Origin of the sequence: Streptomyces sp. P9(2023) (assembly GCF_032436795.1) — a bacterium.
Taxonomy (GTDB): Bacteria; Actinomycetota; Actinomycetes; order Streptomycetales; family Streptomycetaceae; genus Streptomyces.
Genome location: NZ_JAUPWM010000006.1, coordinates 230,687 through 286,585 on the forward strand (window position 1 = coordinate 230,687; position 55,899 = coordinate 286,585).

At 72.5% G+C, this 55,899-nt stretch carries 53 protein-coding genes and 3 pseudogenes (2 of these 56 only partly in view); 18 read left to right on the top strand and 38 right to left on the bottom strand.

Translation table 11 applies throughout. The features are described from left to right. The 3 genes from Q5762_RS11930 to Q5762_RS11940 form a co-directional block, all read right to left on the bottom strand. Positions 1–289: the start of an acyltransferase gene (locus tag Q5762_RS11930; RefSeq protein ID WP_315891990.1), read on the bottom strand. 887 nt of this gene lie to the left of the window's left edge; 289 of the gene's 1,176 nt are visible here — the first part of the coding sequence; the start codon lies at positions 287–289; its stop codon lies beyond the left edge, outside the window. After that, the gene (locus Q5762_RS11935) at positions 282–1,235 is read right to left on the bottom strand and encodes an alpha/beta hydrolase (RefSeq protein ID WP_315891991.1); all 954 of its coding nucleotides are present in this window, start codon (positions 1,233–1,235) and stop codon (positions 282–284) included. Before Q5762_RS11935 ends, Q5762_RS11930 begins: the two co-directional genes overlap by 8 nt. 159 nt (positions 1,236–1,394) lie before the next feature. Beyond that, positions 1,395–2,636, bottom strand: a complete 1,242-nt coding sequence (locus tag Q5762_RS11940) for an MFS transporter (protein ID WP_315891992.1) — start codon at positions 2,634–2,636, stop codon at positions 1,395–1,397. 65 nt (positions 2,637–2,701) lie between these two features. Between Q5762_RS11940 and Q5762_RS11945 the strand changes: the two genes are divergently transcribed. Then, the gene (locus Q5762_RS11945; protein ID WP_315891993.1) at positions 2,702–3,088 is read left to right on the top strand and encodes a MerR family transcriptional regulator; all 387 of its coding nucleotides are present in this window, start codon (positions 2,702–2,704) and stop codon (positions 3,086–3,088) included. A gap of 22 nt (positions 3,089–3,110) precedes the next feature. Here Q5762_RS11945 and Q5762_RS11950 read toward each other — a convergent pair whose 3' ends face one another. The 5 genes from Q5762_RS11950 to Q5762_RS11970 all read right to left on the bottom strand — a co-directional run bounded on the left by Q5762_RS11950 (position 3,111) and on the right by Q5762_RS11970 (position 8,897). Next, a complete protein-coding gene (locus Q5762_RS11950; RefSeq protein WP_315891994.1) occupies positions 3,111–4,406 on the bottom strand; it encodes a YncE family protein in 1,296 nt (431 codons plus the stop codon). Positions 4,407–4,520: 114 nt separating this feature from the next. After that, positions 4,521–5,327 (bottom strand): hypothetical protein, encoded by an 807-nt coding sequence (locus tag Q5762_RS11955; RefSeq protein ID WP_315891995.1) that lies wholly within the window; start codon positions 5,325–5,327, stop codon positions 4,521–4,523. Between the two features lie 106 nt (positions 5,328–5,433). Continuing rightward, positions 5,434–6,000 (bottom strand): dihydrofolate reductase family protein, encoded by a 567-nt coding sequence (locus Q5762_RS11960; protein WP_315891996.1) that lies wholly within the window; start codon positions 5,998–6,000, stop codon positions 5,434–5,436. A 44-nt stretch (positions 6,001–6,044) separates the two neighbouring features. Continuing rightward, positions 6,045–6,524, bottom strand: a complete 480-nt coding sequence (locus tag Q5762_RS11965; protein WP_315891997.1) for a 2Fe-2S iron-sulfur cluster-binding protein — start codon at positions 6,522–6,524, stop codon at positions 6,045–6,047. A gap of 15 nt (positions 6,525–6,539) precedes the next feature. Then, positions 6,540–8,897, bottom strand: a complete 2,358-nt coding sequence (locus Q5762_RS11970) for a molybdopterin cofactor-binding domain-containing protein (protein WP_315891998.1) — start codon at positions 8,895–8,897, stop codon at positions 6,540–6,542. A 244-nt stretch (positions 8,898–9,141) separates the two neighbouring features. On the opposite strand from Q5762_RS11970, the pseudogene Q5762_RS11975 reads away from it, so the two are divergent. Beyond that, positions 9,142–9,807, top strand: a pseudogene (locus tag Q5762_RS11975) (NADPH-dependent F420 reductase); the annotation flags it as partial. 32 nt (positions 9,808–9,839) lie between these two features. Then, positions 9,840–10,490 carry a class I SAM-dependent methyltransferase gene (locus Q5762_RS11980; RefSeq protein WP_315891999.1) on the top strand — a complete coding sequence of 217 codons (651 nt, stop codon included), beginning with the start codon at positions 9,840–9,842 and terminating at the stop codon, positions 10,488–10,490. 27 nt (positions 10,491–10,517) lie between these two features. On the opposite strand, the gene Q5762_RS11985 is transcribed toward Q5762_RS11980, so the two are convergent. After that, complete coding sequence (locus Q5762_RS11985) at positions 10,518–11,441, bottom strand: glutamate ABC transporter substrate-binding protein (RefSeq protein WP_315892000.1); 924 nt, start codon at positions 11,439–11,441, stop codon at positions 10,518–10,520. A 174-nt stretch (positions 11,442–11,615) separates the two neighbouring features. Further along, complete coding sequence (locus tag Q5762_RS11990) at positions 11,616–11,945, bottom strand: hypothetical protein (RefSeq protein WP_315892001.1); 330 nt, start codon at positions 11,943–11,945, stop codon at positions 11,616–11,618. Positions 11,946–12,122: 177 nt separating this feature from the next. Here Q5762_RS11990 and Q5762_RS11995 point away from each other — a divergent pair, with 177 nt between their 5' ends. After that, positions 12,123–12,563 carry an OsmC family protein gene (locus Q5762_RS11995; protein WP_315892002.1) on the top strand — a complete coding sequence of 147 codons (441 nt, stop codon included), beginning with the start codon at positions 12,123–12,125 and terminating at the stop codon, positions 12,561–12,563. Positions 12,564–12,650: 87 nt separating this feature from the next. Then, positions 12,651–13,223 carry a type 1 glutamine amidotransferase domain-containing protein gene (locus tag Q5762_RS12000; protein ID WP_315892003.1) on the top strand — a complete coding sequence of 191 codons (573 nt, stop codon included), beginning with the start codon at positions 12,651–12,653 and terminating at the stop codon, positions 13,221–13,223. Between the two features lie 46 nt (positions 13,224–13,269). On the opposite strand, the gene Q5762_RS12005 is transcribed toward Q5762_RS12000, so the two are convergent. Further along, the gene (locus Q5762_RS12005) at positions 13,270–14,709 is read right to left on the bottom strand and encodes a carboxylesterase family protein (protein WP_315892004.1); all 1,440 of its coding nucleotides are present in this window, start codon (positions 14,707–14,709) and stop codon (positions 13,270–13,272) included. Between the two features lie 173 nt (positions 14,710–14,882). Between Q5762_RS12005 and Q5762_RS12010 the strand changes: the two genes are divergently transcribed. After that, entirely contained in the window at positions 14,883–15,251 is a 369-nt protein-coding gene (locus tag Q5762_RS12010; protein ID WP_315892005.1) for a hypothetical protein, read from the top strand. 53 nt (positions 15,252–15,304) lie between these two features. On the opposite strand, the gene Q5762_RS12015 is transcribed toward Q5762_RS12010, so the two are convergent. From Q5762_RS12015 to Q5762_RS12025, 3 genes are all read right to left on the bottom strand, one after another. Then, positions 15,305–15,703, bottom strand: a complete 399-nt coding sequence (locus Q5762_RS12015) for a nuclear transport factor 2 family protein (RefSeq protein WP_315892072.1) — start codon at positions 15,701–15,703, stop codon at positions 15,305–15,307. A 41-nt stretch (positions 15,704–15,744) separates the two neighbouring features. Then, positions 15,745–16,275: a GNAT family N-acetyltransferase gene (locus Q5762_RS12020; RefSeq protein ID WP_315892006.1), complete on the bottom strand. Its 531-nt coding sequence runs from the start codon at positions 16,273–16,275 to the stop codon at positions 15,745–15,747. Between the two features lie 150 nt (positions 16,276–16,425). Beyond that, positions 16,426–16,797, bottom strand: a complete 372-nt coding sequence (locus Q5762_RS12025) for a cupin domain-containing protein (RefSeq protein WP_315892007.1) — start codon at positions 16,795–16,797, stop codon at positions 16,426–16,428. A 290-nt stretch (positions 16,798–17,087) separates the two neighbouring features. Here Q5762_RS12025 and Q5762_RS12030 point away from each other — a divergent pair, with 290 nt between their 5' ends. The 5 genes from Q5762_RS12030 to Q5762_RS12050 all read left to right on the top strand — a co-directional run bounded on the left by Q5762_RS12030 (position 17,088) and on the right by Q5762_RS12050 (position 20,878). Beyond that, positions 17,088–17,468 carry a VOC family protein gene (locus Q5762_RS12030; RefSeq protein ID WP_315892008.1) on the top strand — a complete coding sequence of 127 codons (381 nt, stop codon included), beginning with the start codon at positions 17,088–17,090 and terminating at the stop codon, positions 17,466–17,468. A 190-nt stretch (positions 17,469–17,658) separates the two neighbouring features. Further along, the gene (locus Q5762_RS12035) at positions 17,659–18,102 is read left to right on the top strand and encodes an SPW repeat protein (RefSeq protein ID WP_315892009.1); all 444 of its coding nucleotides are present in this window, start codon (positions 17,659–17,661) and stop codon (positions 18,100–18,102) included. A gap of 216 nt (positions 18,103–18,318) precedes the next feature. Next, positions 18,319–18,675, top strand: coding sequence for a DUF805 domain-containing protein (locus Q5762_RS12040; protein WP_315892010.1), 357 nt, complete (start codon positions 18,319–18,321; stop codon positions 18,673–18,675). A gap of 199 nt (positions 18,676–18,874) precedes the next feature. Beyond that, the gene (locus Q5762_RS12045; protein ID WP_315892011.1) at positions 18,875–20,167 is read left to right on the top strand and encodes a bifunctional GNAT family N-acetyltransferase/ATP-binding protein; all 1,293 of its coding nucleotides are present in this window, start codon (positions 18,875–18,877) and stop codon (positions 20,165–20,167) included. A 159-nt stretch (positions 20,168–20,326) separates the two neighbouring features. Next, complete coding sequence (locus tag Q5762_RS12050; protein ID WP_315892073.1) at positions 20,327–20,878, top strand: YdeI/OmpD-associated family protein; 552 nt, start codon at positions 20,327–20,329, stop codon at positions 20,876–20,878. Here the strand turns inward: Q5762_RS12050 and Q5762_RS12055 are convergent. Beyond that, positions 20,871–21,395, bottom strand: a complete 525-nt coding sequence (locus tag Q5762_RS12055; protein WP_315892012.1) for a GNAT family N-acetyltransferase — start codon at positions 21,393–21,395, stop codon at positions 20,871–20,873. The genes Q5762_RS12050 and Q5762_RS12055 overlap by 8 nt on opposite strands. A 116-nt stretch (positions 21,396–21,511) precedes the next feature. Between Q5762_RS12055 and Q5762_RS12060 the strand changes: the two genes are divergently transcribed. Then, positions 21,512–22,162, top strand: coding sequence for an NAD(P)-binding domain-containing protein (locus Q5762_RS12060; RefSeq protein ID WP_315892013.1), 651 nt, complete (start codon positions 21,512–21,514; stop codon positions 22,160–22,162). A gap of 12 nt (positions 22,163–22,174) precedes the next feature. Here Q5762_RS12060 and Q5762_RS12065 read toward each other — a convergent pair whose 3' ends face one another. Then, positions 22,175–23,332 carry a pentapeptide repeat-containing protein gene (locus Q5762_RS12065; RefSeq protein ID WP_315892014.1) on the bottom strand — a complete coding sequence of 386 codons (1,158 nt, stop codon included), beginning with the start codon at positions 23,330–23,332 and terminating at the stop codon, positions 22,175–22,177. Positions 23,333–23,568: 236 nt separating this feature from the next. Here Q5762_RS12065 and Q5762_RS12070 point away from each other — a divergent pair, with 236 nt between their 5' ends. Then, positions 23,569–25,038 (top strand): SpoIIE family protein phosphatase, encoded by a 1,470-nt coding sequence (locus tag Q5762_RS12070; RefSeq protein ID WP_315892015.1) that lies wholly within the window; start codon positions 23,569–23,571, stop codon positions 25,036–25,038. 126 nt (positions 25,039–25,164) lie between these two features. Here Q5762_RS12070 and Q5762_RS12075 read toward each other — a convergent pair whose 3' ends face one another. Continuing rightward, positions 25,165–26,658 carry a hypothetical protein gene (locus Q5762_RS12075; protein WP_315892016.1) on the bottom strand — a complete coding sequence of 498 codons (1,494 nt, stop codon included), beginning with the start codon at positions 26,656–26,658 and terminating at the stop codon, positions 25,165–25,167. Between the two features lie 232 nt (positions 26,659–26,890). Between Q5762_RS12075 and Q5762_RS12080 the strand changes: the two genes are divergently transcribed. From Q5762_RS12080 to Q5762_RS12090, 3 genes are all read left to right on the top strand, one after another. Then, entirely contained in the window at positions 26,891–28,015 is a 1,125-nt protein-coding gene (locus tag Q5762_RS12080; RefSeq protein ID WP_315892017.1) for an aminoglycoside phosphotransferase family protein, read from the top strand. 390 nt (positions 28,016–28,405) lie between these two features. Further along, on the top strand, positions 28,406–30,256 hold the full coding sequence (locus tag Q5762_RS12085) for a peptidoglycan recognition family protein (protein ID WP_315892018.1): 1,851 nt from the start codon (positions 28,406–28,408) through the stop codon (positions 30,254–30,256). 158 nt (positions 30,257–30,414) lie between these two features. After that, positions 30,415–32,604, top strand: a complete 2,190-nt coding sequence (locus Q5762_RS12090; protein WP_315892019.1) for a terpene synthase family protein — start codon at positions 30,415–30,417, stop codon at positions 32,602–32,604. A 21-nt stretch (positions 32,605–32,625) separates the two neighbouring features. Here Q5762_RS12090 and Q5762_RS12095 read toward each other — a convergent pair whose 3' ends face one another. From Q5762_RS12095 to Q5762_RS12135, 10 genes and pseudogenes are all read right to left on the bottom strand, one after another. Beyond that, positions 32,626–32,991 (bottom strand): RNA-binding S4 domain-containing protein, encoded by a 366-nt coding sequence (locus tag Q5762_RS12095; protein ID WP_315892020.1) that lies wholly within the window; start codon positions 32,989–32,991, stop codon positions 32,626–32,628. Positions 32,992–33,009: 18 nt separating this feature from the next. Next, positions 33,010–33,510 carry a hypothetical protein gene (locus Q5762_RS12100; protein ID WP_260230756.1) on the bottom strand — a complete coding sequence of 167 codons (501 nt, stop codon included), beginning with the start codon at positions 33,508–33,510 and terminating at the stop codon, positions 33,010–33,012. A gap of 126 nt (positions 33,511–33,636) precedes the next feature. After that, complete coding sequence (locus Q5762_RS12105) at positions 33,637–36,603, bottom strand: AAA family ATPase (RefSeq protein WP_315892021.1); 2,967 nt, start codon at positions 36,601–36,603, stop codon at positions 33,637–33,639. Between the two features lie 108 nt (positions 36,604–36,711). Then, positions 36,712–37,121: pseudogene (locus tag Q5762_RS12110) on the bottom strand (ACT domain-containing protein). 78 nt (positions 37,122–37,199) lie between these two features. Further along, positions 37,200–37,490, bottom strand: coding sequence for an alpha/beta hydrolase (locus Q5762_RS39960; RefSeq protein ID WP_399494970.1), 291 nt, complete (start codon positions 37,488–37,490; stop codon positions 37,200–37,202). 4 nt (positions 37,491–37,494) lie between these two features. After that, positions 37,495–37,737 (bottom strand): DUF397 domain-containing protein, encoded by a 243-nt coding sequence (locus Q5762_RS12115; protein WP_315892022.1) that lies wholly within the window; start codon positions 37,735–37,737, stop codon positions 37,495–37,497. A gap of 89 nt (positions 37,738–37,826) precedes the next feature. Beyond that, positions 37,827–39,008, bottom strand: coding sequence for a thiolase domain-containing protein (locus tag Q5762_RS12120; RefSeq protein ID WP_315892023.1), 1,182 nt, complete (start codon positions 39,006–39,008; stop codon positions 37,827–37,829). Then, on the bottom strand, positions 39,001–40,062 hold the full coding sequence (locus Q5762_RS12125) for a thiolase domain-containing protein (protein WP_315892024.1): 1,062 nt from the start codon (positions 40,060–40,062) through the stop codon (positions 39,001–39,003). The genes Q5762_RS12120 and Q5762_RS12125 overlap by 8 nt, the downstream gene beginning before the upstream one ends. Continuing rightward, entirely contained in the window at positions 40,059–41,018 is a 960-nt protein-coding gene (locus Q5762_RS12130; RefSeq protein WP_315892025.1) for an OB-fold domain-containing protein, read from the bottom strand. The genes Q5762_RS12125 and Q5762_RS12130 overlap by 4 nt, the downstream gene beginning before the upstream one ends. Positions 41,019–41,287: 269 nt before the next feature. Continuing rightward, positions 41,288–42,088 (bottom strand): crotonase/enoyl-CoA hydratase family protein, encoded by an 801-nt coding sequence (locus Q5762_RS12135; protein WP_315892026.1) that lies wholly within the window; start codon positions 42,086–42,088, stop codon positions 41,288–41,290. Positions 42,089–42,266: 178 nt separating this feature from the next. Here Q5762_RS12135 and Q5762_RS12140 point away from each other — a divergent pair, with 178 nt between their 5' ends. Further along, complete coding sequence (locus Q5762_RS12140; RefSeq protein WP_315892027.1) at positions 42,267–43,898, top strand: acyl-CoA synthetase; 1,632 nt, start codon at positions 42,267–42,269, stop codon at positions 43,896–43,898. A 55-nt stretch (positions 43,899–43,953) separates the two neighbouring features. Here Q5762_RS12140 and Q5762_RS12145 read toward each other — a convergent pair whose 3' ends face one another. Together Q5762_RS12145 and Q5762_RS12150 are read right to left on the bottom strand one after the other, a co-directional pair. Next, complete coding sequence (locus Q5762_RS12145) at positions 43,954–44,511, bottom strand: hypothetical protein (protein WP_315892028.1); 558 nt, start codon at positions 44,509–44,511, stop codon at positions 43,954–43,956. A 4-nt stretch (positions 44,512–44,515) separates the two neighbouring features. Beyond that, the gene (locus Q5762_RS12150; RefSeq protein WP_315892029.1) at positions 44,516–46,036 is read right to left on the bottom strand and encodes an alpha/beta fold hydrolase; all 1,521 of its coding nucleotides are present in this window, start codon (positions 46,034–46,036) and stop codon (positions 44,516–44,518) included. Positions 46,037–46,135: 99 nt separating this feature from the next. Here Q5762_RS12150 and Q5762_RS12155 point away from each other — a divergent pair, with 99 nt between their 5' ends. Then, the gene (locus Q5762_RS12155) at positions 46,136–46,942 is read left to right on the top strand and encodes a pentapeptide repeat-containing protein (protein WP_315892030.1); all 807 of its coding nucleotides are present in this window, start codon (positions 46,136–46,138) and stop codon (positions 46,940–46,942) included. Here Q5762_RS12155 and Q5762_RS12160 read toward each other — a convergent pair. From Q5762_RS12160 to Q5762_RS12200, 9 genes and pseudogenes are all read right to left on the bottom strand, one after another. Beyond that, the gene (locus Q5762_RS12160) at positions 46,851–48,107 is read right to left on the bottom strand and encodes a hypothetical protein (RefSeq protein WP_315892031.1); all 1,257 of its coding nucleotides are present in this window, start codon (positions 48,105–48,107) and stop codon (positions 46,851–46,853) included. The two genes, Q5762_RS12155 and Q5762_RS12160, sit on opposite strands and share 92 nt — an antisense overlap. A 481-nt stretch (positions 48,108–48,588) precedes the next feature. Next, a pseudogene (locus Q5762_RS12165) lies at positions 48,589–49,107 on the bottom strand (FAD-dependent monooxygenase); the annotation flags it as partial. A 90-nt stretch (positions 49,108–49,197) separates the two neighbouring features. After that, a complete protein-coding gene (locus tag Q5762_RS12170) occupies positions 49,198–49,977 on the bottom strand; it encodes a GNAT family N-acetyltransferase (RefSeq protein WP_315892032.1) in 780 nt (259 codons plus the stop codon). Positions 49,978–50,049: 72 nt separating this feature from the next. Beyond that, entirely contained in the window at positions 50,050–50,586 is a 537-nt protein-coding gene (locus tag Q5762_RS12175) for a cupin domain-containing protein (protein WP_315892033.1), read from the bottom strand. 16 nt (positions 50,587–50,602) lie between these two features. Further along, the gene (locus Q5762_RS12180) at positions 50,603–51,826 is read right to left on the bottom strand and encodes a cytochrome P450 (RefSeq protein WP_315892034.1); all 1,224 of its coding nucleotides are present in this window, start codon (positions 51,824–51,826) and stop codon (positions 50,603–50,605) included. Next, positions 51,823–53,016 (bottom strand): type III polyketide synthase, encoded by a 1,194-nt coding sequence (locus Q5762_RS12185; RefSeq protein ID WP_315892035.1) that lies wholly within the window; start codon positions 53,014–53,016, stop codon positions 51,823–51,825. Before Q5762_RS12185 ends, Q5762_RS12180 begins: the two co-directional genes overlap by 4 nt. Before the next feature lie 237 nt (positions 53,017–53,253). Then, on the bottom strand, positions 53,254–54,111 hold the full coding sequence (locus tag Q5762_RS12190; RefSeq protein WP_315892036.1) for a geranyl diphosphate 2-C-methyltransferase: 858 nt from the start codon (positions 54,109–54,111) through the stop codon (positions 53,254–53,256). Between the two features lie 80 nt (positions 54,112–54,191). Further along, the gene (locus Q5762_RS12195; RefSeq protein ID WP_315892037.1) at positions 54,192–55,373 is read right to left on the bottom strand and encodes a family 2 encapsulin nanocompartment cargo protein terpene cyclase; all 1,182 of its coding nucleotides are present in this window, start codon (positions 55,371–55,373) and stop codon (positions 54,192–54,194) included. A gap of 31 nt (positions 55,374–55,404) precedes the next feature. Further along, positions 55,405–55,899: the 3' end of a family 2B encapsulin nanocompartment shell protein gene (locus tag Q5762_RS12200; RefSeq protein ID WP_315892038.1), read on the bottom strand. It continues 933 nt past the right edge of the window; the window shows 495 of its 1,428 coding nt (coding positions 934–1,428); its start codon lies off the right edge, out of view; it ends in the stop codon at positions 55,405–55,407.

Consider the following 55,899-nt stretch of genomic DNA (forward strand, 5'->3'; position numbering starts at 1 on the left):
CGTGGCGGTCGCGGGCGGCGGCATGGCCCCGGGCGGCGACCAGCCCGCCGACCAGGAAGAAGACGGCGAGGGTCTGGAACAGCCAGGAGACGGGGGTGAATTCGGGCAGGTGGGTCAGGGGGCTGGCGCCGCGCACCGTGCCGCTGTCGGCTATCAGGGCGGTGACCAGCCAGTGGCCTAGGACGACGCCGAGGATGGCGAGCGCGCGCAGGGCGTCCAGGGCACGGTCCCGGCCCGGTGGCGTGAGGGCCTCGATACGGCGGCTGTACGCGCGGACGAGGTCACGCATCGGCCGGCTCCCGTCCCGCGACGATCCGGGCGAGGTTCGCCAGCGGTACGGAGCCGGGCACGAGGTAGTCGCTGTGCCCGCCGGGGCCGGCGTCGAAGACGCGGGCGCCGTACTCCGGGTCGACGGGGTCGGTGCCGAAGCCGAGTTCGCCGAAGGGCAGCGGGACCCGGAGGTGCGGCACGTGCGCGATCCAGTCGGAGCCGCCCCGGCCGGCCCAGACGGCGGCCCGGGTACGCAGGTCGGCGGCGCGGTCGGTGCCGGTGCCGGGGCTGCCGTAGAACACGAGCGCGTCGGCGGGGAGTCCGGGGGCGGCCTCGGCGCAGACGACGGAGCCGTAGGAGTGGCAGAGGAGGGTGAGCCGGGCGGCCGGCTTGACCGCCTTCAACTCCCGTACCAACTCTCGCAGTTCGGGGGCGGCCTCTTCGGCGCGACCCGGGGTGAGGGCGGCGGCGCTCGCGGTGGCGGGGGTGCGGTAGCCGAGCCAGGCGAGGACGGCGCTCCGTCCGCCCAGCTCGCGCTGGAGGGCGACGGCGCCGGCCCGGAAGCGTGCGCTGCCGAGCGCGGTGTCGGAGCCGGGGACGAGGACGGCTGTCCGGTCGGCGCGGGCGAGGTCGCCGACGACCTCCACACTGCGGCCGCCGTCGCGGCCGTCGAAGGAGAGGAGGTGGCGGTCCCGGCCCGCCATGGCCCGCAGGGCGGCGGCCCGCTTCCGGTCGCCGTAGTCGTCGGCGGTCCTGGCCGCGGCCAGGACCGCGTCGCGGTTGACGGCGTACCGGGCGTCCAGGGTGGTCGCCGTGGCCTGGGTGAGGGTGCCGAGCGCGGGTGGTGCGGGCGCCGGGACGGCGGCGGGGCGGGCGGCGCCCGCGGTCGGCACCGCCACCGAGGCGATGACGAGCGCGTTGAGCAGTGTGCGGCGCAGCCGGCGGCTGTGCGGGCGGGACGCCATGGCGTGTCCTTCCGTACCGGAGTGGTTCGTCGTTCCGGTGCCGAACGTATGGATCACGCGTTGTAGTCGGCGTCCCGCCAGGGGGGACAGTCGTTCTGTAGCTCCGAAGTATGACGGGTAGGGGTGGCGTCCTTCCGGGGCCGTCGCGACGCGCTGGCCTCACGCGTCGGTGCGGCCTCGGCGGGCGGGGAATCCGTGGGTGCGGGCGGCCGTGACGACGGCCAGGGCGAGGATCAGGAGCGCGAGCGCGCTCCAGGGCAGGGCTTCCGCGCCGAGCCGGCCGAGCAGGAGCCCGCCGACGATGCCGCCGCCCGCCATGGCCGCGTTCCAGAGGCTGACGAGCATGGTCTGCGCGGTGTCGGCGGCTTCGCCGCCCGCGTCGCCGACGGCCGTCTGCAGCAGGGTCGGCGCGCCGCCCCAGCCGAGCCCCCACAGGATCGCGGCGGCGTAGACGAGGGCGGCGCTGTCCGCCGGGACGGCGAGCACGCCGGTGGCGACGGCGAACAGGGCGGGGCCCGCGAGGGTCAGGATCCGCACGCCGCGGTCGATGCGCAGGCCGGTGAACCAGATGCTCAGCAGCGAGGCCACGCCGAAGACGAGGAGGACCGTGCCGGTGGAGCCGCCCATGCCCAGGTGGTCGAGGAAGGCGGCGACGTAGGTGTAGAGGACGGTGTGGGCGAGGACGAGGACTAGGGTGACGAGAAGGACCGGGGCGACGCCCGGCATGGCGAGGGTCCGCCGGATCGGTGCCCGGCCGCCCCGGGGCTGCCCGGGGAAGTCGGGGACGGCGAGGGCGATCCAGCCGATCAGGACGGCGGCGAGCGCGGTCATGAGGAGGAACGTCGACTGCCAGCCGAGGGCCGCGCCGAGGAAGGCGCCGGCGGGCACGCCGAGGGAGAGCGCGACCGGGATGCCGGTCATGACGACGGCGATCGCCCTGCCCTGGAGGTGGACGGCCACCATCCGCCGGGCGTAGCCGGCGAGCAGCGCCCAGGCGAGACCGGCGGCGACGCCGGCGACGAACCGGGCGGCCATGGTGAGGGGGTAGTGGGTGGAGAGGGCGGTGACCGTGTTGGCGACGGCGAAGCCGGCGACCGCCGTGAGCAGCAGTCGCTTGCGGCGCCAGCCGGCGGTGGCGGCGGTCAGCGGAATGGCGGTGAGCGCGGTGCCGATCGCGTAGATGGTGACGGACTGGCCCATGGCGGGTTCGCCGACACCGAGATCGGCGCTCATCGCGGGGAGGACGCCGGCGGGCAGGGTCTCGGTGAGGCTGGTGACGAAGACGGCGGTGGCCAGGGCGAGGAGCGCGGGCCAGGGCAGCCGGCCGGAGGGGATCCGGGCGGCCGGCAGCCGGACTTCGCGGACGGGCGAACCGGCCTTCTGTGCGGTGTGGTTGCTCATGCCACGTATGCTGAAACCTTCACATTGATGTGAAGGTCAAAGCGACAGGCTGTGAGGTGGACCACATGCGCATCGGGGAGCTGGCGGACCGCACCGACACCCCGCGCAGGATGCTGCGCTACTACGAGGAGCAGGGGCTCATCGTCGCCGATCGCACGCCGAACGGCTACCGCGCCTACGACGAGTCGAACGTGGACCGCGTCCTGCAGATCCGCGGCCTTCTCGACGCGGGGCTGCCGACGCGGCTCATCAAGCAGATCCTGCCGTGCCTCGACAAGCCCCGCGTCATCCACTTCCCGGACGCCACACCGGAGATGCTCGCCACGCTGGAGGACGAGCGGAACCGGATGACCGAACGCATCCGGTGCCTGACCCGCAACCGGGACGCGATGGACGAGTATCTCGGTGCCGTACGGGAGAAGTTGGCGACCGGCTCCACCGCCGGGGGCTGAGGCGCCCCGGCCGCGGCGAGGTTCAGCCGGCCGCCGGGCCGGTCCAGCCGACCGGGATACGGGCCAGCCGGACGCGCTGCGGGTGGTCGCCGACCGAGACCGAGGCGACGGCGCGACCGGTGGCGAAGTCGATCGCGGTCACCTTGTCCGAGCCGCTCTCGGAGATGACGCAGGAGCGTCCGTCGCCGCTGACGGTGGCCCAGTACGGCTTGTCGGCCGTGACCAGCGGGCCCTCCCGCAGGCTCGTGCGGTCCACGACGGTGGCGTAGTCGTCCATCGTGGCGGCGACGCAGAGCTTGGAGCCGTCGGGGCTCATCGACATGCCGTGGTGGCGCGAGTCGTTGACCCAGGTGGTGCGGTCCGGGTCGGTCGCCGGGTTCTCCGGGAGCGTCTTCAGCCGGGTGATGCGGTCGGTGGCGACGTCGTACTCGAGGAATCCGTTGAAGAACGAGACCTGGAAGTAGAGCGTGGACTCGTCCGGGGTGAAGGCGACGGGCCGGACGGCGTCGGAGAGGTCCTTACGGCCGAAGGCGTCGAGCCGGGCCCGCATGTCGATGACCCGGACCTGCTCGAAGGTACGGGCGTCGACGACGGTGATCTTGCGGTCGCCCTTGGTCCAGTCCCAGCCCGGTCCGTCGAGCGCCGTGGTGACCTCGCCGATGGCCATGTTCCAGAGGTACCGGCCGTCGGCGGTGAAGACGTTCTCGTGGGGCTTGTCGCCGGTGGTGAAGGAGCCGACCTCCTTGCCCGTGGTGATGTCGAGGACGTGCACCCGGTTGGAGGTGGAGGCCGAGACGGCGACGCGGGTGCCGTCGGGTGAGACGGCCATGTGGTCGGAGCGGAAACCGGACACGGGGAAACGCCAGTTGATCCCGCCGGATTTGAGGTCGATCGAGACGACGTCGGCGAAGCTGGGCCGGGAGACCACCATCGCCGAGCCGTCCGGCGTGGCGTACATGTCGTCGACGAACTGGTCGTGGCCCTCGCCCGGGCCCTGCCGGATGCCGAGGAAGTAGGCGAGCTTGATCGGGTTGAGCCCGATCTCCCACATCCGGGCCTCGCGGTCCGGTATGACGTTGATCCGGCCGACGCGGGAGAAGTCGCCCCTGGCCTCGATGACGTCGGCGGTGCCGTCCCAGTTGTTCCCCACGAACATCACCTCCCGCAGCCCGTCGGCCGCGGCGGGTGCGGCGGGTGCGGCGGGTGCGGCGGGCGGAGCGGCGGCGACGGAGCCGCCGCCCCCGGCGGTGAGCATGAGGGCGGCGGCCAGGGAACCGAGCAGGAGGCGACGGGCGCCCCGCGTCCGGGCAGCGGACATCGGCGTTCCTTCCAGGAGACCGGGCGGCATCAACTGCCCTGCCTGACAGTGCGACTTACCCGACAGTAAGGAGTCGATGCGCAGCCCACAAGAGATCGGAACGCGTCGTTCGGATCAGCCGTTGGGGTAGGCCCGGGCGATCAGCTTCTGACGCAGGACGGTCCACTGCGCCGACATGTCGTGCACCAGATAGAGATCGCGGCGGCGCGTCCAGGCCTGGCCGGACTCGGGGTCGTACGTCCCCGGGAACTCGGTCCCGCGCGGCGCGAACGCCCGCATGCCCCGGTCGCGGGTGGTCTGCACACACCGCTTGACGTGGTCCCGGAAGCCGACCACGCCGGCCGTGCCGATGCCGCCGGGCAGGTCCTTGCGGGCCGCGGCGACCTGGGCGGCGACGCCGTCGGTGCTGAGGTACGTGATCGTGCCGTCCTCGGCGACGACCGGCTCGATCGAGGTCACGTCCGTCATGTGGTGCTTCGACTCCAGGAAGCGGGCGATCTCCCACTGCGCGTAGACGGGAACGTCACGGCGCTCGCGGAGGGCGGCGACGGTGTCGGCCAGCGCCTCGTTGACCGGGCCCGGCTCGGGGCGCACCTTCGTCGGGTCGCCGCCGCCGGCCGGGGGACGGTTGCCGAAGCCGTACGCGACGATGAAGTCGAGCTCGCCGAGCGCGACCGTCTCCGGGTGCCAGTCGAAGCCGACGTCGTAGAGGTGCGGGACGAGGGCGCGGGCGGCGACCTTGTCGTCGAACTCGCCGGCGAGCACCGCGAGCATGTGGTGCGGCAGCCCCTCGCCGCCCCGGCGTTCGGTCTCCCGGCCCCCGTCCGTCCGCTCCGAGGCTGCCTGCGCCGGCGGCGCGGCCAGGACGGCCGGTGCGGCGATGGCGGCGGTGACGGCTGCTGCGAACTCACGTCGTTGCACGGGAGGGCCTCTCTCTGTGTCGTACCCGGAGGGATCGTCCGCAGCACCGGGGAAGCCCCGAAGAACACAACCGGAAGGAACGGCACCGCTCTCGTGAAAGTCCTCGTCAGCGGGCCCGGTCATAGCGCAGCAGGACCACTCCGTTGCCGAACGTCCGGGTGCTGGTCAGGGTCAGCGGGGTCGCGGCGTCCGTCTCGCGGAAGAGGGGTTTGCCCCGGCCGATGAGGACGGGGTGGACGGAGATGTGGAAGGCGTCGATCAGGTCGTGCTCCATGAAGGACGCGGCCAGGTCGGCGCCGCCCAGGATCAGGTCTCCCCCGGGCTCCTCCTTGAGCGCCCGGACCTCGTCCGGGTCGACCCGGCGGACGATCGTCGTGTTCCAGTCGGCGCTCTCCAGCGTCGTGGAGTAGACGGTCTTGGGAATGTCGCGCCAGATCCTGGCGAACTCCACGATCTCCGGCGAGCTGTTCGGATCGGCGTCGGCGGTCGGCCAGAAGTCGGCCATCAGCTCGTGGGTGACCCGGCCGCTGAGGATGCCGCCCATCGCGCCGACCTGGTCGTTGAAGTACTGGTGCAGCTCGGCGTCGACCATGTGCCAGTCGATGTCGCGGTCCGGGCCTTCGATGTACCCGTCGAGGGAGACCCCCATCATCAGGACGATCTTCCGTGTCATGTTCAGGTCTCCCTCGTGTGGGGCGCGGAGGTGCGCCGGTCTCGTCAGGGCATGCGGCGGGCTCCCGCCACGATCGCCTCACGGATCCGGTTATAGGTCCCGCAGCGGCAGATGTTGCGGATTTCGTCGAGGTCGGCCTCGTCGATCTCCCGCCCGGCCTCCCGCGCCGCGCGGACCTTGGCGACGGCCGTCATGATCTGGCCGGGCTGGCAGTAGCCGCACTGGACCACGTCGATGTCCAGCCACGCCTCCTGCATCGGGTGCAGCTCCTTGCCGACGGTCGCCGGGAGGCCCTCGATCGTGGTGATCTCGTCGGTGGGGGCGATCTCCTTGACCGGGACTGAGCAGGGGTTGAACGCCTTGCCGTTGATGTGGCTGGTGCACGCCTGGCAGACGCCGAGCCCGCAGCCGTACTTGGGGCCGGTGACGCCGAGGACGTCCCGGAGCACCCACAGCAGCCGGACGTCGTCCTCGACCTCGGCCGTGACGGCCTTGCCGTTGAGGATGAAGGTGTGGTGCGGCACGGTGGCTCCTGGGTCCTAGAAGGCGCGGTCGAGGCCGTCGACCGGCGACGCGGGGATCGGCGGGGTGGTGGGCAGCGGCTCGAAGGCGAGCGGCTCGCCGTGGTTGACGGGGAACGTCGTCGGCATGGTGCCGGTGGCCCGGCCGTACGCGCAGGCCACGGCGGCCATCGCGGCGGGCACGGCCAGCTCGCCCGCGCCGCCGGGCCGGTCCGAGGTCGGCGGCATGACGACGATCTCGAGCTCGGGCGGGGTGTTCCACTGCCGGGTGTAGAAGTAGTTGTCCCAACTGCCCTCCTCGAAGTGACCGTCGCGGAGGTGGAGGCCGGAGGTGAGGGCGAGGGCGATACCGTCCACGATGCCGCCCATCATCTGGGCCTCCAGACCGCGCGGGTTGACGGCGAGACCGACGTCGACGGCGCAGACGACCTTGGTGACGCGGGGGCCGGTGTACGCGTCGTGGATCTTCCGGCCGGTCGTCTCGGGCCGGCAGTCGATCTCGGCGAGTACGGCGACGACGCCGCGGTACTCGGGGTGGAGCGCGATGCCCTGGGCCATGCCGGCGGGCAGGGACCGGCCCCAGCCGCCCACCTCCGCGACCTTGGCGAGGACCGCGCGGGCGCGCTCGTCCTTGAGATGCTTGCGCCGGAACTCGTACGCGTCCTTGCCGGTGCGCCGGGCCAGTTCGTCCACGACGAGCTCCTGCGCGCAGCGGACGTTGGGCGAGTAGATGCCGCGCATGGAGCCGGTGTTGAAGCCCTTGTCGGTCTCGCTGAGCAGCTGCGTGGTGACCCCGAAGTGGTACGGGCTCTGCTGGGTGAGCGCGAAGATCGTCTCGGAGAAGGCGAGGTCGCCCACGGGCAGTTGGGCGGCAGTGGAGGTGATGATCTCGCCGAGGCCGTGACCGAAGTCGGTGGCGACGGAGGTGTGGCGCTGCTCGTACGTCAGCACCTCGCCGAGCGTGTACGTGGCCCGGACCCGTGAGGTCGACATGGGATGCGTACGGCCCTGGCGGAAGTCGTCGGTCCGGTGCCACATCAGCTTCACCGGCTTGCCCATGGCCTGGGAGATTTCGGCGGCCTCTCCGGCCGCGTCGTGGAAGAGCTTGCGGCCGAACGACCCGCCGCCCTCGGTGACATGGACCTTCACGGCGGTGACCGGGAGGCCGAGCTTCAGGGCGATCTGCTCCTGGGCGACGATCGGTGTCTTGAGGCTCGCCCAGACCTCCGCCGAGTGCGGCCGCACGTCCGCGATGGCGCAGTTGGTCTCCAGGGCGCTGTTGCTGGAGAAGTGGAAGGTGAAGCGGGCGTCGACGGCCTTGGTGAGCAGCGGCAACGCCGGTACGACGAGCGGGAGTTCGGCGGCGCGCAGCTTCCGCTGGATGCTCGCGTCCGAGTCCCCGTCGGCGGTGCCGGGGCCCCAGGTGACCTTCAGGGCGCGGACGGCGTCGATGCACTGGCCGAAGGTGCGGCCGCGGACGGCGACGCCGGTGGAGATCCGCACCACGTCGGTGATGCCGGGCATGGCCCGGACCTCGGCCAGGTTGTCGACCGAGCGAACGGTGCCGTTGATCGTCGGCGGCCGGCAGACCATCGTCGGCAGGGCGTCGGACACCTGGACGTCCATGGCGAACTTCTTGCGGCCGGTCACGGCGTCCAGGGCGTCGATCCGCCGCTGGGAGGTGCCGATGACCTTGAACTCGGACGGCTTCTTGAGGGCGACGCCGACGGCGGTGTCGGTGTCGGCGGCCGCCTTCGCGGCGAGTTCGCCGTAGCCGATGCTCCGGCCGGTGGCCGAGGAGACGATCGCTCCGGCCTTCGCGGTGAGCGAGCCCAACAGCTCTCCGAGCTCGAGCGCGGCGGCGCGCAGCAGCCGGCCCCGGGCGACGGCGGCGGCCACGCGGATCGGGGTGAAGGTGGAGATCGTGGTGTTGGAGCCGCCGGTCATCTGGTTGAACAGCAGCTCCGGGCGGGCGTCCGCGAGGGTGACCCGGACCTTCTCCAGCGGCAGGTCGAGCTCCTCGGCGATCACCATGGCGGAAGAGGTGGTGATGCCCTGGCCGACCTCGGCCCGGGGCAGGGCGAAGGAGGCCGTGCCGTCGGCCTCGATCCGGATGGTGATCAGGTTCGCGGTGGGCACGGCGGCATGCGTGAGCATGTCGTTGAGGTCGTAGATCTCGGACGGTCCGGGCAGCGAGGGCACCACCGCGGGGGCTGCGGCCGCCGCCGGGGTGGGGGCGAGGACCGCCTCGCCGAGCTGGGCGGCGACGGTGAGGGTCGGTGCCGCCAGTACGTACCCGAGGAAGCGGCGCCGGTCCACGCCGTCGCCCGGCCCGGACTCCCCCTGCTGGTGCTGCGCATCCCCGCGCACGGTCATCGGCTGCCCTCTCCACGAATCACGACATCGGAACCACGACGTCGGAAGGATCATCGCGCATCGGCGCCCCTCCGCGTCGCGGAAAGTCGCGGGACTCACGCCGGTCACGCCAAGCTCTCACGGCAGGCCTCCGACACGACGGGACGAACCCGGGAATACCTCGCGCGGGAGCGGAGGTTCAGACCGAGCGTGACACCCGTCGCACTCGCTCGGAAGGCCGGCAGGCCCGAAGTCGGAAGGAACGTCCATGAAGATCGGCATCATCGGCGCAGGCAACATCGGCGGCAACCTGACCCGTCGGCTCACGACCCTGGGCCACGACGTGTCCGTCGCGAACTCCCGTGGCCCGCACACCCTCACCGCGCTCGCCGAGGAGACCGGCGCGACGCCCGTGACGGTCGAGGAGGCGGCCCGCGGCGCCGAGATCGTCGTGGTGACCGTGCCCCTGAAGGCCGTTCCCGATCTGCCCGCCGGGCTCTTCGACGGCGCGGCGGAGGGCTTCGCGGTGATCGACACCAACAACTACTACCCGCGTGAGCGCGACGGCCGGATCGCCGCGATCGAGGACGACGGCCTGACCGAGAGCCGCTGGGTCGAGCAGCACCTCGGCCACCCGGTGATCAAGGCGTTCAACGGCACCTACGCCCAGGACATCCTGGACAAGCCCCTCCCGGCCGGCGACCCGGAGCGCATGGCGCTGCCCGTCGCGGGCGACGACGAGGTCGCGAAGAAGACGGTCCGCGCCCTGATCGACCAGCTGGGCTTCGACACGGTCGACGCGGGCGGGATCGACGACTCCTGGCGTCAGCAGCCCGACACGCCGACCTATGGTCTGCGGGCCGGCGTCGAGGCGGTGACGAAGGCCCTCGCGGAGGCGTCCCCCGAACGGCCCGCCGCGTTCCGAGGCTGACAACACCCCGCGCCGGTCTAGGGTGTTGCGCCATGACCGAAGACCTTCGCGTACACCAGACCCGCGCCTCGTACGACACCGTCGCCGTCGACTACCACCGGCTGATCGGTGGCCTGATCACCATCACTCCCATGGAGCTCGGCATGCTCGCGGCCTTCGCCGAGGAGGTCGCGGCCGCCGGACTGGGGCCGATGGGTGATCTGGGGTGCGGGACCGGGCGCATGACGGGGTATCTGAAGGCCATCGGGGCCGACGTCTTCGGCATCGACCTGTCGCCGGGCATGATCGCGGTGGCCCGGGAGTCGTACCCGGGGCTGCGCTTCGACGTGGGGTCGATGGCGGCTCTGGACCTGCCGGACGGGTCCCTCGGCGGCGTGCTGTCCTGGTTCTCGACGGTGCACTCCCCGGAGGGCGAACTGGCCACGTTCTTCGGCGAGTTCGTACGCGTCCTGGCTCCGGGCGGCGCCCTCTGCGTCGGCTTCAAGGTGGGCGACGAGCGGGTGTCGCTGGAGAAGGCGTACGGCCATGAGGTCGCCCTCGACGTCTACCGCTACCCGCCGGACCGTATCGCCGCCCTCATGACCGACGCGGGATTCGTCGAGACGGCCCGCCTCGTCCGAGCGGGGCACGGCGAGATGGAGAACACCCCGCAGGGCTTCCTGATGGCGCGCAAGCCCGTGTGACACCGCCGAACTGGGGGGACCGCAGGGTCAGTCGGCGTACGCGGCCGCCGGCGGGCCCTGCGGGTGCGCGCCCAGGGTCGGGGCGAGCCACTTGTCGTACGACCGCGTCCACGGGCTGCTCGCGCCGCCCGCGCGGTAGTCCTCCAGGACCGCGTTGACCCGGCGGACCAGGTCGGTGTCGTCCTTGTTCATGGCGACGCCGTAGAGCGAGGTGTCCAGGCGCGGCCCGACCAGCTGGAGGGTGGGGTCCTGCGCGGCCAGTCCGGCGGCGAGGGTGGCGTGGGTGAGGACGGCGTCGACGTTCCCCTGCTGGAGCTCCACCAGGCAGTCAAGATGGCTCGCGGTCTCCACGGCGACCGCACCGGTGCCGGACGACTTCAGGAGGTCGGAGGCCGAGCTGCCCTTGCTCAGGCAGACGCGCCGACCGCGCAGCTCGGAGTCGAAGCCCGTGATCGTGGAGCCCTGGGGCACCAGGAGCCGGTGCCCGGTCTCGAAGTAGACGCTGGAGAACGCCACTTCGGCCAGTCGCTCGCAGGTGATGCTCATCGTGCGCACGATGACGTCGACCTGCCGGGACCGCAGCCTGGGGACCCGCTGGCTGGGCGGCATGCTGACGAAACGGACCATGGCCTTCGGCCCGAGGATGTCCCGGGCGATCGCCCGGACCAGGTCGATGTCGAACCCGGCCGGCTCCTGGGCGTCATGGTCCAGTGAGGCCCACAGATAGCTGTTGAGGTCGACGCCCGCGATCAGGTGGCCGCGCTCCCGTATGCGCCGCACCGCCTCGCCGTCCACCCGCTCGGGGCGCGGGCTCGCGCGCCGGGGGTCGCAGGACGGGGCCCGGGCGGGCGGGGCGGCAGCGGGACGCCCGGCGTCGACGCGGGATTCGGTCGACGGACCCTTCGTGACGGCGGCGGCAGGCGCCGCGGCGAGCATGGTCGCCATGAGCATCAGCCAGAGCGTGAGGCGGCGGCCCAGTGATCCCCTCCCCTGCCGTACCGACCCGGACCCAGCAGTCACACGCCCCACCCCCGCGCAGCCGACCGACACCCCGCCCCAAGGCTACGCATCCACACGCCAACTCCACGTGTTTTACCGAGAGTTGGGGAGCTGTTGGGGCAAGCTTCACCGGCCTCGCAGGACGGAGAGCTCGCGCAGGGGGCGCCTCGTGCGCTTCGGCCGCGTCAGGCCCATGGGACGCGCGGGGCGTGCGGGGCGCGTGGCGCGCTTCGGCCGTGCGGCGCGGAGGCGACGGGGAGAAAGAGGCGGCAGCGGAGACAGCCGGGCGCGCTGGGCCCCCGTGGTGATGAGGGCGTTCACCGACGTCATCGGGTCGGCGCCCACGCTCCTGGCCAGCAGCATGCCGGCGGCGAGCGGGAGCAGCACCACCGCCAGCGCGGAACCGGTGGTCGTGACGTGCTGCATGCGGCTGGTGCGCCGGTCGTCCGAGGTCATGCCCCCATTCGACCAGCGGGGGCCCGGCCCGGGTATCGGGCGAGGTACTCACTCCGTACGTCCGCGGATACTCAGGCCGGCAGGCCGTTCCGGCGTGCCCGCTTGGCGGGTTGGGGCCGGGTGGGGTTGCGTGGGCGGTGCACCGCACCGTACGCGCACCCGAGGAGCCACGACACCATGGCCGACTACCGCATCGAGACCCTCCGCACCGGCTACCGGCAGTGGATCGCCCGCAACGACCGGGGTGCTGAGGTACGCATGGGCGCGGCCGACGACGCGGACGCACAGCCGTCGTTCACCCCGGTCGAGCTGCTGCTCGCGGCCATGGGCGGCTGCGGCGGGATGGTCGTGGACCGGACGGCGCGCGCGGTGGACCACGACGACCTGCGGATCGTGGTGGAGTCGGTCTCGGGTCCCGAGGACGACGGCCGGGTGGGCCGGATCAGGGTCAGTTACGAGTTCGAGCTGCCCGACAGCAACCCCAAGGCGGCCGAGGTGTTCGCCCGCGGGGTGCGGCTCACGCACGAGAAGTTCTGCACGGTGAGTCGCACCGTGGAACACGGTGCGACGGTGGAGGCCGTGCTGCCCGACGGGACGATCGGCTTCCGCGCCGGCTGACCGGCCCGCACGGGGTTTGCCCGCGCCGTGCGCGGTGACACGCGGGGTGTGTGCCCGGCAGCGGAGAGGCAGGCAGGAGGTTCGGCCGTGTCGATCAACGGAAAGCACGTCCTCGTCCTCACCACGAACTACGGCACCGAACAGGACGAGCTGAAGAAGCCGGTGGCGGCGCTGCGCGCGGCGGGCGCCCGGGTCACCGTGGCCGCGAAGAAGGCCGAGCCCGTCGTGACGCTCGTGTCGGACCGGCGGGCCGGTGAAGCCATCGAGCCCGACACCACGTACGACACGGTGTCGGCGGCCGACTACGACGCGGTGGTCGTGCCGGGCGGGACCGTCAACGCCGATCGCCTGCGGACGGATCAGACGGCGGAGCGGCTGCTGGTGGCCTTCGCGACGGCCGGCAAGGTCGTGGCCGCGATCTGTCACGGACCGTGGCTGCTCATCGACAGCGGGCTGGTCGCGGGCAAGGAGGTCACCTCCTACCCGTCGATCGCCACCGACCTCGTGAACGCGGGCGGTACCTGGCGGGACCGCGAGGTCGTCGTCGACAGGTCGGGCGGATTCCCCCTCATCACCTCCCGCAGGCCGGCCGACGTCGGGCCGTTCTCCGAGGCGATCATCGAGGCGCTCGTCGGGGCAGGGCTCCCCGCGCCGGCGTGAGGGCGGCGGCCGGGGAGCCCACGGGGCGGTGCGGCCACTCCGGCGGTCAGTCGAGCCAGATCGCGCGGACGCCGCGCAGCGGGTCGCGTTCCACGCGCGGCTCGGCGTCCCAGACCATGGTGGCGCGGTCCTCGGCCGTGTAGCGCGGCCACGACGGGCCCGGGTCCTGGTCCCGTACGAAGGAGACCCACGCGCGGTGCATCGCGTCGGCCAGGGCGCGGGGTGGCGCCTCGCCGGCGACGGCGGTGACGCCTTCGGCGTCCAGGAGGTCGAAGGCGTAGGGCAGGTCCAGGCAGTGGAAGGCCGTGCCGTTGACGGGTGACGCCCACGCGAACTCGTAGAGCCAGGTGGGGCGTTCGCGCGCGGCGCGGGCGTCCGCGACGGCCAGCGAGGGCGCGCGGAAGGTGACGTCGGTGAGCGCCTGGCCGAACAGCGTGTCCGGGCCGGCCGCCGCGTACGCCGTGGTGAAGGCCTCGACCCGGTCCTCGGCAAGGCCGAGCGAGCCGAGGAGGAACGACACGGGCGGTCCGTCGGGGGCGGGGACGGCGTTGAACTCATGGGCGGTGCAGCCCAGCATGAGCGGTACGCCGGCGCCCGCGTCCCCGGTCGTCAGGGCGTCGAGGACGGGGTCCGGGATCAGCTCGCCGTCGGCGAAGGGCGCCAGGGACAGCAGGGACGGCAGGCCTTCGCGGTCCGGGCCCGGCGCGGTCAACCGGTCCTGGAGGTCGAGGAGTTCGTCGTCGCTCAGGTCGCGGAGCGCGGCGGCGGTGGCGGGTACGCCGGTGCGGGCCGTGAACAGGCGCGCGGCGGCGCGGGCGACCTCGGGGCCGTCGGGGCGCAAGACGGCCCCGGAGACGGAGAGCGCGCCGCGGAAGAGGCCTTGGGAGGCGGGGACGGCGAGCAGGGCCTGTACGGCGCCGCCGCCCGCCGACTGGCCCGCGACGGTGACCTTGGCGGGATCGCCGCCGAACCGGGCGATGTTGTCGCGGACCCATTCGAGGGCGGCGATCCAGTCGCGTACGCCCCGGTTGTCGGGGGCGCCGTCGAGGTGCAGGAAGCCCTCGACGCCGAGCCGGTAACCGAGGGAGACCAGGACGACACCGTCCCGGTTGAAGGCCGATCCGTCGTACCAGGGGCTGGCCGCCGACCCCGCCACGTACCCGCCGCCGTGGATCCAGACGAGCACGGGCAGCCCGGCACCCGGGTCGGTGCCGGGCGTGAAGACGTTGAGGTTGAGGATCCCGGCGCCCGGGATGGAGGGCTCGGGGATCGTGGTCACGTCGGCGAAGGGGCGGCGCTGGGCGGTCGGACCGTACGCGGTGGCGTCCAGGGGCTCGGTCCACGGGTCCGGCGGCACCGGCGCCGCGAACCGGAGGTCGCCGACGGGCGGCTGCGCGTACGGGATGCCGAGGAAGCGGAGGCTCCCGTCGGCCCGGAGCTCGCCGCGGACGGGGCCCCGGGTGGTGGTGACGGTGGTGGCGGTCATGGGAGCAGCGTCCGGCCGGTGATCAGCCGCGTCAACGCCTGGGGCCAAATGGTGACACGTGTCACTTGCGCGTGTCAGTGAGTGCACGTGTGGGGTGTGCGTGAGGCTGCCGTCATCCTGACTGGACTCCGGTCGGGCGGGGTACGACTGACTCGACGGGACGGAGGGCGCGCATGGCGGGGCTGCACGCGGGGACGGCGGTCGGGATCCTGGTGGTCGCCACCGGGGTCGGTCTCATGGCGCTCGGCGCCGCCCGCCAGGGGCGCTCGGTCCGGCCGTTGGCCCCCGCGCGGGCCTGGGCGGCCGACCGGCGTGACCACTGGCGGGTGCTGCGGCGGGCGGCCGGGATGGCGATCGCGTCGGCGCGCGGGGCGGCCGGCGCGGGTGAGCCGGCGATCATCACGGTCTCGGACGTCCTGCGCCTGGCCGACGAACACTTCGCCCACCCGAACGCGGACCCCCACCTCGCGGCGGCCGCCCTCCGGCACGAGTACGAACGGTACGCGTGCGCCCGGGACTGCGTGACGGACGCGTACGGCTGAGGGCCCGGCGCGGACCGGGGGCGGTTGGCGTGGCCGGCCGGGGCGGCGGGCGTTCAGGCGCCGGGCGGCTGGGGCGGCGGGACCGGGGTGCCCTGGTGGTAGTACATGCGCCAGGTGCCGTCGTCGTGGCGGCGCCAGAGGGAGCTGCGGCGGGCGTGGCGGCCGTCGATGTGCGTCTCGTACGTCAGATGGACAAGCCCGGGCGCCAGGAGGCGGCCTGTCAGCTCCGAGGGTTCGTAACGCGGTCCGTCCCCGGAAGCACCCTGCATCTCGGGCAGCGCGGCGAGCATCTCCTCGTACGTCCAGCGGCGGCCGGACGCGCCCACCTCCACGAAGTCCGGATCGAGCAGGACCCGGGAGAGCGCGCGCGAGGAGCGTACGGAGGGTTCCAGCAGCCGTAGTTCCCCCGCGATCGCCTCGGCCACCTGTTCGGCCGCGTCCTTCTCGTCCACCGGTCCTCGCTCGATTCCGTCGTCGTGTTCGTGCCCCGCGTTCACAGGGCGATCCAGTAGCGGCGCTTGCGGCCGATCTCGGTGTCGCGGGTGTCTTCCAGGACCCCGCCGTTGCGCTCGATCGCGCGCGCGGATGCGATGTTGTCCTCGTCGCAGGTCACCAGGACCCGGTCGAGGCCGAGGGCGCGGGCCTCGGGGAGGACCGCGCCGAGCGCCCAGGTGGCGAGGCCCCGGCGGCGCGCGGAGGGCCGGATGCTGTAGCCGACGTGCCCGGCGGCGCGCAACAGGAAGTCGTTGAGCCGGTGACGCAGATCGATCGCGCCGACGTACGCCTCGTCCTCGACGATCCACCAGTGCGTGGCGTGCACCCGTCCGTCGCCCAACGGCCGTGTCGGGTCCGCCTGTTCGCGCAGCCGCCGGACCCAGGCGGCGAAGACCTCGGGAATCGCGAAGGCGTCCTGCTCGGCCAGCCCTATCCCCGCGCCGGCCTGGCGGGCGCCGGGGTTCCACTCCGCATGCGCTTCGAGCCAGGAGCGATGAAGACGGGCGGTGGGGGTGACCAGTTCGGGCATGCGGGCGACGATAACAGGCCCATGCCCCTGCTGATCTGGCCTTTTCGGCGCCCGTTCGGGGTACGGGGCGGACGCGCACGTCCAGCGAGCCCGCCATCGGCGGCCCCGCGTTCGGGTCACGCGTCCCGGCGGGTCAGGCGTCCGTCCGCGTCAGGCGTCCGGGCGGACGGCGTAGCCGCCGAAGCCGACCCAGTCCAGGGCCACGCACGGTTCGTCGCCGACGACCCAGGCGTCGTGGCCCGGCTTGACGGCGTAGAAGTCACCGGGGCCCAGCTCGCCCGACTCGCCGCCGTCCATGACGACCTTCAACCGGCCACTGACGACGTAGCCGACGTGATCGGCCATGCAGCTGTCCGTACCGGCGATGGGCTTGACGTGCTTGCTCCACTGCCAGCCCGGCTCGAACACCGCCCGGCCGACCGGGCCGCGGTCCGTGGTGATGAGGTCGAGTCTGCCCTTGCCCCCTTCGAACGGACGGGTCTCATCCGCCGAGTCGAAGCTTCTGGAGGAGATTCCGGTCATGGCCGTCCGCCTCTTGATGGTGTGACGTGAGATCCCCGAGTCCACTTCCAGGCTACGCCGAACCGCCATCCCGGGCCGCCTCGTTGCCCGCGAGCGCGCCCCACGCCGTACCCGCCCCGTACCCCACCCCCGTACCAGGCCCGCACCCGCGGCCGAGCGGCGCGCGCACCCCACGTACGCCCCGCGCCACGCCCCGTGGCGGACTACCGTCGGTAGACGAGGACCGTCGTCCACCACGAAGACCGTCGTCCCACCACGAAGACCGTCGCTCATCACCGGGAGGTACCCCCGTGACCGCCGAGCTCAACCACACCATCGTCCACGCCACCGACAAGCACCGCTCCGCCGAGTTCCTCGCCTCGGTCCTGGGTCTGGAGGTCGGCGCGCCCTTCGGGCCCTTCATCCCGGTGGCCGCCGGCAACCGCGTGACCCTCGACTTCTACGAGAACGCCGACGCGCCGGTCGTCTCGCAGCACTACGCCTTCCTCGTGCCGGACGACGAGTTCGACGTGATGATCGCCCGCCTCGTGGCGGCGGGCGTCACGTACTTCTCCGATCCGGGCCATACGGAGCCGGGGCAGGTCAACGAGCTCTTCGGCGGCCGCGGCGCCTATTTCGACGACCCCGACGGGCACAACATGGAGATCATCACCCACCCCTACACCACATGACATTTTCTTGAACATTCATGGAACAGCTCCGCCCCTTGGGGGATTCGCGCTAATTCGCCCGATGTTTTCTGTCCGGATCCGATATCGGGCAGACCTACACATAAAGGCCAGATAAGCGCACAATGAAACCGCGACACAACGCCGCACACGATCGATCAGACGTGCAAGACGCCAGAAGGAGGCGAGTCGTATGTCTGACGTCTCTCACCGTCCTGGTGATATCAGGGGACACCCCGACGCGACGGAAATGCGGGATCGCTACTCGCAGATACTCCAGACGCGGGGCGTCGCGGCGGTCGAGGAACTCGTGATCCTCGCCGGTATCTACGCCGCGGTCTCCGGGTGGGTGGTCCACTTCTCGACTGCCAGGCCCGAACTCGCCCTCAGCAACCTGGTCACCGGCATCGCCCTCGCGGTCCTCGGCCTCTGCATGTCGATGGCCCCGGAGCGGTCCCAGGACCTGAACTTCGTCGTCCTGGCGCTCGGCGCATGGCTGATCATCTCCCCCTGGGTGGTCGCCACGACCGACGCGGGAACTGGCGCGATCCTGAGCAACGTCATCACCGGCGCATGCGTCTGCCTCTTCGCCCTCACGGCAGGCGGACTGCTCATGAGCAAGACCAGAAAAACGTGACGAAGCGCTGATCCTCTCCCAGAACGGCGCCCTTTCCCCCGCTCGGGGACGGGGCGCCGTCGCCGTGCCACATGCGCAAATCCAGACACACTTACCCCCAACGCCCCAGGCAAGGTAACGAATTGACCCATGGCGTTTCGGCCACATAAGTTCTGCGTAAGCTTGCTCCACAGGGACAGGCTCCCGCTAGCATTTCCCAGTCCTTGGGGGGACTAAGTGAACTGGTACCTCGACGTTCTCAAGAAGTACGCGGTATTCAACGGCCGTGCGCGCCGCCAGGAATACTGGATGTACATGCTGTTCAACCTCATCGCTTACATCGTCGTCGCCGTCGTCGACGTGGTGCTCACCACGCAGCCGCTGCTGACCGGCATCTACGCGCTGGGCGTCTTCCTGCCGACCCTCGGCGTGACCGTCCGCCGTCTGCACGACACGGGCCGCTCCGGCTGGTGGATCCTGATCGGCGCGATCCCGCTGGTCGGCTTCATCATCCTCATCGTGTTCTACGCGACCGAGGGCAACCAGACGGACAACTCCTACGGCCCGAACCCGAAGCTCGCGCCCGCGTACTGAGCCGTGCAGTAGGTCAGGCAGCCCCCGGAAATCCCTTCCGGGGGCTTCGCGCATTTCGGACGCCGTAAGCCCAGTGACGGTTCGTAGCATTTGACGAGCCCGCCTTGTGCATGACGGCGCACGACCCGCCTCCTCCCCCGCCCCTAGCCTCGCCGTAATGGCGCGACACGAACACATGCACGAACGAGGGGCGGTATCGGTGAACTGGCTCATCCATGACTACCGCGAGAGCGATCTCGCCGCAGTGGTCCACCTGATCGACACCACGGCCGAGCTCGGCCAGGAATCCGTCTTCTCCCTGGCCGAGTGCATCAGCGCCCTGACCTCCCGCCAGCCGGCGGTCGTCGCCGTGCACCAGGGCGTCCCCATCGGGGCTGCGCTCGCCTGCGTCTCCGGCGAACGGGCCTGGGTCATGCGGATCGCCATCTCCTCCGCCTGGCGCGGCCGCGGCCTCGCCAGCGCCCTGCTGGTCGAGTTGGAGCGGCGGCTGGTCGCGGCGCGGGTCGGACGGATCGCGTACGTCCTGCCCGAGGAGGACCTGCTCGGCGAAGGTCTGCTCAACGCCGGCTACACCCGGCAGCCCGCCGTCGCCTACTTCGAGAAGGTGGAGCCGCTGCACGGTCCCGCCGCCAACCTCCTCGACGACCTCGGCGGCCGGCTGCTGCCCGGCGATCTGTGGGCCAAGGTGGCCGGCATGGAGCGGGAGAAGGACCTGATCGAACGACGTGTCGTCCTGCCGCTCGCCGAACCGGAGCGCGCGGCGCGGCACGGTGTGCGGCCGCCGCGCGCGGTGGGTCTGTTCGGGCCGCCGGGAACCGGCAAGACGACCTTCGCGCGGGGCATCGCCTCGCGGCTGGGCTGGCCGTTCGTGGAGATCCTGCCGTCCCGCCTCGCCGACGAGGGCAACCTCGCGGCGGCCCTGCGCTCCGCGTTCGCCCGGATCGCCGAGCTGGAGCGGGTCCTGGTCTTCATCGACGAGGTCGAGGAGATCGCCCCGGTCCGCCGGGAGCCCGCGCAGCCCGGCGGCATGCACGGCGTGACCAACGAACTCCTCAAGCTCATCCCGGGGTTCCGCGAGCGGGACGAGCGGCTGCTGGTCTGCGCCACGAACTCGATCCGCTCCCTCGACCCCGCCTTCCTCCGGCCAGGTCGCTTCGACTACCTCATCCCGATCGGTACGCCGGACAAGGCGGCGCGCGCCGCGATCTGGGGGCGCTACACCGAGGGCCGGGCCGATGTCGACATCGACGAACTGGTGGCGGCGAGCGACCTGTTCACGCCCGCCGACATCGAGCACGCCGCGCGGATCGCCGCACAGAACTCCTTCGAGCGCGATCTGGTCGCCGTGGGCGGCCGGTCCGCCACCGAGGAGCGGCTGCCGGGCGCGACCACGGCGGACTATCTGGAGGCAATCGGCCAGTGTCGGCCGACGGTGACACCGGAGATGATCACCCAGTTCGAGTCGGACATCACCACGCACGCCCGGTTCTGACGAGGCGCCGCCAACGGCGCCCGCGCGCTCGTAGGGCCGCTTGTCAGTGCTCGTCCCTATCGTGGTGTGAGTGGTCCCCGGGACACATCCGGGGACCACAGCGGCGACGTCGACGACAGGGGGACCCGGACTGTGGAGCGGTACGAGGGGCTCGAACTCATGACGGTCACGGAGACCGCCGAGCTGGAGGCGTGGCTGGAGACGCACCATGCCGACACGCCCGGGGTCTGGCTGAGGATCGCCAAGAAGGGCAAGGGCGGCGCTTCCCTGACGAATCCGGAGATCCTCGACTGCATGCTCTGCTTCGGCTGGATCGACGGGCAGCGCAAGGGCGGCGACGGGGCGTACTACTTCCAGAAGTACACCCCGCGCCGGTCCCGCAGCCTCTGGTCGCAGGTGAACGTACGCAAGGTCGAGGTGCTCACGGCGACGGGCCGGATGCGTGAGCCCGGGCTCGCCGAGGTGCGGGCCGCGCAGGCGGACGGCCGCTGGGAGGGTGCGTACCCGTCGCAGGCGGAGGCGACCGTACCGGACGACCTCGCCGCCGCCCTCGCGGCCGACGACCGGGCGCGGGTCTTCTACGAAGGGCTCGGGAAGACGGATCAGTATCTGGTGATCATGCGGTTGTGGCAGGCCCGCACGGCGAAGGGCCGGGCGCAGCGCCTCGAACGGATGGTGGCGAAGCTGGCGGCCGGCGAGAAGGTCACGTGACGGGCGGGGCCGGGGGGCCGGCGGCGCGGCGGTAGAGGACTTGGTGGGCGTCGTGCTCGACGAAGGAGGAGACGTGGGTCATGCCGACGGCTTCGAGGAGCCGTCGGGAGCGGTGGTTCGTCTCCTGGGTCAGCGCGACCACGGTGGGGGTGGCGCGGAGCGTGGCGGCGAGCACCGCAGCGACGGCCTCGCGCGCGTAGCCGTGCCCCCAGTGCTCGGGCAGGAACTGGTACGAGACCTCCGTCTCGCCGTCCCGTGCGCCGGGCTCCACGGTCACGAGCCCGAGCAGGACCCCGTCGCCCGCCCGCACGACCGCGTGCACGCCGGGCGCCCCGACGACGCGCCGCTGCCGGATCCGTACGACCTGCTCGGTGACCGGCCCGCCCAGGTGGCGCCGGACCTCGGGGTCGGTCCACAGCCGGGTGACGGCCGGCACGTCGGCCGCCCGTACGGGCCGCAGGAGCAGCCGCTCGGTGGTGAGGTCGCCGCTCGACGCGGTGGAGGGGGAGGCCTGCATACGTACGATCATCTCAGCCGGGGCGCCCTAGGTCGCCCGCCCTACGCCGGGACGGGGACCGGTCCCCGTCCATGGTCCGATGTGGCCCCGGGCGGGGCGGGCCTAGCGTCGTCGCCATGCGAATCGGAATTCTGGGTACGGGACATGTGGCACGGTCGCTCGCGGCGGGCTGGGCCCGCGCGGGCCATGACATCGTTCTCGGGTCGCGGCGACCCGAGGACACGGAACTTCTGGGGGAGTTGAAGGAGCTGCTGGACGCGGGCGTCCGCGTCGGGGATCCGTCCGCCGCCGCGGCGCACGCGGAGGTGCTGGTGAACGCGACACCGGGGCAGGCGTCGGTGCCCCTGCTCCAGTCGATCGGCGCCTCCGCCCTGGCGGGGAAGGTGCTGCTCGACGTCGCCGTCGGCTACCAGGAGGACGAGACGCTCTCGCACCCCCTGGTCAGCCTCGGGGAGGAGATCCAGAGCGCCTTCCCGGGTACGCCGGTGGTGAAGACGCTCTGCACGGTCGACCACGTGGTGATGGTGGCTCCGGGCGCCCTGGAGGGACCGAGCACGATCTTCCTGTCCGGCGAGGACGCGGACGCCAAGCGGACGGTGAGTGGGCTGCTGCTCGATCTGGGCTGGTCCCAGGAGTCCCAGCTCGACCTCGGCGGCATCGTGACGGCGCGCGGCCAGGAGCACTTCGCGCTGCTCTTCGTCGGCATCGCCCGGGCGATCGAATCGTTCGGCTTCGGAATCCGCGTGGTGCCGCCCGCGACCGCCTAGCGCCCGCCTTGGTCAGGACCGCAGCGGCGGGGCCTGCCACGTCATCCCCGGTGGTTGGAGCAGAGGCGAGGGCTCGGGGCCGGGGTCGTCGGTGTCGACGACCCCGGCGGCCGAGTGGTCGAAGCCGGCGGGCCAGCGGGTGTGCTCGCTGGCCAGGGCGCCGGTCAGTCGTGCTCCCGCGAGGTCGGCGCCGCTCAGGTCGGTGCCGCGCAGGTCGGCCATGCGGAGGTCGGCGCGGCGGAATACGGCGCCGTGGGCCTCGGCCTTGCGCAGCTTCGCCTCGCGCAGGTCGGCCTCGGTGAAGTCGGTGTCACGCAGGTCGGTTTCGGCCAGCTTCGCGCCTCGCAGGTCGGCCAGCACGCACCGAGCCCGGCGGAGGATCGCCGTCGTGAGGTCTGCGTGTCGCAGGTTGACCGAGACCAGGGACGCCTGGGTCAGATTGGCGTGGTACAGGCCCGCCGCCTCCATGCAGGCGCGGTCGAAGTTGACCTCGGGGAACCACAGCCCGTCGCAGTCGGCCCGGCGCAGGTCGGTGATGCTGAGGTTGACCCAGGACTGCTCCCGGTGTTGGCACAGCACGCCGAGTGCGGTCAGCGCCACCTGGGCGTCGGCGGCGCGGGTCTCCAGGGGGGCGATGTCGTTGATGGGCACGTCCGCCGCCGGCGATTCCGGCCCGGCCGGCGGCCAGGGCACGTGTGTACGCAGGTACGCGGCCTGGATCGAGATGATGGCCTCCCGGTCGCGGGCGGACTGCTCCGCGATCCGCCACAGCGCGTGCAAACCGCCGATGCGGACATCCAGCTTGTCGCTGCCGAGTTGGTCGACCGCCCTGCTGAACCGGTCGGTGACGTAGCCCTCCTGGGTGGCGCGCAGACCGTCCTGGCTCACCCGCAGCTGCCGCCAGGTGGCGTACGCGCCGAAGAGCACGACCAGTCCTCCGACCACCTGCAGAAGCGTCGTACGGACATCGTTCACCGCCTTCAGCCGATCCTGTGCGGCGACGCTCGCCCCAGCGAGATCGTGGTCGACCACCACACCCGGCAGTACGACGAACACCGTGCCCAGAACGACCAGCCCCGCGGCCCCGATCAGCAGAGCCGCGGCCGCACGAAGCCTGACCAGCCGGTCGCGCCACGCCCGCCGTCCGTGGCCCGGTTCCCCCATCCCCATGGGCATGGGAGCCTAGGCGCCGCTCAGAGAACGATCAAGAGCGCACCGTAACCTTCCCACCACCCCCTCCCGTTACCACCCCGATGGCCGATAATCGGCGGGCCGTTGGCATATGTCAGAAGCACCACCGTATCGAGTGTTGCCAAATCCCTTACGGGCTGTCCTCGCCTGTGCAACAGTCATATCCGGGCCTTGTTCCACCGCTCGCCCGCGCCGCGCCTGTATCGGAGTACGACATGCCGTCCCCTCTCTACGCGGACCGTCCAGCCCAGCCGCCCGAGCCCGGCACCGTGGACGCGCTGATCTCGCAGACGCGCCGTCTGCGCGGTGACGTGGACGCCGTACGCCGGGACGCCGTTCTGGACGAGGACGACCCGAAGAACCGCTGGCAGCGTGCCCTCTGCGATCTCGCCGTGCACCAACTGGACGACCTCGGCGCGCATTTGGGCCAGCTGAAGGCCGGCATCCCGCAGAGCGCCGAACCGGCCCAGGCCGCAGCGGACGAAGAGGAGTTCGAGGCCGCGTCCGACCCCGGCGCCGCGTACGGCGTCGCCGCCCCCGCGCGCACCGGCTCCCTCCTCAGCCGCGTCGGCAGCGCGGAGTGGAACCTGCTGAACGACGAGGTCAGTTGGTCCGAGGAGCTGTACCAGATCTTCGGCCGGAGTCCCGAGAGCGGCCCGATGTCGCTGGACGAGCTGCCGTCGATGGTCTTCGCCGAGGACCAGCCGCTGCTCCAGGCGATGGTGACGGACTGTCTGATCGACGGGAAGCCGATCGACGGCGAGTTCCGCATCGTCCGCACCGACGGCCGGGTCCGCACGCTCCACATGATGGGCGAGCCGGTCCTCGACGCGGACGGCTGCACGGCCTCCATGTGGGCCGTCCTCCGCGACGTCAGCGAGCTGCGCCGCAGCGAACGCGCGGTCCGCGAGTCCCAGGACAGCCTGCAGCGCACCCGGCACATCGAGCGGACCGAGCGTCGGGTCGCCGTCGAGCTCCAGGAGGCCGTGCTGCCGCCGTGGCGCGGCTCCCTCAGCTTCGCCCACGGCGGCCCGGGCGCCCCGCTCGACGTGGCGGGCCACTATCTGCCGGCGGCCACCACCGGCCTCATCGGCGGCGACTGGTACGACGCGCTGGCCCTCCCCGATGGCGACGCGCTCCTCACCGTCGGCGACCTCACCGGCCACGGGGTCTCCGCGACCTCCTCCATGGCCATGCTCCTCGGCGCGCTGCGCGGCATGGCCGTGGCCGGAATCCGCCCCGGACCGCTGATGGCCCATCTCAACCAGCTGCTCGAATCCTCGGTGCAGCCGGCCCTCGGCAGCGCGATGTGCTGCCGCTACGAACCGGTCAGCCAGACCCTCTCCTGGGCCCAGGCGGGACACCCCGCCCCGCTGCTCTTCCGCGGCGGGACGGGGCGCGCCCTGAAGCGGCCGGACGGTGTGCTGCTCGGAGCGACGACCGGAGCCGCGTACGAGGAGGCCGCCGTCCGGCTGCTCCCCGGGGATCTGCTCATGCTGCACACGGACGGACTGACCCGCCGCAGCGGCCTCGACGACACGGGTACGCAGCGGCTGCTCGCCCTGGCGCCTCGGCTGGCCGGGGCGCGGGACGCGCAGGACTGCGTACGGACGGTCGTGGCGGAGTTCGGTGAGGCACCGCGCGAGGACGACGCCTGCGTGATGGTCGTCCGGGTCGGCCACTAGGGACCACCACGACAACGCCGCACGCAGCGGCGCCCATGGAGGGCATACCGGCACAGGCCGGTGTGCCCTTTTCCCGTACGTACGGGTCGGGGTGTCTCGTACAGGATTGCGGAAGCCCGCCCGCCCTCAGATCCCGCTCGTCCTCGACCGCTTCGCCGCCGGCTTGGGCAGCGCCAGGGCGATCTCCTCCCGCAGGTCCTCGATCTTGGCGTAGCCGGCGTACTGCCCGGTCAGCCGGTACATCTCGCGGAGCCGGTCCCAGGTGCGGTGGGAGGAGGTCTCGCCCATGGAGACAAGCGCGAGCCGGGCGTACCGGTCGGCCTGCTCCGGGTCGTCGGCGATGAAGCAGGCCGAGGCGAGCGAGATGTAGTCGAAGAGCTTCGAGCGGTTGTGGCCGTGGCGGCGCAGCTCCAGGGCCAGCTTGGCGTGGCGCTGGGCCGGGACCGCGGCGGCGGGGTCGTGTTCGGCGAGGGTGCGGAACGCGAGGGCCTGCATGCCGTGCATGTCGGCGTCGTCGAAGTTCTGCATCCAGCTCGGCGGCGGGACGTCGGAACGGTCGGAGACGAACAGGTCCTCGGCCTCGCCGAGCGTACGGCGCATGGCCTGGCCCTTGCCCATGGAGGCCTGCGCCCAGGCCTCGATGGTGTGCAGCATCGCCTGGGTGCGGGGCAGCACCTCTTCGCCCGAGCCGGACTTGGCGAGCTTCATCAGGTCGAGTGCGTCGTCGGGCCGGCCCAGGTGGACCATCTGGCGGGCCGCGCGGGACAGGGCCTCGCCTGCGCGCGGCCGGTCGCCGCCCTCGCGGGCCGCGTGGGCGGCGATGACGAAGTACTTCTGGGCGGTGGGTTCGAGCCCCACGTCGTGGGACATCCAGCCGGCCAGGACGGCCAGGTTGGCGGCGACGCCCCACAGGCGCCGCTGGAGGTGGTCGGGGTGGCGGTAGGCGAGCATGCCGCCCACCTCGTTGAGCTGGCCCACGACCGCCTTGCGCTGGAGGCCGCCGCCCCGGGAGGCGTCCCAGGCGCGGAACACCTCCACCGAGCGCTCCAGTGCCTCGATCTCCTCCGACCCGATGGGGGCGGCCTCGTAGCGGTCGAACCCAGCGGGGTCGGCGTGGAGGGGATCGTTGGCGCGTGGCGCGGTGGCGGCGCGTGTGGGGTCGGTGTGGAGCCAGTCGTGCATGGCGCTGGTGAGGGCGGAGCCGGCGGCGAGCACGGCGCCCGCGCCCACCAGGCCGCGTCGGTTGAGCATGAGGTCCATTCCCGTGAATTCGGTGAGGACCGCTGCCGTACGCTCGGGCGCCCAGGGCAGCCCGTCAGGGTTGTCGGTGTTCCTGACGTTCTGCCGTCTCCCGGCGCGCCCGTGTCGTACGAACCCGAGGTCCTCGATGGTCACGACACGGCCGAGTCGCTCGGTGAACAGTGCAGCCAACACCCGGGGTACGGGGTCGCGCGGGGTCTCCCCCATGTCGATCCATCGCCTCACCCGTGAGGTGTCGGTCGACAGTTGCGGGTGGCCCATGGCCGCCGCCTGCCGGTTGACGAGCCTCGCGAGCTCTCCCTTGGACCAGCCGGCGAGGCCGAAGAGGTCTGCCAGGCGGGTGTTGGTCTGTCCGGTCACGTAAGCCCCCAGGTTCTCGGCTGAGTTGACAGTAACCCCCTGTCATAGGGCTGGCGACTATTCGCCAGGGTTCGCCAGGGTGCGCCCGATGTTCCGCCACCCGCGCCGGGGTGTCAGGTAGGAACGCGCCACCTCGCCCCGGCAACCGGCCCACATTCCCCAGGGTGCGGCCCGGAGGTCGGGCGGGGCGACGCACGCAACTCGTCGGCACACGAAGGGATCTGTCTCCTCCATGTACACAGCATCGTCCTCCGTGTCCGCCCCGCCCCGGCCCCAGCACCGTTCCGTTCCGGCCGGGAGCGGACCGTACCTCGCCCCCGTCGTTCCGGCGGGCCGGGCGAGGCGATGGGCGGGCAGTGCCGCTCAGCCGCTCAGCGGAAGAATCGACCTGTCCGGCCCCCAGGGGGCCCAGGTACGGATGGCGATCGCGTCCGTCCACCGGATCTGCCCGGAGTTCAACCCCGTGCAGGTGCTGCGCCGCAGCGGCCGGTCGGTACTGATCGTCGGAACGACCGGACGGGCCACGGCGGTCGCGAAGTGTTTACTGGACCACTCCCCCGCGTGGGTCGAGCGGTTCCAGCACGAAATAGCTGCCTACCGCTCCTTCGTCCGGCACCGTCCTCCGGTGCGCGCGCCGCGGCTGATCGCGGCGGACCCGGAGAACTGCACGCTGGTGATCGAGCGGATGCCGGGGCGGGCGGCGGCGCTGACGCGCCACCCCGTGGAGGCCCCGCCCCGCGCGGATCTGCGCGCGGCGCTCGGTGCGATCGCCCGGCTGAACGCCTGGCGTCCGCCCGCCGGGACCTTCGACGCCCCGCTGGACTACCCGTCGCGGATCGCGCGCTACCACGAACTGGGTCTGTTCACCGACCGTGACCGGGACGACCTGCAGAAGCTGCTGCACGGTCTGGCGCACGCCGGTGGCCGTCAGGGCATGGGCCAGTTCTGCCACGGCGACGCCCTGCTCTCCAACATCCTGCTCTCTCCCACCGGTCCGGTCCTGGTCGACTGGGAGCACGCGGGCTGGTACCTGCCGGGCTACGACCTGGCGACGCTGTGGTCGGTGCTCGGTGACGCGCCGCTGGCCCGGCGCCAGATCAGTCAGCTCGCCCAGCAGGCGGGGCCGGCGTCCCGGGACGCCTTCCTGGTGAACCTGATGATCGTGCTGACCCGGGAGATCCGTACGTACGAGACAGCGGTGCAGCGCACCATCAAGGAGGCCCCGCCGGCCGGTTCGGTTCCCGTCCCCTCGGGGGCGGTCTCACCCGGAGAGGAACAGCGGCGGCTGCTGCGGCGACTGCACGACGACTGCGCCATGGCACGGCGGGCCGTGCGCGCGGCGGTCGGTACGCGCTGAGTCCGCGCCGACCGTCCCCACGGGGGTGACACGCCGTGTGCCCGGTGCCGACACACCGGGCGCACGGCGTTCCACCGCCCGCCGCCGTCCGGGCCATTGGTCCACTCCACTGACGCGCCGCAGGCCCGGGCGCCGCCCTCGCGAAACTCGCCGACACAGCCCCTGACATGGGAAATCCCGTGCCGCTCGGGGTGATTGACGGATCGTCGGGTAGCCGATACCCCTGTACGGGTCCGGCCCCGCACGCCCCCTCATCACCCCTGGTACCTGGAGGCTGCCCTGCACCGTTCCGCGTCGCGCAGAAGGGTTCCCCGAGCGGTGGGTGCCCTGGCGTCCGCAGCTCTTCTCCTCCCTCTTCTCTCGGCCGCTCCCCCGGCGTCGGCCGGACCGATGGAGCCCGGCTCACTCCAGCGGCAGTTCGCCGCGGCCGCCGAGCGCCATGGCGTGCCGGTGAGCGTGCTGCTCGGGGTGTCGTACCTCCAGTCGCGGTGGGACGCGCACGGCGGTGCCCCCAGCGTCACCGGGGGCTACGGCCCGATGCACCTCACGGACGCGGTGACCGCGCTTGCCGAGGCCCCGCAACACTCGCACGGCGACGAGGACGCCCGGGGCGACGCCTCGCGCGCGCCGCGCCACGGGGCGGAGACCGCGACCCCGCTGCCCACGAGGGCTCAACTGCCTGAGCGGCTCAAGACCTTGGACCGGGCGGCCGCACTGACGGGGATCCCGGCGGAAGAGCTGCGTACCGGGACGGCGGCGAACATCGAGGGCGGTGCGGCGTTGCTCGCCGCCGCCCAGCGCGCCTCGGGCCGGCCGCCGAGCCCCGATCCGGCGGACTGGTTCGGCGCGGTGGCGCGGTACTCCGGCGCCGACGACACGGCGACCGCGACGACGTACGCGAACGACGTCTTCGACGTACTCCGTACCGGTGAGTCCCGTACGACCGACAGCGGGCAGGTCGTCACGCTCGCGGCCGACCCGGACGTCAAGCTCGCGCCCGGGCAGGTGGAGTCGCTGGGGCTGCGGCAGCCGAGCGCCGGTCCGACCGAGTGCCCGCGCACGGTGGCGTGCGAGTGGATCCCGGCACCGTACGAGGAGTTCGGGGACGGGGACTACGGCAACCACGACAAGGCGAACCGGCCCGCCTCCCAGGGGATCGACTACATCGTCGTCCACGACACGGAGGCGACCTGGGACGTCACGCTCAAGCTGGTGCAGGACCCGACGTACGTGTCCTGGCAGTACTCGCTGCGCTCCTCCGACGGGCACATCGCGCAGCACCTGCCGCTCAAGGACGTCGGCTGGCACGCGGGCAACTGGTTCGTGAACGCCAAGTCGGTGGGCCTGGAACACGAGGGCTTCCTGACGTCGCCGGACTCCTGGTACACGGAGGCGATGTACCGGACCTCGGCGCGCCTCGTGCGGTATCTCGCCGACCGCTACGACATCCCGCTGGACAGGCAGCACATCCTCGGCCACGACACCGTGCCGGGCACCGTGACGTCGACGATCCGCGGGATGCACACCGACCCGGGGCCGTACTGGGACTGGGCGCACTACTTCCGGCTGCTCGGCCGGCCGTTCACGCCGAGCGCGGGTCCGGACGCCGGTGTGGTGACGATCCGGCCCGAGTACGGCGCGCACCAGCCGGTGTACACGGGGTGCGTGAAGGCGGGCCAGACGTGCGCCCCGCACGGCAGCGGCGCGGTGCGGCTGCACACCGCGCCGAGCGCGGACGCGCCGCTGGTGAAGGACGTCGGTCTGCGCCCGGGCGGCGAGGACTCGACGACCGGGGTCAACGACACCGGGGCGCGGGCCTCGACCGGCCAGCAGTACGCGGTGGCCGAGCGGCGCGGCGACTGGACGGCGATCTGGTACCTGGGTCAGCGGGCCTGGTTCCACAACCCGCGGCAGCAGCCGACGGCGGTGAACTCGCGGGGCCTGGTGCTGACCCCGAAGGAAGGCCTGGCGGAGGTGCCCGTGTACGGGCGGGCCTATCCGGAGGCCTCGGCGTATCCGGCCGGCGTCCCGGTCCAGGCGGTCTCCCCGCTGCCGTACAAACTGCTCGCGGGTCAGTCGTACGTCGTGGGCGACCGTACCCCCGGCGAGTACTACTTCGCTCCGGTGTTCGACGTGACGGGCCATCGGGTGGTCCGGGGCCAGGAGGAGTACTACGAGATCCAGTTCGGCCACCGGGTCGCCTTCGTGAAGACCGCTGACGTGCGCGTTTCCCGGGCCTGAGGCGGATCGGGGCAGGACGGGCGGGGCGGCGGCGGGCGGTTGCCCGCCGCCACCCCACCCGCCGTTCATATGACTATTTCCGGTGTCGCGTGGGCCGTACGGGCGAGGGGTAAGGCTCGGCCGATCACTGCCCACGCTCACCGAAAGGCCCCGCACGCATGGCTCAGCCCTTCGTTCTGCCGGATTTCTATGTCCCGTATCCGGCGCGGCTCAACCCCCATGTGGAGACCGCCCGCACGCACACCCGCGAGTGGGCGCGGTCGATGGGGATGCTGGAGGGCTCCGGCATCTGGGAGGAGCACGACCTCGAGTCCCACGACTACGCGCTGCTCTGCTCGTACACCCACCCCGACTGCGACGCCGACGCGCTGTCGCTGGTGACCGACTGGTACACCTGGGTCTTCTTCTTCGACGACCACTTCCTGGAGGTCTTCAAGCGCACCCAGGACCGGCCGGGCAGCAAGGCGTATCTGGACCGGCTGCCGCTCTTCATGCCGATGGACCTGTCGGCGCCGATGCCCGAGCCGACCAACCCCGTCGAGGCGGGGCTCGCCGACCTGTGGACGCGGACGGTGCCGTCCATGTCCGCCGGCTGGAGGGAACGGTTCGCCATGGCGACCGAGGCGCTCCTGAACGAGTCGCTGTGGGAGCTCGACAACATCAACGAGGGGCGGATCGCCAACCCCGTCGAGTACATCGAGATGCGCCGCAAGGTCGGCGGCGCGCCCTGGTCGGCCGGGCTCGTCGAGTACGCGGCGGGCGCCGAGGTCCCGGCACAGGTGGCGCACTGCCGGCCGCTGCTCGTGCTGCGCGACACGTTCTCCGACGCGGTGCATCTGCGCAACGACCTGTTCTCGTACCAGCGGGAGGTCGAGGACGAGGGGGAGAACAGCAACGGGGTCCTCGTCCTGGAGAAGTTCCTCGGGTGCACGACGCAGGAGGCGGCCGACGCCGTCAACGACCTGCTGACCTCCCGGCTGCACCAGTTCGAGAACACAGCCCTCACCGAAGTCCCGGGACTCTGCCTGGAGAAGGGGCTGAACCCGGCGGAGTGCGCGGCGATCGCGGCGTACGCGAAGGGGCTGCAGGACTGGCAGTCCGGCGGCCACGAGTGGCACATGCGCTCCAGCCGGTACATGAACGAGGGCCTGGACACCGGGCCTTCGCGGCTCGACGGGGTGCTGGGCACGTCGGCCCTGGACATCCGGACGCTCTTCGGCCGGCCGGCCGCATCGCGGCTGCGGGCGTTGACGCACGTGCCGCACCGGAAGGTGGGGCCCTCGCTGCTGCCCGAGTTCGACCTGCCCTATCCGCTGTCGCTGAGCCCGCACCACGAGGAGGCGGGGCGGCGCTCCGTGGACTGGGCGGAGCGGATGGGGCTCCTGGAGGACATCTGGGACCGGCCGATGCTGGCGGGCTTCGACTTCGCCATCTGCTCGGCGGGGCTCGACCCGGACGCCACCCTGGAGGAGCTGGAGCTCAGCGCGGAGTGGCTGACCTGGGGCACGTACGGGGACGACTACTACCCGCTCGTCTTCGGGCGGCCGCGGAACCTGATCGGCGCGAAGGACTGCACGGAGCGCCTCAAGTCCGTCATGTCGCTGGAGGATCCCGGGGCGGGGCGCGCGCTGGCCGTCGGTCCGATGGAGCGAGCGCTCGCTGACCTGTGGGCGCGGACGGCCGGCCCGATGGACGAGGGCGCGCGGGCCCAGCTGCGGCGCGCCATGGACGGGATGCTGGACAGCTGGATGTGGGAGCTGCACAACCAGGCGCAGCACCGGGTGCCCGACCCGGTGGACTACATCGAGATGCGGCGGCTCACCTTCGGCTCCGATCTGACCATGCAGTTGTGCAAGCTGCGGCGCGCGGAGGGGCTGCCGCCGGACATCTTCCGCAGCGGAACTGTCCGGGCCCTGGAGAACTCGGCGTCGGACTACGCGGCGCTCCTCAACGACCTCTTCTCGTACCAGAAGGAGATCGAGGTGGAGGGCGAGGTGCACAACGGCGTCCTGGTGCTGCAGAAGTTCTTCGACTGCGACTACCCGACGGCGGTGGCGATGGTCGACGATCTGATGCGCGGGCGGCTGCGCCAGTTCGAGCACGTCAAGAAGCACGAACTGCCGCTGCTGTACGAGCACTTCGCCCTGGACGCGAAGGGCCGGGCCGCCTTCGAGGAGTACGTACGGGAGTTGGAGGACTGGCTCGCCGGAATCCTCAACTGGCACCGGAGCGTGCGCCGTTACCGCGCCGAGGACGTGCACTCCGGCAGCGGTACGTCGCTGGGCCGGATGGGCCCGACGGGGATCGGCACGTCGGCGGCGCGGATGGCGGCGCTCTTCGTGCCGTAGCGGAGGGAGGCGCGGCCGCTCTCAGGAGAGGCGGCCGCGCAGCTCGTCGAGTTCGCGGCGCTCGCGCTTGGTGGGGCGGCCGGCACCCCGGTCGCGGACGGCGGCAAGCGCCACGTGCTCGCGCGGGGGCGGCGGCGGGCTGTTGTCGACGTACGCCTCGGCGGCGACAGGCGGGCCGACGCGCTTGGTGAGGAGCTGCTTGACCTCGACGATCCGCTCCCGGCCGCCGTGGAAGAGGCGTACCTCGTCACCGGGCTTCACCGGCTGGGCGGGCTTGGCCCGATCACCGTTGACCTTGACGTGTCCGGCCCGGCAGGCGGCGGCCGCCTGCGAGCGGGTCTTGGTGAGACGGACCGCCCAGATCCAACTGTCGACGCGCGCGCTCATCGGCCCCCGTCTCCCTCGTCAGCCCTGCTGGAACAGCTCGGCGGGCAGCGGCTTGAGCAGCGCGTACAGGTCGTCGGTGATGGGCCGGTCCCAACTGGCGATCGTCACCAGGACGTTGTCGCTGCGGTCGAACTGCACGCAGGCGATACGGCTCTCGGAGAGCTTGAGGCGACGGACGATCAGCAGGTTGTCGCCCTGCATCACCGGCATGTCCTCGGTGTCGAGGACCTCGACCGGCTCGTCGTTGTCCAGGGCCGCGAGGAGCTGGGCGACCTCGAAGGGGATCTGGCCGTCGGCGAGCTCGCGGGCCGGGGACCCCTCGGGCAGGTTGCCGATGATCATCGCGGGGCCGCGGCCGCCGAACAGGTCGTAGCGGAGGAAGACGCCCTGGCAGCTGCCGTCGGGGGCGGGCAGCAGACCGGCGCCGAGATTGCCGGGCCAGTCCCCCGGGTCCATGGCCAGGACGTCGAAGTCCGGGCCCGCGGGTGTGGCGGCGCTGCGGCGGCGGAGGAAGGACATACGGCCATGGTACGTGCCCCGGCGCCTACCGCGACGCGCCGGGGCGGGTCCCGTGGAGGCGCCCCGCGGCGACCCGCGACACGCCCGCGCGGCGGGCCTGCCGCCGGCCCCCGCGCCCGGATCGGGTCACGCCGGGTGGGGGTCGTCGGCGCCGCCGCGGAGGGCCTGCGCGAGGCCCGCGCGGTCGGTCCCCAGCTTGCGGTAGACGGCGGACAGCAGCAGGGTCACGGCGGCGAGGTCGGTGTGCAGGGCGTCGGCCGGGTCCTGGCCACGGACGGTGAGCTCGGCGGCGCGGCGCTCACGAGCGGTGAGCGCGTCCGTGCCGGCCGGGTGGAGGGTGCGCGGCCGCAGTCCGGCGGCGGCCAGCTCCGCCCTGGCGTCCGTGCCCAGGCCGTCGGCCCCGCAGCTCTGGGCGGCCTCCAGGCCGCGGTAGAGGTAGGGGGCGGCCTCGCGGGTGCGTCCGGTGCGGCGCAGCGCGGCGCCCAGGGCCACCAGGGAGCGGGCCAGCTCGTACGCGGCGGGCGAACGCTCCAGCCAGTCGACGGACTCCTCCAGGAGCTTGACGCCGTCGTCACCGCCGGTGACCTCGGCGGTCACGCGCAGCGCCTGGCCGATCGCGGAGGGCGCACCGTACTGGCGGGCCCGGACGACCGCCTGCCGGACGGTCTCGCGGGCCCGCTCGGGCGTCTCCCGGGCCTCGGCGAGGGCGAGGTGGAGCTGCCACGGGCACCAGGCGGGGTTGCGCATGCCGCGCGGGTCGAGGCGGCGGCCGACGGCCGCCAGCTCGGCCGCGGCCTCCTCGACGTGTCCCCCGGCCAGGAGCAGTTCGGCGTGGACGGTCTGGGAGTCGGGGAAGGTGACGGCGGCGGGGAACGGCTCGCCGAAGTCGTGGGTACGGGCGATCCGGGCGGCCTCCTCGACCCGGCCGCGGGCGAGAAGCACCTCGACGGTGACGCCGACGGCGTACCAGAGGGCGGGGGTGCGGGGGCCGACGCGCTCGGCGAGCCGCAGACCCGCGCGGACGAAGTCCTCCGCCTCGACGAGCCGACCGCGACGGAAGCGGATATAGCCGAGGAGGGTGTACGCGAAGGAGAGGTGGGCGCCGCGCCAGCCCTGGCGCTCGAACTCGGCGGTGCCGGCCGCGAACAGCTCCTCGGCGCGGCCGGGCCGGTCGGCGTAGAGGAAGGTGAGGGCGACCAGGACCGGGACCTCGAAGCCCCGGCTCTCGTCGGCCCAGCTCAGACCGCCCGCCAGGGCGCGCTCGGCGTGGCCGACGGCGACGGCCGAGGGTTCGCCGCGCAGGGTGGCGTCCCAGGCGCGCAGGCCGATGACGTACCGCTCGGTGAGGTCGCGGCCGGTGAGCCGGTCGGCGAGCTGGGCGAGGCGGCGGGAGCGGGCGGGCGAGTCGGGTTCGTCGGCGCGGAACGCGTCCCACATGAACTTCTCGGACTGCATCCGCAGTCTGCTGCGGGCGTCGGTGGTGAGCCGGGACTCGCGGCCGAGGAGTTCGGAGGCCTCGACGAGCCGGTCGCTGTGGGCGAGGACCTGGGAGAGGCGGTAGACGATGCCGTGGCGCAGCGCCGGGTCGGCGACGGGCTCCTCCAGTGCGGCGCGCAGGTGGTTGACGGTGGTGGCGGGCTCGGTGAGCAGGGAGGCGCTGCCGAGTTCGAAGAGGACGGCGGCACGGTCGTCGTCGGCGGGCGGTTCGCGCAGAGCCCGGGCGAGGAAGCGGCGGGCCGCGTCGGGGGCGCCGGCCCGCAGGGTCTCGCGGGCGGCCTCGCGCAGGTGGCCGACGACCCAGGGGTCGCCCTCGGGGTGGGTCTCCAGGAGGTGGCGGGCGGCGGCGGTGGCGCCGAGGCCGGCGTCGATGACGCACCAGGCGGCCTGACCGTGCAGGGCGACGCGGGTGGCGGCGGGGATGGCCTGGTAGACGGCGGTGGCGATGAGGGGGTGGACGAATTCGAGGGTCTCGGTGCCGGCGAGGACGCGGGCGTCGCGCAGCCGGCCGGCGCACTGGGCGACGGCTTCGGTGCCGAGGCCTGCGACGGCGCCGGCGAGCTGCGGCGAGATTTCGGTGCCGAGGACGGCGCAGGCCCAGGCGAGGCGGACGGTGGAGGTGCCGAGCCGTTCGAGGGTGGCGACGAGGCCGTGGCCCTTGACGGCGGCGGCGAGGTCGCGGAGCTCGTGGGCGGACTCGGCACTGGGTTCCAGGCCGCGGTCGCGGACCCTGGCGGCGAGTTCGACTGCCTCGAAGGGGTTGCCGGAGGTGACGGTCCAGCATTCGCGGCAGAAGGTGTCGTCGGCGAGGGCGCCGACCCGGTCGTGGACGAGCCGGGCGATGGCGGTGAACGTGAGGGGTTCGAGCCCGAGCGGTCGGCGGCCGGACCGCCGTCCGGTGAACTCGTCGCCGCTTTCGGGGAGTTCGTCGGGGCGGTAGGCGACGACGAGGAGCATGGGCAGCTCCTCGGCGCGGGGCGCGAAGGCGGAGAGCCAGCCGAGGGACTCGGGGTCGGCCCAGTGGGCGTCGTCGAGGACGACGACGAGCGGGGCGGCCCGGACGGCCAGGTGGGTCAGCACCCAGTCGAGCCCGTCGCGCAGCCCCTGCGGGTCGGGCGGGCCGCCGTCGCCGGGGGCGCACAGCCCGAGGGCGGGGCCGACGATGTCGTACCAACTGCCCAGCCGAGTACGGAGTTCGGTGTCGGAGGCGGCGGCGAGCCGGGGCTGGAGGAGCTGCCGGGCGACGTGGAAGGCGACCCGCTGCTCCTGGTCGCCGCCGCGCGCCGCGAGCACGGTGCAGCCCTTGTCGGCGGCGAGCCGCCGGATCTCGGCGAGAACGGTGGTCTTCCCGAGCCCGGCGGGCGCGGCATAGGCGAGCACCCCGCCGCGCGAGGCCCGGGCCGCCCCGCCTGAGCGCGGCACGACGCCGCCACCGGGCCCCGACCACACGTCGCCGCCACCACCCGGTCCCGGCCACAGGTCGTCGTCGCCGAGACCCGTCAGCTGGTTCAGCGCTTCCTCCGCCGCCGCGAGTTCCGCCTCGCGTTCGAAGAGTCCGAAGCCCCGGCGGTCCCCACCGCCGTTGCGTACCACCACGTTCCACCCCCACGCCGGGGGCGCACACCCGGCGCACGGCTGAGTGCGGCCGGGACGATGGGCCCCGCGAAGAGCCCAGCGTACGCCCGTGTGCGCCCCTTGTGAGGGTCAGTCGGCGGACCCGGTCGCGCGGTCCGCGAGTCCGCGCAGCACGGCCAACGCCTCGTCGGCGCGGGAGTGTTCGACGAAGAGGTGGTCGTGGTGGAAGCCGGCCACGACGTTGCAGCTCAGACCGGCCTCGGCGAGTCCGGTCGCGACCACCGCGGTCAGTCCGACGGCGTCGAGCGCGAGTGCACCCGCAGGGTGATCCAGCCGGCGACGTAGTCGTACGCCAGACCGGCCGCGTCAGCCTCCTCCTGGCGTACGACCAGCGTCTGCCCCTCGGGCTCGGCGACGGTGGCGACCGGGGCGACGCCCGCGGGTGCGGGCCCGTCCACGGTGGTGAAGACGTAGCGGCCGGGGTTGAGTTCCGGCCGCATCCCGGCGACCAGCCGGGTCAGATTCCGTTCCGCGCTCATGATCGGCACCCTAGGGGGTGAGAGCCGTTCGGCCGAGGCGGCAGGCGGCAGGCGACTCAGAGGGTGCAGCGTGCCCCGTCAGCGGGTGCCTTCAGACGGATGAGGTAGTCGGAGAGGGCTTCGTTGATGCAGGCGTTCTGGGCGAGGGGCAGCGCCGTGCTGGCTTCCCTCGACGGTCAGCAGGCTGCCGCCGAGGGTCTTGGCGAGGCTGTTGCCGCCCTCGTGCCGTGTCACGGGGTCGCCGGTGGTGGAGACCGTCAGCGTGGCCGGCAGGCCTTTGATCGGCACGCCATGTCCGAACTCCCCGCAGCACGCGGCCCGGCCGTCACCCCCTGCGGGTGAGGGCCGGGCCGGGTCGATCACGCCCACGACATCACGTCAGGTCGAACTCGCCCTCCCGCGCGTTGACCACGAACGCCCGCCACTCCGCCGGGGTGAAGATCAGCGACGGAGCCTCCGGCCGCCCTCCGTTCCGCATCGCGATGAAGCCCTCGACGAAGGCGATCTGGACGTCCCCCGCGCCCTGGCTGCTCGACCGCCAGTCGGCTCCGCTGAGGTCGAGTTCCGGCTTGTCCCAGCCTGTGAAGGCGTGCTGGGTGGTGGTGCTCTCCGCCACGTCCGTGCTCCTCCCGCATTGCGCAACGTCGTCGTCCGGGGCTCAGCGTAGCGAGCGGTACCGGGAGCCGACAGACCTCCCGAAGGCGGTCAGCCGGCCGGTGGCCGGTCCCCGACGAGCCACATCGAGAAGAACTGCGCGCCCCCTCCGTACGCGTGCCCGAGCGCCCTTCGCGCCCCCTCCACCTGGTGCTCGCCGGCCTGCCCCCGTACCTGCATCGCCGCCTCGGCGAAGCGGATCATCCCGGACGCGCCGATGGGGTTGGTGGAGAGGACACCGCCGGAGGGGTTCACGGGCAGGTCGCCGTCGAGTTCGGTGACCCCGGCCTCGGTCAGCTTCCAGCCCTCGCCCTCCTCCGCGAAGCCCAGGTTCTCCAGCCACATCGGCTCGTACCAGGAGAACGGGACGTACATCTCGACGGCGTCGATCTCCCGGCGCGGGTCGGTGATGCCGGCCTGCCGGTAGACGTCGGCCGCGCAGTCCTTCCCGGCCTGCGGAGAGACGAAGTCCTTGCCCGCGAAGAGCGTGGGTTCGCTGCGCATCGCGCCGCCGTGCACCCAGGCGGGCGGCCGCGGTGAACGCTGCGCGCCCGCCCGGTCGGTGAGGACCATCGCGCAGGCGCCGTCGGAGGACGGGCAGGTCTCGGAGTAGCGGATCGGGTCCCAGAGCATCGGCGAGGCCTGGACCTTCTCCAGGGTGATGTCGTGCTCGTGGAGGTGGGCGTACGGGTTCTTCAGGGCGTTCCGCCGGTCCTTGTACGCGACGAGGGAGCCGACGGTGTCCGGGGCGCCGGTGCGGCGCATGTAGGCGCGGACGTGCGGGGCGAAGAACCCGCCTGCCCCGGCGAGCAGTGGCTGCTGGAACGGGATGGGCAGCGACAGCCCCCACATGGCGTTGGACTCGGACTGCTTCTCGAAGGCGAGCGTCAGGACGGTGCCGTGGACGCGGGCGGCGACCAGGTTCGCGGCGACGAGCGCGGTGGAACCGCCGACCGAACCCGCCGTGTGCACGCGGAGCATCGGCTTGCCGACCGCGCCGAGGGCGTCGGCGAGGTACAGCTCCGGCATCATCACGCCCTCGAAGAAGTCGGGGGCCTTGCCGATGACGACGGCGTCGATGTCCGCCCAGGTCAGTTCGGCGTCCGCCAGGGCGCGCAGGGCGGCCTCGCGGACGAGTCCGGCGATCGACACGTCCCGGCGCGCGGCGACGTGCTTGGTCTGGCCGATCCCGACGACGGCGACGGGCTCTTTCGATGTCACGGCCTTAGCCACGGGCTTCCCCTTCCAGGACGGCCACCAGGTTCTGTTGCAGGCAGGGGCCGGAGGTGGCGTGGGCCAGGGCGCGGTCGGAGGCGCCCCGGTGGATGCGGGCGGCGGCCTCGCCGAGGCGGATGAGGCCGGCGGCCATCATCGGGTTGGCGGCGAGCGCTCCGCCGGACGGGTTGACCCTCACCCTGTCGTCGAGGTCGAGGGCCCGGCGGAGCACGACCTCCTGGGAGGTGAAGGGGGCGTGCAGTTCGGCGGTGTCGACGGGCCGGTCGAAGGCTCCGGCGCGCTCGGCGGCGAGCCGGGTGGAGGGCGAGTCGGTGAGGTCGCGCACGCCGAGGGAGTGCGCCTCGATCCGGTGGTCGAGGCCGCGGACCCAGGCCGGGCGTTCGCACAGCTCGCGGGCCCGGTCGCCGACGGCGAGGATGACGGCGGCGGCGCCGTCGCCGACGGGCGGGCAGTCGCCGGTGCGCAGCGGCGCGACGACGTACTCGCCCTGTTCACGGGCGCCGGGCAGCTGTGCGTGCGGGTTGGCGGTGGCGTCCTGGCGGCTGCGGGTGGCGATGGCGGCCAGGGCCGGCTCGTCGGTGTGTCCGGCGTCGATGAGCGACTGCGCCTGGAGGGCGGCGAGGGAGACGGTGTCGGGCCAGAGCGGGGCGAGGTAGTAGGGGTCGAGCTGCCGGGTGAGGACGTCGCGTACGGAGCCGGGCGAGGACTTCCCGTACGAGTAGACGAGCGCGGTGTCGGCCTCGCCGGTCAGCAGCTTCACCCAGGCCTCGTACAGCGCCCAGGCGCCGTCCATCTCGACATGGGACTCGGATATCGGCGGCCAGGCTCCGACGCCGTCGAGAGCCATGGTGAAGGAGAAGGCGCGGCCGGCCAGGTAGTCGGAGGAGCCGGAGCAGGTGAAGCCGATGTCGGCGGTCTTCAGTCCGGTCTGCCGCAGCACGTCGTGGAGGACGGGCATGACCATCTCGACCTCGGAGACCTCGTCCGTGCGCCGCAGGTGGTCGGTCTGGGCGAAGGCGACGATCGCGACGTCCCTGGCGTACCGCGTCACAGAAGCTCCTTGTACGTGTCGTAGTCGGCGTCGGGCTCGCCGCTGGGCCGGTAGTGGTCGGGGTAGCGGCCGTCCTCGCTCCAGACGGGTTCGACGCGCAGCCCCATCCGCACCTGGTCGTAGGGGATGCCGCCGATCCGGCCGTGGAGCGCGAGCCCGGCGCCGTCGAGGGCGATGTGGGCGTAGACGTACGGGACCTCGATGTCGAGGTTCCTGGCCTTGATGTTGACGATGCAGTAGGTGGTGACCGTGCCGCGCGGGCCGACCTCGACCTGTTCGGTGGTGGCCACGCCGCAGGTGGGGCAGGCGCCGCGGGGCGGGACGTACACCTTGGCGCAGGACGGGCAGCGTTCGCCGACGGTCCGGTTGTCGCCGAGGGCGTGCAGGTAGGCGGTCTGGGCGCGGCCGGGGCTGTACGTGTAGTCGAGGCGGGCGGGGGCGACGATGCCGGTGACGGGGTCGGCGAAGGTGCCGTCGTGAGGGCGGGGCTCGTTCGCGGGGACGCTCTCGTACGGTTCGAAGCAGGCGATGTCGGTGATGGCGCCGGTCCGTTCGGCGGCCCAGCGGATCCGGACGCGCATCCCGGTGCGGACGGCCTCGGGGCCGGGCGCGTCGAGGGCGTGGAGGAGGGCGGTGTCGGCGCCGTCGAGGCGGACGAGGACCCAGGCGAAGGGGGTGGACAGGGGCTGTCCGGTGCGGGGTTCGGGGTTCCAGGCCCAGGTGGTGACGGTGCCGGTGGTGCCGAGCTCGACGAGGTCGCGGAGTTCTTCGGCGGTCTCGGGGTCGTACTCGACGGGCGGGACGAGCACGGTGCCGGTCCCGGTCCTCACCCCGAGCACGGTCCGCTCGCGCAGCCCGGTCAGGAAGGCGGACTGGACGGGGCCGAGGGAGCGGGTGAAGGGGAACTCTACGACTAGGGGGGCGCGGAGGGTGTCGGGGGCGGGGGTCGGTGACATGGGGCTCCTTGTTGGAGGGTCGGTACGGGTCGGGGGGCCGCTGCGCGGGGCCGTCTCCCCACTCCGCCCCTTCCCGAACTGGGGGCAAGCCCCCAGACCCCGTACGGCCTTCGGCCGTGTCCTCAAACGCCGGACAGGCTGAATTTCCCGCCCGCAGGGCGGAAAACCAGCCCCGCCGGCGATTGAGGCGCGGGGTCTGGGGCGGAGCCCCAGTTCGGGATGGGGGTCTCCCCGGACGGAGTCTGGGGGGAGGGCGGGGTGGGGAAAGGTCACTCCCGGCGGTACACCGGCGGCCGTTTCTCCGCGAACGCCCGCGCGCCCTCCTTCGCGTCCGCCGTTTCGAAGATCGGCCAGCCCCGCGCGAGTTCCGCCGCAAGGCCGTCCGTCTCCGTCAGCTCCGCCGTCTCGTACACCGACGCCTTCACCGCCTCGACCGCGAGCGGCCCGCAGGCGTTGATCTGTTCCGCGGCGGCGAGCGCCGCCTCCAGCGCCGTTCCCGCCGGAACGACCCGACCCACGAGGCCGATCCGGGCCGCCTCCTCCGCTCCGTACGGCCGCCCCGTCAGCAGCATCTCCAGCGCGTGCGTCCGGGCGATCTGGCGCGGCAGCCGGACCGTCGAGCCGCCGATCGGGAACAGGCCGCGTTTCACCTCGAAGAGCCCGAACGTCGCGGTGTCGCCCGCGATCCGGATGTCGGTGCCCTGCAGGATCTCCGTGCCACCCGCGACGCAGTAGCCCTCGACCGCCGCGATGACCGGCTTGCGCGGCCGGTGGTGGCGCAGCATCGCCTTCCAGTGCAGATCGGGGTCGGCCTTGAGCCGGTCCCGGTACTGCTCACCCGCCATGCCCTTGCCCGCCAGCGCCTTGAGGTCCATCCCGGCGCAGAAGGAGCCGCCGGCGCCGGTGAGGACGACGGAGCGGACCGTGTCGTCGGCGTCGGCCTCCAGCCAGCCGTCGTACAGCCCGACCAGCATCGGCAGTGAGAGCGCGTTCTTGGCCTCCGGCCGGTTGAGTGTCAGCACGAGCGTGGCGCCTTCGCGCTGCACGGTGAGGTGTTCGGTCCCACCCATGGACGTCCTCCCGTCTCCAGACCTAGAACAGGTTGCAGTAGGTGCGGGTCCAGTTCAATAGTTTGCTGACACTCAGTCAGATTGTTCTGCGCGACCCCTTCCCACCTCCACCCTGCGGCGCTCTAATGACCGCCGAGTCAGTTCGGGCCCCGGACGACCAGCGAGGTCAGGAGGAACGGTGGAGTACAACCTTGCCGACCTGTTCGAGTCGGTCGTGGACGTGGTCCCGGAGCGCGAGGCCCTCGTCTACGTCGACCACCCGGGCACGGGGGCGGAGCACCGGCTCACGTACGCGCAGCTCGACGCCGCCGCCAACCGGCTCGCCCACCATCTGATCGACTCCGGCATCCGGCCGGGCGAACACCTGGGCCTGCACCTCTACAACGGCGTCGAGTACCTGCAGACCGTCCTGGCCTGTCTGAAGGCGCGGATCGTGCCGGTGAACGTGAACTACCGGTACGTGGAGGAGGAGCTGGTCTACCTCTACAAGGACGCGGACCTGGCCGCGCTCGTCTTCGACGCCGAGTTCACGGAGCGGGTCACGGCGGCCCTGCCGCAGACGGAGAAGCTGCGGCACCTCGTCCGGGTGGGGACCCCGGCCGGGGGTTCCCCGGAGCTCACCTGCATCGCGTTCACGGACGCCGAGTCGGCCGGTTCACCTGAGCGCGGCTTCGCGCCGCGCTCGGCCGACGACCTCTTCATCATCTACACCGGTGGTACGACGGGGATGCCGAAGGGCGTCATGTGGCGCCAGGAGGACCTCTTCTTCGCCGGGCTCTTCGGCGGCGACCCGGCGGGCGAGGCCGTCAAGCGGCCCGAGGAGCTGGCCGAGCGGGTCGCGGCGGGCGGCGCCGGGCTCACCTTCTTCCCCGCTCCCCCGCTGATGCACGGCACGTCGACGCTGACCTCCTTCATCGCCTTCAACTACGGGCAGCGGGTGGCCATCCACCGCAAGTACGTGCCCGAGGAGGTGCTCCGGACGATCGAGAAGGAGAAGGTGTCGAGCGTGTCGCTGGTGGGCGACGCGATGCTCAGGCCGCTGATCGACGCGCTGCACGGCCCGCTCAAGGGGACCGACCTGTCGTCGCTCTTCAGCGTCTCGTCCTCCGGGGCGATCATGTCGGAGACGGTACGGGCGCAGTTCCAGGCCCTCGTGCCGAACGTGCTGCTGCTGAACAACTTCGGTTCCTCGGAGTCCGGCTCCAACGGCAAGGCGACGGACGACTCCGGCCCGGAGAAGGGCTTCCGGCTGGAGGTCAACGAGCGGACGCGGGTCGTGGACCCGGTGACGTACGAGCAGGTCGCGGTGGGCGAGGTCGGCCGGCTGGCGCAGCGCGGCCATGTCCCGCTCGGCTACTACAACGACCCGGCGAAGACGGCCGAGACCTTCTTCCAGAAGGGCGACGAGCGCTGGGTCCTGCTCGGCGACATGGCGACGGTCGACGCGGACGGCATCGTCACGGTCCTCGGCCGGGGTTCGCAGTGCATCAACACCGGCGGCGAGAAGGTCTATCCGGAGGAGGTCGAGCAGGCGCTCAAGTCCCATCCGGACGTGTACGACGCGCTGGTCGCGGGCGTGCCGGACGCGAAGTGGGGCAACCATGTGGCGGCCGTCGTGCAGCTGCGCGCCGGGGCGGCGGCTCTCGACCTGGGGACCGTCCAGACGCACTGCCGCACCCGTCTCGCCGGGTACAAGATCCCCCGCCAGCTGGTGATCACCGACCTCATCCAGCGCTCCCCCAGCGGCAAGGCCGACTACCGGTGGGCCCGGTCGGTGGCGGCGGCCGAGGACGCCGGAGCCTCTTCATGAGCCCGGCCGGCCGTCCGTCCACGCCGGGTGTCCCCGGCCCGGGACGACGCCCAGGTCAGTCCGTCACCGGCCACCAGGCCGGGGAGAAGTCGACGGCCCAGACGTCCCCGGCCTCGGGACAGGCGGACTCGTCCGGATCCTCCTCGCCGTCTCCGTAGGGATCAGGATCGGCGACGACGAAAATCCTCGCCCCGGAACGTGGCACGCGGTACCGGTGCACGTCCGTGGTCGTCGCGTCGTTGTCCGGCTCGATCGGGTGGCCCAGGCCGGTTATCACGGCGGTCAGCTCGTCGAACCTCGCTCGACGGGCGAAGGGCCCGTACGTGTCCCGGAGGGGTACCGGCACCGTGCTCGGGTCGCCGTGTCCCAGCCGGTGAACCTGCAGGCTGATGCCGGAGCAGCGCCATGTGCCGTGGTCCTCCCGGAACGCGAGCTCCACGAGTCCGTGGTCGCGGCGCAGGACCCCGTGCGAGCTGACGTCGAGGTGGTCGGAGCCCAGCCTCGCCTCCCACTCGGCGGGGCGCCCGCCGATGCCGACGCCCAGAACATCGCCGTACGCGGCGAGGTGGGCGTACAGATCGAGGTCCCGCATCCGGCCGGGCGTGTGTGTCATCGCGCTAGATCCCGAACTCGCGCAGCGCGACGAGGAAGTCGGCCGGCCGGGACGCGTGGATCTCGTGGCCGGTGTCGATCGTGACGAGGCGGGCGGCGGGGATGTGGTCGGCCATCCAGGAGAGCCGCTCCTGCGCGAGGTGGCTGATCTCGCCGCCCGCCACGACGAGGGTCGGGGCGGTGATCGCCGCGAGCCCCTCGCGCCAGGCGGGATCCGGCACGTTCAGCTGGGCGTCGGTCGCGAGCACGACGTCCCAGTCGAGGCCGAGGGGCCCCTCGGGGCGGGCGGCGCGGCCGCGCGGCGGATCGAGCGGGAAGAAGACGGGCGCCTCCTCCAGGACCAGTCGGCCGATCAGGCCGGGCTCGTCCATGGCGAGGAGGTAGGCCGCCGCGCCGCCCATCGAGTGGGCCACCACATCGGCGCCGGCGAGGTCCAGCTCCTTCAGGAAGCCGCGCAACTCGTCGCGGAACACGTCGAATCCGTACGGCACGGTCCAGTCGCTCAGGCCGTGACCGCGCAGGTCGACGGCGTACACCCGGTGGTCCGCGGCCAGGTCTCCGGCGATCCGCGCCCAGTCGGCGCTGTTCCCGCCGCGCCCGTGCACGAGCACCACGGGCGGGGCGGCCTCCTCGCCCCACACCCGGTAGGCGAGGCGGACGCCGTCGACGGTGACCGTACGGACCTCCGGGTCGAGGAACGCGGCGATCGAGCGGGCGAAGGCGCCCGCGTCGTCCACCCAGGGGAAGTGCCCCGCGCGGGCCTGGACGACCAGCTCGGCGTTCGGGAAGAACGCCGCCAGCTCGGCCGCCCGCGCCGGGCTCGGGCCGCCGTCGTACTCCCCCGCAAGGATCAGGACGGGCGCGGTGAGCGCGCTCAGCGCGGCCCGGGTCGCCTCGGGGTCGAAGGCGCCGGGTGCGTAGTAGGCGGCCGCGGCGTCCCAGTGGGCCTGGTCGGTGATCGCCGCCGCGTGGGCCCGGGCGGCCTCGTCCCATCTGCCGTAGGCGAAGGGCGCGGCCAGCTCCATGACCCGGGCCACGGGCGTGTCGGGCCCGATCGTCGCGAGGGCGGCCCGCGCGTCCGCGTACCAGGGCTCGTCGGCGAACACCTCCCCCGCCTTGTCCCACTCCTCGTCGGTGATCTCGATGCCGACGGCCCGCGTCCCCGGGGTGACGAGGACGAGCGAGCTCACCCGCTCGGGGTGGGCCGCCGCGTACAGCGTGGCGAGGTTCCCGGCGGCCGAGTGGCCGAGCAGGTCGATCCGCTCGAGCCCGAGGTGGCGCCGCAGCGCCTCGACGTCGGCCACCTGGCGGTCGCAGCGGTACGAGGCGGGGTCCGCGGGCTCGGCGCTCGCGCCCGTGCCACGGAGGTCGAGCACGATCAGTCGGCGGTACGCGGCGAGGCCGCCGAGTTCGCCGAGGTACGCGGCGTCGCGCATCGGGCCGCCCGGGAGGCAGACGAGCGGCTCGCCCTCCCCTCGTACGTCATAGGCCAGTTCGGTCCCGTCGTACGTCGTGAAGCTCGGCATGGCAACGATCGTGCGCGCCGCAGGATGATCTTCGCAACCGATTTCGCCGGGGGCGCGATACGGTGGGATCACTCCCACCCACGAAGGAACCACTCCCCCATGCCCGAGACCCTCCGAGGCGACTGCTCGAACTGCTTCGGGCTGTGCTGCGTCGCCCTCCCCTTCGCCAACTCCGCCGACTTCGCCGTGAACAAGGCGCCCGGGGAACCGTGCCGGAACCTCCAGGAGGACTTCCGTTGCGGCATCCACACCCGGCTGCGGCCCAGCGGGTTCTCGGGCTGCACGGTGTACGACTGCTTCGGCGCGGGCCAGAAGGTCTCCCAGGTCACCTTCGGCGGGGTCTCCTGGCGCGAGGCACCGGAGAGCGCGCGCCGGATGTACGAGGTCTTCCCGGTGATGCGCCAGCTCCACGAGCTGCTGCGCTACCTCACCGAGGCGCTCGCGCGACCCGCCGCCCGCCCGGTCCACGCGGAGCTGCGGCGGGCTCTGGAGCGGGTGGAGGACCTCACCGAGGGCTCGGCGGAGGTGCTGGAGAAGCTGGACGTCGCCGCCGTGCGGGGCGAGGTCAACCCGCTGCTCCTGAGGACCAGCACCCTGGTGCGGGCCACGGCGGGCGCCAGGACCAAGAGCCGGCGCGGCGCGGACCTGATGGGCGCCCGGCTGCGCGGCGCCAAGTTGCGGGGCGCCGACCTGCGGGGCGCCCTCCTGATCGCCGCCGACCTGAAGGGCGCGGACCTGTCCCTCACCGACCTGATCGGCGCCGACCTGCGGGACGCCGACCTCTCGGGCGCGGACCTCACCGACGCCCTGTTCCTCACCCAGCCCCAGCTGAACGCGGCGCGCGGCGACGCGACGACCCGCCTGCCCCAGGGGTTCGAACGCCCTTCCCACTGGCCGCGGTCCTAGGCGCGCAAAGGTAGGGGCGGGCCAGCAGCAGGCCGGTGGCGGTCGTGGCGATGCCCACGTAGACCGGGGCGAGGTGGAGGAAGTCCGTGTAGTGGATCGCCGCGTGCACCACGACCGCGGGCAGGAAGCCGAAGGCCGCCGCGGTGGACAGGGTCCAGAAGACCCAGGACTCGCCGCGCCGCCAGCCCCAGGCGCTGAGCAGGGTGATCGCCACGGCGGCGGACATCAGTGCGCCGCCGAAGCCCGCGCGGTCGTGGGCGACGAAGGGGACGAGTCGCGGGTTCACGGCTTCCAGGGTCTGCGTGTCGGCCCCCAGGAAGACCAGGTCGGTCGGCACGAAGACGCCCGTGAGGCCGACGGTCGAGATGACCGCGCCGCCGACGAACAGGCCGGCTCCCGTGACGATGAGCAGCAGTTGGCCCACCAGGGCCCGTCGGCGTTCCCGTTCCGGGCCCTCGGGCATCGGGTTCCGGCGCGGGGTGTGCGGGCGCCGGCGGACCGCCGCCACGAACATCGGGAACAGCACGAGGGTGGTGGCGGTGTGGAGGGGTTCCACGAAGCCCGTGACCAGGAAGTAGAACAGGGTGGGGAATCCGATGGCTCCGGAGAGCAGGTACGTCTCGCGGGCCCAGGGCCATCCGCGTCTGATCCCGCCGACGGCGAGACCCGTGTAGAGGGCGCCGATCGACACCATCGTGCCGGCCATGGTGATCCGGTCGTGCTGGAGGAAGTGCACGAGGTGGTGGTTGGCGGCGTGCAGGTCGTGCAGCGTCATGCCGAGGTAGTCGCGGTCGTACCGGAGCAGGACGGGCCCGAGCGTGATCGCCGCGGCGCCGAGTCCGCCGCCGATCATGCCGAGTCCGACGAGCAGCGCCCACACCCAGGCGGGCCACCGGCGCGGGTCGCGGCCCGCGTCCCGCAGCCCCGGAGCGGGTGCGGTGGGCGTGGCGGCCTCGGTGACCCGGGCGAACCAGCCCGGCCCGGCCTCGACGAGCACCCCTGGCCGGGCGAGGACGACGGCTCCCGGCTCGTCGAGCGTGGCGGCAGCGGCGGTGACCGAGGCGTCCGAGACGTGGCGGACGCGCGGGTCGTCGGCGCGGGTGAAGCCGTCGACGTGGGGTTCGAGGGCCGCCTCGGCCGCCGGGTCGGCGGTGCGGACGACCACGGGGATCGAGCGGCCGGCGGTTGCCTCGCGTACGGTCTCGACGTCGGCCGCCGAGACCGGTGGCGGCGTCGCCGAGCAGGGCGACCCGGCCGCGCACGAAGGAGGTCAGCGGCGGAAGTGCGTAGAGGTCGTGGCGGAGCACCGTGTCGGCGGGGACGGCGGCCAGCAGGAAGGGGACGGGATCGGGCCAGGAGCCGAACCGGCGCAGCAGTTCTGCGTGCTCGGTGGAGCCGAAGGCCGTTCCCGGTGGCAGCGACGCGGTCGCGAAGCAGTACATCCGCCCGCCGGGCAGCGCCGTGTAGCCGAACCGCTCGCCGCGGCCCCAGGTCGCGGCGCCCTCGGCGGGCGGCTCGGCGAGGGGCTCGGTGACCATGCGCCAGGCGGTGTAGCCGGCGTACCGGGGGCCGGGCGCGTCGGGCCAGTGCGCGCGGCGGACCGCGCTGCGCAGCCCGTCCGCGCCGATGACGAGGTCGGACCGGGCCTCACCGCGGCCGTGCCGGACGACGAGGCCGTCGCCGTCGTCGCGGACGGCGGTCACCTCGCTGCCCGACCGCAGGCACTCCGGGGGCAGTGCCTCGGTGAGCGCCCGCAGCAGCTCGGCGCGGTGCACGACGAGCAGCGGATGGCCGAAGCGGCGCACGAGTTCCGCGTTGTCCGTACGGGCCAGCCAGCGGCCCCGGCGGTCGCGTACACCGCCCGTGGCCTCGACGGCGCCGATCGCCCGCACGGTGTCGGCCAGACCGAGCGCGTCGAGCGCGCGCAGGGCGTTCGGCCAGAGGGAGATCCCGGCGCCGATCTCGGTGAACTCGGGCGCCCGTTCCAGCACTTCGACGCGCCAGCCCCGCCGGTGCAGGGCGATGGCGGCCGCGAGGCCGCCGATCCCGCCGCCGACGACGGTGGCGGCGCGCTGCGGCATGGTTCCTCGCTCAGGTTCTGGGGCTCCGCCGGACACGGCGGGGGCTGGGGGTACCGGCGCAGGTCGGGCTGAGCGGCGAACCATAGCGACATGTCGACACTTGCCTGTCAACGCCGGTCGTCGACGGCGCCGGCCGGGTCCCGAACGCCCCGGATCGGACGGCGCCTCAGGTCCCTACGGGACGTACACGTACGGCGTGGTCGTCGTCAGGGCGGTGAAGCCGAGGCGGGTGAGGATCGGTCGGCTCATGGCGGCCGCGTCGACCTGGACGTACCGGTGGCCGCGCTCGACGGCGATCCGGGTGCGGAAGGCGACCAGGGCGCGGTAGAGGCCCCTGCCCCGCCAGGCTTCGACCGTGCCTCCGCCCCACAGGCCCGCGAAGTCGGTGCCGGGGTAGAGCTCCAGGCGCGCCGCGCTGACGGGTTCGCCGTCGGCCATGGCGAGTACGGCGGCGACGGTGTCGGGCGCGGCGGCCAGCCGGTCGAGGAGCTGGCGGCCGATGTGGGAGCTGTCCCCGCCGAAGGCCCGGTCATGGACCTCGGTCACCAGCGCGACCCCGGCCGCGTCGGTGACGGGGATCAGCTCGACGCCCTCCGGGAGGTCCACGGCGGCCGGCAGTGCGGCCGCCTCGGCGGTCATCAGGGTCTCCTGGTCCTCGGCGGTGAACCCGGCGGCGAGCAGCCGGTCGGCGAGGTCCGCCGGTGCGTCGTGTCCGTAGACCTTCCACTCGAAGGGCAGGCCGAGGGCGGTGAAGTGGCGGATCTGCTCGGCGACGGCCTCGTCGGCGTCCCGCTCCCCGAGACCGGACCAGAGAACGCCGTTCCACGCGTGGGCCGGGCCCGTCTGGCGTACGACCGGGCCGACCCGCTCCACCCGTGTGCCGGGCCCGTCGGGGCGGGCACCGAGGCGCATCTGGCGGTCGTACCGGGCGAGGAGCTGTGCGTGGTGGTCCATGGCGCAGACTCCAGCACCTGCCGTCGGGGCGCCGCAACGGCATTTCCGCGCCCCGACGGACCGGGCGGCGGGTCAGCCGGGCGTGTGGCGCAGTGGCGTGAGCTGTTCGATGTCGTAGCGGCGGCGGAGTGCCTCGATCGCCGCGTGGTCGACGTCTCCGCCGGCGCCGAGGATCTCCATGAGCTCCTCGAAGTACCGCTCGTGGTCCGGCGGCGGGGAGGCCTGGAAGAGCATTCTGGCCGGCTCCCCCGTCGGGTTGGCGAAGGCGTGCGGGCAGCCGGGCGGCACGAGGATCAGGGTGCCCGGGGTGGCCCGTACGGCCCGCTCCCCCGAGGCGGACTCCCAGTCCCGCCAGCGGTCGGGGGTGCGGACGAGCGGTTCGAAGGCGAGGACGTCCAGCTCGCCTTCGAGGAGGTAGAAGAGTTCCTCGCTGTGGCCGTGGGTGTGGGCGCCCACGTCGAACCCCGGCGGGACCTCGACCTCGAAGGTGGAGGCGGTCGGGGTGTGCTCGCCGGTGACCTTGAACGTCACCCGCTGGGCGGCCGTCGTGAGGGTCCTGCCGTGTCCGGGCGGGACGACGAGTCCGTCGGCCGGGTGGATGGCTGTCATGGTGCCGTACGTCCTCTCACCAGGTGACCGGCAGTGTCTCGGGGCCGCGGATCAGCGCGCCCCGCTGCCACTGGATCTCCTCCTCGGGCACGGCGAGCCGCAGCCCGGGGAACCGCTTCCAGAGGGTGTCGAGGAGGATCTCGGACTCGATGCGGGCGAGTTGGGAGCCGGGGCAGTAGTGCGGTCCGTGGCCGAAGGCGACGTGCGGGTTGTAGCCCCGGTCGAAGTCGAGGCGCTCGGGGTCGGGGAAGACCTCCGGGTCGCGGTTGGCGGTCAGGTACGAGACGTAGACGGGTTCGCCGGCCGGGATCAGGACGCCCCCGACCTCGACGTCCTCCAGGGCGATCCGGGAGAGTCCGACCGCGTTGCGGTGCGGGATGTAGCGGAGCAGCTCGTCGACGGCCTGCGGCAGCAGCTCCGGTTCGGCCCGCAGCCGGGCGAGGTGCTCGGGGTGGGTGAGGAGGGCGTAGACCATGTTGGCGCTGTTGTTGCGCACGGCGTGCGCGCCGCCGATCTGGATGAGGACGGCGAGGCCGACGGCCTCGTGCTCCTCCAGGGTGGCGTCGTCGACGGCGTCGGCGAGGACGGCGGCGAGGGTCTCGCGGCCGGTGTCGTGACTGCGGCCGATGAGGTCGGTGAAGTACTGGGCCATCTGGGCCTTCGCCTGCTCGCTGGCCTCGCGGCCGGCCCCGGCCGAGATGATCGTGTCGGACCACTTCGCCATCAGCGGCTGGTCGCCCTCCGGTACGCCCATCAGCTCGCTGACCATGGCGAGCGGGAAGGGCCGGTTGACCATGGCCATCAGATCGGCGGGGGCGCCCTGTTCCTCCACGGCGTCGAGGAGCCGGTCCATGGTGGCCTGGGCGTGGTCGCGGAGGGCGGCCAGGGCGCGGGCGGAGAAGGCGCGGGCGACGACGCGCCGCATCCGGGTGTGGTCCGGCGGGTCGGCGAAGCCGACGGCGCCGTCCATGGGGATGAAGTGCGGGGCGAGCCGGGTGATCTGGCGGCCGTGGACCGCCTGGCGGCTGAAGCGCGGGTCGACGGAGACGAACTTGACGTCCTCGTAGCGGGTCACCAGCCAGGCGTGACCCTCGCCGTGCGGCAGCCGGACCCGGGTGACCGGGTCCTCGTGGAGCAGTTTGGCGAGCAGGGGGTCGAATTCGAGGCCGGTGAGATCGGGCACGGCCCAGAAGTGGACGCGCGGGGTGTCGGCGGACTGGGGGGTGGCGGTGGTGGTCATGAGGCGACTTTCGCGGGTGCGGGGGTGTTCGGCGACGTGAGGGACGGGGACGGAGTAAGGCGGGTGGGCTCCCGCGGGTCCAGGCGGGTGGGTGATGGCTGGTCCAGGCGGACGGGTTCGCGGCGGATCTCGTCCGCCGGGCGGTCGCCGGTCCAGCGGCCGAGGGAGACCTCGGCGGTGATTCCGGGGCCGAAGCCCGCGATCAGGCCGGGCGAGCCGGGCGCGGGGCCGCCCTCCTCGAAGAGCCGGCGCAGGGCGTCCAGGACGACGGCGCTCGCGATGTTGCCGTACTCCGTCAGCGTGGCCCGGCTGAAGCGGAAGGCCTCCGGGGCGACCTTGAGATGGCGGCCGAGGTCGTCGAGGATGCGCGGCCCGCCCGCGTGGATGATGTAGAAGTCCTGGGCGCCGGCGTCCTGTCCATGCCGGGCGGCGAGGTCCACGAGGGCCGGGGCGAGCTGCTCCATCGTGCCGGGGACGCGTTTGTCGAGCATGAAGTGGAAGCCGGTCTCGCGCACCTTGTAGGCGATCCAGTCCTCGCTGTCGGGCACCAGGTGCGAGCCGTTGCCTTCGAGCCGTACGCCGACACCGCCCGTGCCCCGGATCACCGCCGCCGCGACGGCGTCGCCGAACAGGCCGTTGGAGAGCAGGTTGCCGACCGTGAGATCGGTCGGCTGGTAGCACAGGGAGCAGAACTCGCAGGCCACGATGAGCGCGTTGGCGCCGGGGTAGGCGACGCAGAAGTCGTGGGCTCGGTTGATGGCGCCGCCGCCCGCCGCGCAGCCGAGCTGGGCGATCGGCATCTGCCGGGTGTCGTTGCGGAACCCCAGGGTGTTGATCATCCAGGCCGTGAGCGAGGGCATCATGAAGCCGGTGCAGGAGACGTAGACGATCAGGTCGATGTCCCGGGCCTCCAGGCCCGCGTGGCCGAGCGCCTCCTCCACGACGGCGGGCACCCGCGCCTTGGCCTGGGATTCGTACGCGGCGTTGCGCGCCTCGAATCCGGGGTGGGCGAGCGTGCGCTCGATGGGCTGCACGAGATGGCGCTTGGCGACGCCGGTGTTGCCGATGAGGCGGAGCACGAGCGGGAGTTGCTCATGGCCGGCGTGCAGGCTCCGGGCCAGGTCGAGGGTCTGTTCCTGGGTGATCGTGTGCTCGGGGACGGCGACGGCGGGACGGCACAGGACGGGCATGGGGGTCCTTTACGTCCGGAGGAGCTGACGGGGGTCCGTCCGGGCCGGGGAACAGTCGCCGGTCGGACCTCTGGTTCTCTCCGGTTTCCCACGTTGTGCGCAGAACGTGCGGGAAGACGATCAAACACACTCAATTGTGTGATCTTACGGTTACCGCGGTGGCAGGCGAGGTCGACGGGGAAAGCCCCAGGCGGTCACCCGGGGCCTCCGTTCCGACAGCGACAGGTCGCCGAAAGGTCAGATCCGATCGGCGACGATCATCAGGTAGTGGAAGCTGCCTTCCTTGTACGCCGTGAGGAACGGATCCTCGATGCCGGTCGCCACCGAGCACTTCGCGCGCAGCTCCCAGTACGGGATCGTCGCCGCCGTCAGGTCGACGACCTCGATGGGCACGAGGTTGTTCTCCGCGAGCGCCCGGAAGTAGGCGCTGCGCGGGTGGATGTTGCAGGTGTAGTGCTCGTCGATCCGGCTGACCGCCTTGGAGCGGAGCCCGGTCACGTCGTTCGAGCAGCCGGTGATGCAGACGTACCGGCCGCCGTGTTCCAGGAGCCGGGAGAACTCGTCGAAGAGCTCGAAGAGATCCACGTACATCGTGGTCTCGTTGGTCCAGACGGCCTGGCGCGAGCCGGTGGCGAAGCCGGTGTCCAGCATGTTCCGGAAGTGGAACCGGACCCGGTCGGCGACCCCGCGCTTCTCGGCCTGCGCGTTGGCGAAGCCGACCTGGTACTCGGAGATCGAGACGCCGTCGACGCGGCAGCCGAACCGCTGCTCGGCCATGATGCTCGTGCCGCCGCGGCCCGAACCCGCGTCCAGGAGGACGTCGTCCGGCGTGCGGTTTCCCAGGTGGTCGAGGAGCAGGTCGGCCTGGGCCGTCTCGAGCCGGTGCAGCTCCTGGATGATCCGCGCGTCCCGGGTGTCCTCGGGGCCGGCCAGGACGGCGGGGTCGTAGTCGCCGATCCCGTAGTGGTGGTGGTAGAGCCCGTCGATCTCGCCGAGCCGCAGATTGACCGGGTCCTGCTGGTGGGTGTTCCAGTAGCGGGCCACGGACTCCTGGTAGGGCGTACGCAGCACGGTGGACTGGGTGGTCGTGGTCATGCGTGGGGTTCCTTACGTGGTTCGTGTGGGGGGACGGAGGAATGTAGGGGTGGTACGGGGAGGGGGACGGCCGCCCTGGGTCAGTCCGCGGTCCGGTAGCGGGCGCTGCCCGCGTGCCACTCGCGGTTGCCGCCCACCCAGGCCCACGTTCCGGCCAGGAAGCGGGACAGCCGCGGGGAGCCGGCGCGGGCCAGGGCGGACGCCTCGGCCTCGAAGGTGTGCATCAGCTCGTCGTGGATCTCCACGGAGCGCGTGACCGCCTCCTCCAGGGAGCACCGCTCCTCGGCGGCGATCAGCATGGGCAGGCTGACGTCCGTGGGGTCTTCCTTGGCCATCGAGTACAGGTCGTTCATCAGGACGGTCGCCGTGCCGGCCAGATTGAACGCGCGGCGCACCCGGGGGTCGGCGAACTCGGCCTGGGGCACCTCGTAGCCGGCGACGGCGTCGACCAGGACCATGCACGGGACGAAGCTGTTCTCGTGCCGGTGCATCAGGTACTCCCAGACCGGCGGCCGTTGCCCGGTGGTCCGCCAGACGCCCTCCTGGTTGTACGCGACGAACATGATGGCCAGCTCGTGGCGGAGCCGGCGCACCTGGGTCGTCGAGGCGTACGCGAGAAGGTTGTCCAGGGCCGAGCGGAGCGCCCTCGCCACGGGGTCGGCGTTCACCTCCCGTTCCAGCTGGGGCGCGTACCGGAGCGGGAGCTGCGCCCGGTCGATGACGGCGTGGCAGAGGGCGAGGCGCTGCCCCAGGACCTCGTGGTGGGGCTCCTCCACCTCGCAGTCGACGATGTGGTCGTCGACCGCCCACTCGGCGAGCCCGCACTTGGCGGCGGCGAGGAGCATGTCGGGGTCGTCGGACTCGGGGTGGCCGAGCATCATCAGCCGTCCGAAGTTCGCCGACCGGACCTTGTCGAGGTGGCCGGGGTAGATGCCGACCTCCTCGGCCCACAGCACCAGGCGCTCGTTGACCAGTTCGCCGAGGGCGGGGTCGTCGCGGACGGCGGGCGGACAGTACAGCGTCGGTACGCCCTTCGGCGGCGGGGTGCCCGAGGCGGGCGCCGCACCGGAGGTGGCCGGCTGCGGGATCAGGACGCGGGCGGCCGAGGTCCCGAGCCCGGTGGGCCCGTACGGGAGCGCGGAGGCCGGCGGAGGCGGCGCGCCGAGGAGGTCCGGTCGGGCGGGCCGTCCGGGATCGGCGAGCACCGCGTCGACCAGCGCCGCCGCTTCCCGGGTGCGGGAGAGGCGGGAGATCGCGGACACGGCTCAGCCCCCGGTCCCGCGCGTCCGGGGGTCAGGCACGCGGACGCACCTCGACGTTCTCCAGGATGCCGATCGCGTCCGGGACGAGGACGGCGGCCGAGTAGTAGGCGGAGATCAGGTAGGAGATGATCGCCTTCTCGTCGATGCCCATGAAACGGCAGTTGAGGCCGGGCTCGACCTCGTCCGGCAGGCCGGTCTGGTGGAGACCGATGACGCCCTCGTTGTTCTCGCCGGTGCGGATCGCGATGATCGAGGAGCTCTGGTGCCGGCTGACGGGGATCTTGCCGCAGGGCAGGATCGGCACGCCGCGCCAGGCCGGGATGGCGTGGCCGTCGACCTCCACCGAGCGGAGCATGAGGCCGCGCTTGTTGCATTCCTTGCCGAAGGCGGCGATGGCGCGCGGGTGGGCGAAGAGGTACTGGGTGCCCCTGCGCATGCTCAGCAGGTCGTCGAGGTCGTCCGGGGTGGGCGGTCCCGAGTGGGTCTGGATGCGCTGGTCGAAGTCCGTGTTGTGGAGCAGCCCGAA

Excerpts from the sequence above, each read along its gene's own strand:
- Q5762_RS12080 (WP_315892017.1), top strand. The coding sequence starts at position 26,891 with ATGTACACAGCATCGTCCTCCGTGTCCGCCCCGCCCCGGCCCCAGCAC.
- Q5762_RS12090 (WP_315892019.1), top strand. The coding sequence starts at position 30,415 with ATGGCTCAGCCCTTCGTTCTGCCGGATTTCTATGTCCCGTATCCGGCG.
- Q5762_RS12135 (WP_315892026.1), bottom strand. The coding sequence starts at position 42,088 with ATGGGTGGGACCGAACACCTCACCGTGCAGCGCGAAGGCGCCACGCTC.
- Q5762_RS12025 (WP_315892007.1), bottom strand. The coding sequence starts at position 16,797 with ATGACCGGAATCTCCTCCAGAAGCTTCGACTCGGCGGATGAGACCCGT.
- Q5762_RS11970 (WP_315891998.1), bottom strand. The coding sequence starts at position 8,897 with ATGACCGTGCGCGGGGATGCGCAGCACCAGCAGGGGGAGTCCGGGCCG.
- Q5762_RS11945 (WP_315891993.1), top strand. The coding sequence starts at position 2,702 with ATGCGCATCGGGGAGCTGGCGGACCGCACCGACACCCCGCGCAGGATG.
- Q5762_RS11980 (WP_315891999.1), top strand. The coding sequence starts at position 9,840 with ATGACCGAAGACCTTCGCGTACACCAGACCCGCGCCTCGTACGACACC.
- Q5762_RS12170 (WP_315892032.1), bottom strand. The coding sequence starts at position 49,977 with ATGGACCACCACGCACAGCTCCTCGCCCGGTACGACCGCCAGATGCGC.
- Q5762_RS12190 (WP_315892036.1), bottom strand. The coding sequence starts at position 54,111 with ATGACCACGACCACCCAGTCCACCGTGCTGCGTACGCCCTACCAGGAG.
- Q5762_RS11995 (WP_315892002.1), top strand. The coding sequence starts at position 12,123 with ATGGCCGACTACCGCATCGAGACCCTCCGCACCGGCTACCGGCAGTGG.
- Q5762_RS11935 (WP_315891991.1), bottom strand. The coding sequence starts at position 1,235 with ATGGCGTCCCGCCCGCACAGCCGCCGGCTGCGCCGCACACTGCTCAAC.
- Q5762_RS12155 (WP_315892030.1), top strand. The coding sequence starts at position 46,136 with ATGCCCGAGACCCTCCGAGGCGACTGCTCGAACTGCTTCGGGCTGTGC.
- Q5762_RS12100 (WP_260230756.1), bottom strand. The coding sequence starts at position 33,510 with ATGTCCTTCCTCCGCCGCCGCAGCGCCGCCACACCCGCGGGCCCGGAC.
- Q5762_RS12095 (WP_315892020.1), bottom strand. The coding sequence starts at position 32,991 with ATGAGCGCGCGCGTCGACAGTTGGATCTGGGCGGTCCGTCTCACCAAG.
- Q5762_RS12185 (WP_315892035.1), bottom strand. The coding sequence starts at position 53,016 with ATGCCCGTCCTGTGCCGTCCCGCCGTCGCCGTCCCCGAGCACACGATC.
- Q5762_RS12065 (WP_315892014.1), bottom strand. The coding sequence starts at position 23,332 with ATGGGGATGGGGGAACCGGGCCACGGACGGCGGGCGTGGCGCGACCGG.
- Q5762_RS12035 (WP_315892009.1), top strand. The coding sequence starts at position 17,659 with ATGTCTGACGTCTCTCACCGTCCTGGTGATATCAGGGGACACCCCGAC.
- Q5762_RS12145 (WP_315892028.1), bottom strand. The coding sequence starts at position 44,511 with ATGACACACACGCCCGGCCGGATGCGGGACCTCGATCTGTACGCCCAC.
- Q5762_RS11960 (WP_315891996.1), bottom strand. The coding sequence starts at position 6,000 with ATGACACGGAAGATCGTCCTGATGATGGGGGTCTCCCTCGACGGGTAC.
- Q5762_RS12005 (WP_315892004.1), bottom strand. The coding sequence starts at position 14,709 with ATGACCGCCACCACCGTCACCACCACCCGGGGCCCCGTCCGCGGCGAG.
- Q5762_RS12085 (WP_315892018.1), top strand. The coding sequence starts at position 28,406 with ATGGAGCCCGGCTCACTCCAGCGGCAGTTCGCCGCGGCCGCCGAGCGC.
- Q5762_RS11985 (WP_315892000.1), bottom strand. The coding sequence starts at position 11,441 with ATGCTCATGGCGACCATGCTCGCCGCGGCGCCTGCCGCCGCCGTCACG.
- Q5762_RS12010 (WP_315892005.1), top strand. The coding sequence starts at position 14,883 with ATGGCGGGGCTGCACGCGGGGACGGCGGTCGGGATCCTGGTGGTCGCC.
- Q5762_RS12180 (WP_315892034.1), bottom strand. The coding sequence starts at position 51,826 with ATGACCACCACCGCCACCCCCCAGTCCGCCGACACCCCGCGCGTCCAC.
- Q5762_RS12175 (WP_315892033.1), bottom strand. The coding sequence starts at position 50,586 with ATGACAGCCATCCACCCGGCCGACGGACTCGTCGTCCCGCCCGGACAC.
- Q5762_RS12070 (WP_315892015.1), top strand. The coding sequence starts at position 23,569 with ATGCCGTCCCCTCTCTACGCGGACCGTCCAGCCCAGCCGCCCGAGCCC.
- Q5762_RS12020 (WP_315892006.1), bottom strand. The coding sequence starts at position 16,275 with ATGCCCGAACTGGTCACCCCCACCGCCCGTCTTCATCGCTCCTGGCTC.
- Q5762_RS11990 (WP_315892001.1), bottom strand. The coding sequence starts at position 11,945 with ATGACCTCGGACGACCGGCGCACCAGCCGCATGCAGCACGTCACGACC.
- Q5762_RS11950 (WP_315891994.1), bottom strand. The coding sequence starts at position 4,406 with ATGTCCGCTGCCCGGACGCGGGGCGCCCGTCGCCTCCTGCTCGGTTCC.
- Q5762_RS12150 (WP_315892029.1), bottom strand. The coding sequence starts at position 46,036 with ATGCCGAGCTTCACGACGTACGACGGGACCGAACTGGCCTATGACGTA.
- Q5762_RS11940 (WP_315891992.1), bottom strand. The coding sequence starts at position 2,636 with ATGAGCAACCACACCGCACAGAAGGCCGGTTCGCCCGTCCGCGAAGTC.
- Q5762_RS12060 (WP_315892013.1), top strand. The coding sequence starts at position 21,512 with ATGCGAATCGGAATTCTGGGTACGGGACATGTGGCACGGTCGCTCGCG.
- Q5762_RS12055 (WP_315892012.1), bottom strand. The coding sequence starts at position 21,395 with ATGCAGGCCTCCCCCTCCACCGCGTCGAGCGGCGACCTCACCACCGAG.
- Q5762_RS12130 (WP_315892025.1), bottom strand. The coding sequence starts at position 41,018 with ATGTCACCGACCCCCGCCCCCGACACCCTCCGCGCCCCCCTAGTCGTA.
- Q5762_RS12050 (WP_315892073.1), top strand. The coding sequence starts at position 20,327 with ATGACGGTCACGGAGACCGCCGAGCTGGAGGCGTGGCTGGAGACGCAC.